Here is a 51,246-nt window from a genome sequence, read left to right as displayed (position 1 = left end):
TGCTGCTTTCGCACGCTCTGTCCGAGCGGCACTACGCTCGGTGTACTCGCTCTTCTTCTCCCAGGCCTCGATAGCCTTCTCGGCGATCACAGGGTGGTACCAGCGGCCGTCGGAGCACTTCACCCAGCCGTATAACGCACCCTCGGCAACCTTCTCCCATTCCGCGACGACGCGCCCGTAGCCCGCGAACTTCGAGAGTTGCCGCGGGTCGTCCGGCAGCGAGCCGGCCGGCACCTGATGCCAGGAGGCGCACCAGAGCAGGATCGCCGCCCGGAACTCCTCGCCGGATATGCTGTCCACGATCGCGGAAACGCGCAGGCGCGACACGTCGAGCGGCATGAAGGCGAAGTCGCGGAGATCGACCTGCGGGGGAACGAGCGGCTCGGACATGCGGCTAGGCCCCGAACTGAAGGTTGCGGATGGCGTTGAGGCCGGGATCGATCCACGCGCGAACCACTTGGTTCGAGCGGCCGGCCCGATTCTTGTCGATGATGAATTCGAGCTCGTGCCGGCAGGCGCGGTGCTCATCGAGCGCGGCGGGCTCGCCGTTGCGGAAGGCGGCCGAGCGCTCGAGGTAGTAGGCCGGCCGGTAAAGGAAGATCACCGCGTCCGAATCCTCCTCGAATGCGCCGGCGCCGCGGAGGTCCGCGAGGCTCGGCCGCTTGTCGTCTCGGCCTTCCGTGCCGCGGTTGAGCTGGGCGAGCAGCAGCACACAGGTGTCGAGGTGCTTGGCGAGCGCGAGCGCCCCGTCGGCGACTTCCTTGAAGCCCTCGTCCTCGCGCTTGAAGGCGCGCGACGGCCTCACGATGTGCGCGTGATCGATGACGATGACGCCGAGCGGGATGCCCCGGCGGGCGTAGGCGTTCGCGAGCCGGTCGGAGGCTGCTGCGATGTCGCCGATGGTCCGGCCGCCGCCGTCCTCGATCGTGAGCGGATAGTTCCGCACGTCATGCAGCGCGCCGGCGACGGCGTTCGCGTCGTCCGAGGTGGCGCCGCGCCGCTTCATGATGCGCGAGAACGGGATCTCGCGGCCAAGGTCGAGCAGGCGGCTCGCCGCGAGGCGGGCCACGACCTGCTCGGATGGCATCTCGAGCGAGTGATAGATCGCGGCGGCGCCGTCGCGGGCGACGTGCCGGCTCACCTCGACACCCCAGACCGACTTGCCCATCGAGGTCCGGGCGCCGCCGGTGATGAGCGAGGAGGGCGCGAGTCCGCCCCCCAACTCCTCGTCGAGCGCGACAATGCCGGAGCGCGGCAGCTCGCGTGCCTCACCCTTCAGGCTGGCCTCGATCCGCGCCATGAGCGCGTCGCCGGCTTGCGCCAGCGAGGCCGAGCGCACCTTCCGGTCGACGAAGGAGGCGCGCACCTGGTCGACGCGAGCGTAGAGGTGCTCGAGGAAGGAGCCGGGCACGAACCCGGTACCGTCCGACGCCTTGGCTGCGGCCTCGCCGATGGCGCGGATCTGCCAGAGCTGCTGGACCGTCCGCGCGTACTCTTCAGCCGCCGCCGGGACCGCGCCCTCTACCGCCATCTTGGTGAGGTAGGCCATGACGGTCTTGCCGCCGAGGTCCTGCTCCGTGATCCGCGAGCCGAGGGCGCGCTTCACCTTCAGCAGGTCCGGTGTACCGCCGGCCGCCGAGACGTTGCCGATCGCCTCCCACATGACCTGATGCACAGGCTCAAAGAACTGCTCGGCCGCGATCAGGTGTTGAACCGTCGAAAAAACGTGCGGTTGGGTCAGGATGCAGCCGATCAGACCGGCTTCCGTGTCGACGTCCGCGATCGGCTGGGCCGTCGGCGCGGCGGCGGGCGGGCGGGCACGCACGGGCTCGCGATAGTCGTCGAACGGGACGATGTTGTCGTCGAGGTCCGGATAGTCGAGGGACTCGGTCATGCCGCGACCCCTGCACTGTGCTTCTCGATCGCGCGGGCGAGCAGGTCGCGGACGTACTCGTCGCTCGTGAGCTTCGAGAGCTCGGCGAGCAGTCCGAGCGTCGCCCCGCCCTCAGCCAGGGCGATGTCGCAGTCGAACCACTTCATCTGATCGTCGGCCTTGGTGCGGGTGTAGAAGTCCCACCAGCGCTTCGCGGCTTCGGCCACGACCGCCTGCTGGCGCTCCAGCGGCACGGGGGAGGTCGGACGCCTGAGGTCGTAGGGCATCGATCTACTCCGCAGCCTGGAGGAGCGACATGGGCGCTGGACGCCCTCAGGCCAGTCGGTGGAAATCCAGCTCACCGCACCACCTCGCAGGCGTAGAGGGCGAGCAAGGCCGCCTCGGCGCGACCGTCATCCTTCTTGCGGGCGAAGTCGCGCGAGGCCGGCCACGTGCGGATCGCCAGCGCGCGGGACTGCTCTTTGTCGGACGAGAGCCGGAAGTGCTTCTTCCACCGCGCCGGCGTCTCGAGCCGGAAGGGGATGTGGAGCGCGCCGAGCGCGCCGAGCACGGCCCCGTAAGCCATGCCGAATTTGGAGGTCGACGAGACGCCCTGCTTGGGCATCGCCGAGACCCGCTCGACGATGGCCGCCGTCGCAACGTGATCCCGGATCAGCCGGCCGAGCTCGGCGCCGTCGATCTGCCCGTCGGCGAGCGGCGCGTCGAACACCAGGATTTCGTGCGGCCGCGCCGGGCGGTAGAAGGCGAGGGCGCCGGAGGCGCCGGGATCGACGCCGAGCACGACGCGGTTCGGATCGGCCAGCGCCGCGGGAGCCGCCAGGATCCGCTCGTCCGCATCAGCGCAGGAGCGTACGTCGTCTTGAAGGGCGAACAGACCTGTGGCTTCCATGGTGCTCTCCAAGGACGAGGACACGACCCGCGCCCGGCGCCACTGCTTCCCCGCAGGCGCCGGGCGTCTTCGTTGTGGGGTCAGGGGTGAGGCCGGCCGGGTGGCAGGCCGCCGGCGTGGCGGGGCTCGTCGGACGCGAGGACACCCGAGATGCGCTCGGCGGTCGCGGTGTCGACGGACGAAGCGGTGCCCAGGCTCTCGGACGCCGCGATCGGCGCCTCGGCTACCTGAAAGGTACAGCCCGAAGAGGCCCAGAACGTGCGCTCGGTCCCGGGCTGGACGTCCTCCTCGTGCCGGTGCGCGGTCTGAAAGGTCGTGACGCGCGCCACGTAGCTCGCGCTCGCGGGCACAATCACGATCACACTCGTCGTCATGCTCACTCCCCCTCGATCGCCCGCCACAGCGGCAGGTCGTTCACGTCCACCGACGGTTGATCAGCCGGCACAAGCGTTCGAGCGCGCGGACGGACCAGTGCCGGTGCGGCCGGCGGTCCTGCACCGCGCGGAGCTGCTGCTTGAGCTTGCGTCGGTCCCGGGCGGCCTGGATGAGGCGCAGCACTCGCCGATAGAGCGACATCGATGGCCTCCCTGAGCTGGTCGTTTTCGCCCTCGATCCGCTCTGAGGCGGCGTCGATGCGGGCGCAGAGCCGGTCGTAGGCCGACCGGATGTTGAGGGCGTCGCGCAGGTAGATCGCGGCGTCGGGCTGGCGCCCGATCACCTTACGGACCCACGTCTGCGACTTGCCGAGCATCGAGCCGAGAACGGCGTAAGCTTCCATGCGCGAGAGGCCGCGATCTTGGAGAGCTTTCACCGAGGCGACGATGTTCGGTCTGACAAGACCGATTTCGTGTTCAGCCGTAATCATCGAACGGCCGTCCTTAGTTGTCCGCATCTGGTCAGCCTCATGTGCTTCACTGTCTTCGAAGCAGAGGAGCTGGGCGGATGCAGGAGGTTGGACGGGATACTCAGCACACGGGCGCGATCGACAGTCTGGACAGCAAGGCGATTGCGCAGGAACACGCGGACAGCCCCGCCAAGGGCCGCACGCGGAAGACGAAGAAGATGCTGGGTTGGCAGACGCGCCTCGTCCGCGCTGCTGCCGCTCACGCTCGCAAGCAGCGGCGAGTGAAGACCATACCGGCACAACCGCAGCCGCTCGACGCGCGTGGATTGGCCATCTGGCTCGACGACACCCTTGAGCAGAGCTGGTGAGCCGTGGTGAGCGCTCGTCCTGAGAAAGGCCGGAGCCCGAAGGCCCCGGCAAGTCTCAAGGGAGGAATTGCCCAGATGGGCCTCGGACGCGGCGAACCGCGAAATGGCGCTGGGGCTTTCTCGGCCCGTGCCCAGCAACGGGTTCCGCGCAGGGACTATCCCGGTCAGCGTCATGCCGAACGGCCCCTGGTCGAGATCGGACGCGCCGGAGCGCGAAAAGGTGAGGGCGCTCATGGGAGCGCTCCAGCAATGAAGCAGGCGAGCCCCGGCACCGCATCCGCCAGCCCGATCACCAGCGCGCGCACCGAACCGTTCAGCCCGGCGGCCGCGAGGTTCAGCACCGACAGCGTGGCGAAGAGGATGGCGAGCGCGGCCATGTCAGGCAGCGCCCCCGACGGCGCGGCACCGCACGATGGCGGGAACAGCAGCCCCAAACCCTCGAATGTTTAGACCGGCCAGAAGGCCTGGCGTCACGCTCGTGCGCATGTGAGCGGAGGCGCCGATGTGGGCCCAGAGACGAGACATCCTCGACGTGCAGCACTGCGCGAAGACGCGCGCCGCGCCCGAGCCGACGTCGCTGCGACCCGAGGACTTCGACGACATCATCGCCGAGCAGATCGCGCAGAAGCAGGCGCTCATCATGATGATGCGGCGCGTTGCTGCGCTCACGCGAATGATGAAGTTGGACCCGGCAGAGTTCGCGGCCCACTGGAAGAAGGTCGGGCGGCAAACAGTCGACCTGACCGCGCTCAACGTCGCAGAGGGCCACGAGAACGTGGTGCGCGCCAATGCGAAGAGACGGCTCGAAGCCATCATCGACATCGGGATGCGGTAAGCGGCGCGCATCACGCCACCCCACGCGAACGGCTGAAACCTTCCGGCTCAGGGCAGGGCGTTGGGGCGGGGAGTTCACGTTCGACATCCCCGCTGCCTACCGGCGAGCGGCGGCGGAGCATGACCTCCTTCCGCTTCACTCGAAGGTCAGCCAAATCGTCGAGAGTGATTCCGGAACCAAGCCGCTCGGAAGCCCGCACGATTGCCGGCCAATGCTCTGGCGCAATCGAGTCCCGGTGCTTCATGACATCAGCATGCTTGATGTCGATGCGGGTTTCGGAAGAGAACCGATCCCGACCGCCGAAGGTCGTGTCGATCAGATCGCGGAAGGACGCGGGCTTCGTCATGCGGGCAAACTTACGACACGTAAGTTACGCTGACAAGTACCAAACGTAAGTTTCGTTTGGCTACGCCAAGCTATGCCCCGCAAAGCCGCAGCGCCCGATCTCTCGACGCAGCATGGTAGGCTGATGTCTGCCCGGCTCGCGGCTGGTTATGCAACCAGGCCGGAGGCGGCCGCGGCTCTCGGGATGTCGGTGTCGACGTACGAGTCTCACGAAAATGGCCTTCGGGCCACTAAGGGTATCCCACTTGAGAGCGCGCGGCAGTATGCGCGGCGGTTTCGAGTTTCGCTAAACTGGCTGCTGACAGGCCAGGGCGAGCGGAGCACGTCAGCAGTGGGTGTCGAAATCCGTGGCTTCATCGGAGCAGGAGCTGAGATCGAGGACGTCGAGGGGAGCGCCCGCTACGAAGAGTTGGGCATCACACCCGATGATGCTGACGAACTGGAGTGGTACGAGGTAATCGGCAACTCGATGGAACCTCGCGTCTATGCAGGTGAGTTCGTCGCTTTCGAAAAGCGGGAATACGAACCATCCCAACTGCTCCGCACTGAGTGTCTAGTCTATCTCGATGATAAGCGGCGGTTCTTCAAGAAGTTGAACCCCGGCACAGGGCCGGGGCTCTATGACTTGATTTCTCATAACGCTGAAGATCGCCCCGACGAGCGGGTTGTGAAGGCAGGAAAGCTCGCGATGATCGTCTCTCGCCCTAGAAGGGCATAGGCGCGACCACAGCCATTACAGCCGGCGGCACAGTGCCGTAAGTGCCGAGCACCACTGGTTCATCGTACTCGCCAAGGTCCGGGTCTCCAGACCTGGAGAAAGCGATGGCACCGGGACCGTTCTGGGCGACACGCTCCGCCCGACGCTTCGCCTCGTCAGCGGACTTGAACATGAGGGCCGTCCCCGGCTCCAACTTCCCCTTCTTGGACCGAATCACGGGCATGACAACGTTGATCGTTTCTCGGGTCATGTTCTCTCCGGTGCAACCGCAAGGTGCGGAGCCGTACGAGAACAAAACTGGAACAGATTGTAACCTGGGGTAGGGTGTGGATAACGGGGAAATCGTAGGGTATCGACCAACCCTGCTCCTTAACTTACAAAACGTCACTAAATGGCTTGACGCCTAACTTACACTGTGTAAGTTATATCCATCGCCTCTCGCGATGGAGCCGCCCAGTGCCCCAGCCCCTCGAACTGACCACGTGGTTCAAGAAGATCCAGGCCGCGAGCGCCGCTTGCGCTGCTGAGCCGCGCGCTCCCGTCGGCCACGTCGAGAGCCCCGCGGTCAACGCGATGCTCGCCGAGGTGCAGGCTTCTGCAGCGACGCGCGCCGCCCGCCAGCTCGCCGTCATGGCCGAGCACGCGATCACCGAGGCTCCGGCTCTGGCCGGGCGCTATGGGAAGGCCGCGTGATGGCCGCCCCGCGCCCCCGCACCGTCGCGGACACCGGCGTCCGCCTGCTCATCGATGAAGTCGGCAAGGGCGCGGCCCTGGCCGCCGTCGTCCGGAACATCCTCTGGATGCATGACCACGACGGGATGCGCATTGGCGCCTCGTCGGCCGGCTCCGAGACGTACCTCGTGAAGAGCCTGCGCGCCCGCCTCGCCGACCTCGAGGCCTGCGACCCAGATCTCGCCCCTCCCGCCATCATCCAGCCCGCCAGGAGCGCGGCATGACGGACCCACAGCTCGCCGCCTTCTTCATCACCGCCGGGCCGACCTTCGTCGGCATCCTCTGGGCTCTCGGCAACGCCGTGGGCAACGCGCTCGGGCCGCACCCGTGATCTTCGCGGCCTACTCCGAGGCCCTCGTCCTCGAGGTGCGGGCCATCCTTCCTCTCGACATGGAGGCGGCCGTGGCTGCCCAGAACACGCCCGCCACCAAGCTCTCGCTCGCCGGCTTCCGCGGCCCGTTCGCGGTCCGCTCATCCTGGGAGCCGGTCATCGTCGACGAGACGGGTGCGCCTGTCGCAATGGCGCTGCCGGGACCGAGCCCCGCCTACCGCATGCTCCTCGCCGAGGAGATCGCGGCGGCGCTGAACGCGCGTTGCGGCATCCTCGAACCGGCGATCGCCGACCGCTTCGACCCGCATCACCTCGCGGCCGTGAAGGCCGAGAGCCGGCGGAACGACGACCGCCTCAACCCACCCCAGGCCGCGGAGTGACCACCATCATGCCCAGCAGCAACCAAGCTCTCGCCCATGTCGACGGAGTGTCGACACCCGCGCCGATGCAGAGCGAGTCCGGGATGATCGTCAGCGTGATCGAGCGCGCCGCGCGCGATCCGAACGTCGACATCGACAAAATGGAACGGCTCCTCGGGATGCAGGAGCGCGTCCTGGCCCGGGCCGCCAAGGAAGCGTTCTCGGCTGACTTCGCCAAAATGCAGCAAGACCTCCCGACGATCATCGAGCGTGGCCGTGGCGACAAGGGCATGAAGTACGCCCTCTGGGAGGACGTGAACGACGCGATCAAGCCTGTGCTCGCCCAACACGGATTCGGGATCAGCTTCAAGACGGGACGGACGTCCGAGCGCGTTACGGTCACGGCGATCCTGATGCATCAGTCCGGGCACTCGGAGGAGACCACCCTCGAGCTGCCGGTCGACACGTCGGGAAGCAAGAACGCCGTGCAGGCAGTCGGATCCTCCACCAGCTACGGCAAGCGCTACACAGCCCAGGCCCTGCTCAACCTTACGAGCCGCGACGGATTCGAGCGGGACGACGACGGACGTGGGGCCGGCGCGGGCCCTCGCATCACGGCGGCACAAACGGACGAGCTGCGCGAACTGGCCGAGAGCGTGGGCGCCAACCTCCCGCGCTTTCTCCGGTTCATGGGGGTCGACAGCCTCCCCGAACTGCCCGCCGCGAAGTTCGAGCGGGCCGTGGCCGAGCTTCGTCGGAAGGAGGCCCGCTGATGGCCGACATGGTCCAGGGCTCGCCCGAGTGGCTGGCCGAGCGCTGCGGCAAGGTCACGGCCTCCCGTATCGCCGACATGATCGCGAAGACGCAGAAGGGCTGGGGCGCTGCGCGCACGGCCTACCTGCGCGAGCTCGTCGCCGAGCGGCTAACTGGCCTCAGCGCCCCGCACTTCACCAGCGCTGAAATGTACTGGGGCTCGGAGAACGAGCCGGTCGCGCGCGACGCCTACGCTTTCCGCTTCGACGTCGACGTGGATCGCCTCGGTTTCGCGCCGCACCCGCGCATCGCGATGGCAGGGGCCAGCCCGGACGGCCTCGTCGGCGCCGAGGGCCTCGTCGAGTTCAAGTGCCCGAAGACCGAGACGCACCTCGACACGTGGCTCGCGCAGGCCGCGCCCGAGAAGTACGTGTCGCAGATGCAGTGGCAGATGGCCTGCACCGGCCGCGCCTGGTGCGACCTCGCCTCCTACGATCCGCGGGTGCCCGACGAGCTGAAGCTGTTCGTGGTCCGCGTGCCGCGCGACGACGCGCTGATCCAGGATCTCGAGGAACAGGCCGTCGCCTTCCTCGCCGAAGTCGACGCCCAGGTCGCGCGGATCGAAGCGCTCGGCCGGCGCGCCTTCACCTTGGCCGACAGCAGGGAGGCCGCCTGAGATGTGCCTCGCCTGTCACATGGTCTCCTGCGCCTCCGATGAGTTCCAGGGCTGCGGCTGCGTCCACTGCGACGAGCCCGACTGCTGGGACGATCCGGACGAGGTCCGCGAGGACGTGCCCGACGACGATTCGGACGGCGACGGCTACGACCTGCGCCGCCTCCCGCTCGCGGCGCGCCGCCGCCCCGCACCTTCCCGATTCCGCTGCGTGGAGATTGCCTGAGATGGATCCGCACAACCTCACTCGCGCGCAGGTCATCGCCCTCACGGAGGAGCGCGACACCCTGAAGGAGGCGCTTCGGCAGATGGAGCAGGCGATGGCGCCCGTCATGCAGCTGCCGCGCGAGTGGCGGCTGACCGCCTGCGAGACGAAGTTTCTCTTCGCCATCCGCGCTGTAGCGCCCAACGTCGCGCACAAAGAGCGGGTGCTGGTCGCCATGTACGGCGTCCTCGATCAGGACATGCCCGAGCAGAAGGTGATCGACGTCTACGCGTGCAAGGTCCGGCGCAAGCTCATGGAGGCGCAGACCCAGATCCACGTCGAGACCGTCTGGGGCCGAGGCTACCGACTCAGCCCCGAGAGCCTCGCCCGGCTCGACGCGGCAATCGAGAGCACGCGCGCTCCCACCACGTGGCCAGCCGGCCTCCCGCTCCTCGTTGCGGCCGAGTGATCGCCATGGCCTGCGAGTGCATCGGCTGCGCGATGAGCGCCTTCCTCACCGAGCAGTATCCGCGCGGCGCCGAAGCCATGAGCGTCGACGACAAGAACATCGCCATGACCGTCATGGCGGAGTTCGTCGCTCAGGTGATCGCCAACGAGGAGGAAGCGGCGCTCCAACGCTTCGTCTCGCTGCTGGTGAAGAAGCGGGTCGATGCGCGGAAGCAGGCTCAGGCGGGAGGGCTGCAGTAATGCCCGCCCCGATCTGCCCCGCCTGTCAGACCCCGGCCGTGCTGAGCCTCGGCGCTGATGCCTGGCCCGATCGCCAGGATCTCGCCGACAGCGGCCGGGGTCAGAGCTGTTCCGCCAACCGCCGCAGTGCAGCCGGGATGCCGGCGTTCGACGCATTGCCCTTGGCTTCGTCCGCTGCGGCTCCGAGCAGGTTTACGAGCTTGCCTCGATCGAGTGACTGCCGATCCGAAAGGCAATTCACGATCACCTGCAGTGTGTGCTCGATGGCCACGATGCGGGCCTCAAGCTCCTGCTGCTTCACTTCCATCCCTGCCTCCATCGTTCTTTTTATCGCAGCGATGTTAGCCGGCGGTGCGCTAAGGGGAAGATACCGTTTCGCCAACCCTGGCCTGCTGAACGAGCGCGGCATCATCCCGCCACCTCTCAACGCCGGCCGCATCGTCGCCCGTGGTACCCGGGCCGGAGCCTTCGCGGCCTTCGCGCAGCACAGCGCGAACGTGCCAAGCCACAGCAGCGACAATGTCGGGGTTGGCCCTGCCTATCTCTGTTTCCGTCCAGAAACGGAAGAGCGTGCGCGCGAGGGCGTATTCAATGGACTGCAAATGGTTGCGAGTGGCTTCTACTTGAGCGCTCCGAATCTCGTTGGCGAAATCCAGGAACGAACTGGTCAGCAGGAGATGCGCCAGCCGAACGATGAGCATGTCATCGCGTTTCTCAGTTTCCATGGCGGATCACACCACAAGACTGCTGGTCGCTCCATTGTAGAGCCGGACTTCGGCCGTCACCATGGATCTTGTGGGGTAGCCAGCCTCGTCGCGAGCGGGCGCATGAAGATGGCCAATGCGGAACGCGAGATCGCGACCATGGAAGCGATTGCGGCCGATTACCGGGTCCAGGCCGCGGCCGAGAAGCCGGACCTGTTCGCGATGGGGGAGGGGCATCATGGGTGAGCCGCAGCTAGGCCCTAACCAGACGGCTCACGAAGCGCTGCGCGAAGGGGCCCGCCAAGTCGTCGAGGCACATGACGCCGTGACGGCTGCGGTCGCGCGCGAAGCCGTGGATGAAGCGATCGAGGCGGAGAAACGCCTCGAGTCTGCGGTCGAACGGCTGCGGGTCTTGCTCGCCAAGGGGGAGGGCGCCTGAACCATGGCTCGCGCGCACATCGAACCAAGGCTGATGACGCGGGCCGAGGCTGCCGCCTATTGCGGCTTCTCGCCCAGCGTCTTCGAGCGCGAGTGCCCCGTGGTGCCCATGTCGTTCGGCGACCGGCGGCTGGAGCGCTACGACCGTTTCGACCTCGACAACTGGATCGAGGATCGCAAGACGCCTGCGAAGGGCGGCTTAAAGACGATGGCCGACGCCATCGCCGAGTTCTGGGGTGATCGCGAAGGCGCCGATCGCGGGCGTGAAGCGATACCAGGACCGGCACGGGAAATGGCGGAATTACCATCGCGCCACCGGCAAGGCGATCAAGGCGGAGTACGGCACCGCTGCCTTCGCCGCTGAAGTGGCCGAGCTCGACGGCGTGGTGGCCAAGAAGCCCCCGGCGCCGAATGGCACGCTCAAGGGCGTGATGGACGAGTACAAGAAGACCCCCGCCTTCGCCGATCTCGCGATGGCGACGCGCTCCGGCTACGAGCGCTACTTCGAGATCGCCAAGCCGCTGCACGATGTGCCGATCAAGAGCATCGATTCGGCGGGGCTATCCGTCATCCGGGACAAGGTCGCGATGAAGCGCGGCAGGCGCACGGCGAACTACATGCTCTCCGTCCTGTCGGTCCTGTTCGGCTTTGCGATCGAGCGCAAGTACGTCACCCAGAACCCGGCCTTCTTCGTCAAGCGAGCCAAGCGGGACAAGAGCAAGCCGAAGGCGAACCGGCCGTGGTCCCTCGCCGAGCGCCATGTCGTGCTCGCTGCGGCGCCGCCGCACCTGAAGGTGCCGGTCGCGCTCGCGATGTTCACGGGCGTCCGGAAGCGTGATGCGCTGACCCTGCGCAAGGACGCGATCAAGGGCGGGCGGATCGAGACCTCGAAGACCGGCGAGGAGATCTTCATCCGGATCCATCCGGAGCTCGCCGCGATCCTGGCGAGCGTGCCCCAGCACACGGCGCCGACGATCGCCGCGACCTCCCGCGGGACGCCCTGGACCGAGAGCGGTTTCAACTCGGTCTGGGACAAGTTCACGGACAAGCTGGAGGCGGAGGGGAAGGTGCGCACCGGATTGACCATTCACGGCCTGCGCCACACGCTCGGCGGGCACCTGGCGGATGCGGGCTGCGACCTCGACACGATCCGACGCGTCCTGGGCCAGAAGACGCTCACGATGGCGCAGCTCTACAGCGAGAGGGCCAAGAAGGAGGCGGCGACGAAAGACGCGATGGAGCGGATCGATCTGCTCGGGTCACGGAGCACAAACAGCGACGAGATTGTCTACCCGCCGAACTAACCGCCGCTAAGTGAAAAAAGCAGTTTCTGAGCGGGAGTCGCTAAGTGTCGGAACACGCTCAGGAAAAGAGTGGTGCCCAGGGACGGAGTCGAACCGCCGACACTGCGATTTTCAGTCGCATGCTCTACCAACTGAGCTACCTGGGCATCCGCCGGAGCGCCTGACGGCGTCGGCTGGAGCGGGGGTATAGTGAGTGCGGATGGACCTGTCCAGCCTCGTTGCGCGCGCGTCCAGCGGGTTTTCGGGCAAATCCGCGCCGGTTCTATTCCGCCGGCTCGCGGGGCGGATCGGTGTCGTCCTCATCCTCGGACGGAATCACGTAGCGGTCGCTGAGCCAGCGGCCGAGATCGATGTCGGCGCAGCGCGCCGAGCAGAACGGCGTGAAGGCGGCCTCCGCGGGCCGGCCGCAGATCGGGCAGGGGGCGGGCTTCTTAGGGGTCGCGCTCATGCCGGGCCGCCCCAGCTCCCGCGAACCGGGTAGCCCGCGCCATCGAGCAGGCTCACGGTCTCGTAGAGGGGCAGGCCGATGACGGCGCTGTGCGAGCCGACGAGCTTGACGACGAAGCTGCCGGCCAAGCCCTGGATGGCGTAGCCGCCCGCCTTGCCGCGCCACTCGCCCGAGGCGAGGTAGCTCTCGATCTCTCGGCCCGAGAGGCGCTTGAACCGGACCCGGCTCTCGACGATGCGCTCGCGCCGGGCATCCTTGGGCGAGAGCAGGCAGATCGCGGTGAAGACGCGGTGCTGCCGCCCCGAGAGCAGGCGCAGGCAATCGGCGGCTTCCTCGGGGATCTCGGCCTTCGGCAGGATGCGCCGGCCGACCGCCACCACCGTGTCGGCGGAGAGGAGCCAAGCCTGGCTCAGGTCGTCGCGGCGGCGGGCGGCCTCCTGCGCGGCTTCGAGCTTGGCGCGGGCGAGCCGGCGCGCGAGCTCGCGGGGCGTCTCGGATTTGCGCGGCGTCTCGTCCACATCGGCGGGCAGGAGCGCGTCGGGCTCGATCCCGACCTGCTGCAACAGGGCCAGGCGGCGCGGCGACGCGGAAGCGAGGACGAGGCGGGCGTGACGCGGAGCCAGGTCGCTCGGCGGAGCGAGCAGGCCCTCGGGGGCGGCAATCGTGTCCATCTGTCTCCAACGGCAAGCCGTCGCGGCGCCCGGACGGTTCGGCAAGGGCCGGGGAGCAGTACTGGAAAGCGCCGCCAATGTGAACGGCTGGCGTCGGCCAGTCGCCGCGCGGCGAACGAGGCCGTGGACAACGCAATCGGCTCTGTTATGGTCCGCCCGTCCCGGCGCCAGACGCCGGCACGCGGCTCGCCCTCACGGGCGCCGCAGGCGGGCGTAGTTCAGTGGTAGAACGTCAGCTTCCCAAGCTGAATGTCGTCGGTTCGATCCCGATCGCCCGCTCCAATCATTTCAGATATTTAGCGGCCAGCCGCCGTTCCGTCTCACACAGTCGTCTCACACACCGGTGAGCTGACGGCGCTTCACGATCGCCAACCCTTCGCTGATCAGCAGCCTCCGCGAACGCGCCTCTGATGCGACGGCGCCCGAGCGCCAGCTTTTCGTCGAGGTGTAGGTCGCATGCACAGGAAAGCAGTCGCCGGACAGGAAGGCGCGCTTCGCCATCCTGCTCGAAGCGAAGGCCTGCGATGCGGCCCTGCTACTCACCTCCGCCGCATTGCCCGGCTGCTTGGTTCAGATGACCTTCGCAGCCGAAACGAGCACAGCTAGGGTCGAGAGGTCAGAGGGCAGGGGAGCCAGTGAGGCTGTCAGCCATTCCGGGGGCCTTGAGCTCGCAATCGTCTCGGCCGTGCTGGAGCAGCTCTCGAACGGCAGGGGGCGACCGTAGGCGATCAGGCCGCTGTCACTCCCCGCTTCCATCCATGTCGAGCGTCACCGCGTTGCCATCGCTGTCGGTCCCCTCGATCTCCACACCGCTGCCGCTTCTGCGAACGCTGTCCACATCAATCGTGCGGAACGAGCCGGCGCCGTGGTCATAGAACTCGACCTCGCGGCCCCGCCGGACGGTCTGGCCCTTCTCGATCTCGACGCCGTTGCAATTAGAGCTGTCGGACCCGTCCCAGGCCATGGCGGGCCATGCAAGCAGGACGAGGATGAGGGCGGAGGCTATGCGGATCATACTGCCAAGCTACCGAGGAGCGTCTGACCAGGCCATCGGGTCTTCGCAGCCGGGCGCGGCTGAGCTGTGGATGGCCGCACGCGCGAGCGAACCGAGCTATGGAAACGCCCGCGGGCCTTGCGGCTGCGAAGGCGTCGCCTCGAGCGCCGAATTTGGGTTGCGAAGTAGCCGACGTTTCAACCGCGAGGCTGACCAAGCGAATTCCAAAGCCTGTCTTGGACGGCCTTCTCAAGCGCTTTGTACGCCTCATCTCCTTCAGAGTGGAGCCGCTCGGACCGATCCCATCGATCCGATTTGCCGAGTTTCTGAAATGAAATCATTCTCTCAGTCATTGCTTCGGCAATGATTATTTCGAGTTTCTCAAAGCCCGATCTAATTTCCGGCCGAATGAAAATTCCGTATTTTCGTAGGTGAATACGAAACTTGTTTACGATTTCGTTGGCTATGTTATATTGCTTGAGATCAGTTGCGTAGACATATGCCTGCTGACGATCTGGCGATGTCAGGATAGTATTGATTGTACCGGGGCTAAATTCATGTCGAGCGAAGACCTCTCTGGCCTCCGCATCCACGAGCTTCGTTATGTCGGCATATGATCGGAAAGATAAAGTAAGTTCCTTTCCATAGAAAAATGCGTCAGTAACCTGCCGCCAAGCCTCTGGTAAGCACTCAAATTCTAGTTGGTGGATCTTTGTTGTGCGATCCAATAGAGAATTTATCTCAAATTTCAGGTGCTCCAACTCTCTTTGCTGAGCATGCTTATAGCTTTCCAGTCGCTCGTTGAACCTTGCGTCGAGCCATTTTGTACTGAGGATTTTGAACGCCCAGTAGGTTGCTACACTAGCGAGAGCAAAGAGAAGCCCTAAAACCCCAAGGACGTTCCAAGCGGATTGAAAAAAGCGGAAAGTGATCTGGTCCACGAGGATGCCATGCTCTGTTGAGCCCTCAGCCTCGCATGGCTCAGTTCAGCAAGTCTCGCTTGCTCTGAACCCGTCCCCAGCGATGCACGCGCCCCAGCTGAGCAATGAGCCCGCGCCCGTCTGTCTCTTGGGTTTTGAGATTTCAGGACACAGGGATCAAGCCTCAAAGCTTCAGGCAGCTCAAAGCAGCGAAGCCAGTCCCACAACCCCGGCCCCGCCTGCGATCAGGACGAACGCCGCCAGGAGCTCGCCGCCGACGTCGAGGAAGCGGAGGGCGCGCACGTGCGTCGTGTCTGGCCGGACGGGGCTGACGGCCTTCCAGGCCTCGACGTGAGAGGCCCCACAGCCACCGAGCTCTCGGACTGCGCCCCGCGGCGCCCGCGGGGCTGACGGGTTGGCGCGTTCCTGCGCAGCAGCGGGTGTTGTGCGGGCGTACTTCGTCATTGCCATGACCGGTGTCTCCGGGGCTTGAGGTCGTCAGGGATGCGGGGTGCGGCGCTGGAGCCTCTCCGGTTCGAGAGAGGTGCTGCGGTTAGATCAGTGCGCAGCTGCTCGGCGAGCGTCTCGGGCGGCAGACCACGCCTGCTTCAGGGCCTTACCGATCAGGGCGCGGTAGGACTGGCCAAGACGGGCCGTCATCCGCTCGCGGACGATGGCGTTGGCGAGGGTCATGATGGCGGCTCGGTCGTAGCCACCGGCGCTGGCGAGGGGCTGAGCAGCGGCGACGGCCAGAGACGCCTGAGCCGCGCGGTAGGCGCGGACATTCTCCTCGCGTGCGTGCTGCCGGGCGATGCGCTCGGCTAGCGTCGCGGGTGCAGCCACGATGGTGCGGTCGTTGCGCATGTCGCGAGTGGCAGCGGTCCAGGAGATCTGACGGCGGATGGACATCGGCTTGCCTCCGTACCTGATATCATCTAAATAGAAGATATCAAATATCGGGTCAATAGGTGATATCACATTGGAGGCTGAATTGACGGAATTGATGATATCAGCCACATCGCCACGCGTGGGGCGCAAGCAGATCAATCACGAGCAGATGCCGGCTCGCTTTGCCGAGGGCACGCTGGCCCGGATCGATGCTGTCCTGGACGAGCGCGAGAAGCGCTCAGACTTCGTCCGCGAGGCTGTCGAGCGCGAGCTCAAGCGGCGCGAGCAGGAGAAGGCCGAAAAGGACGTCTTCAAATGAGCGGGGCAAAAGGTGTTGCCCCGCCTGCAATACCGGCGCGGTGATCGTCGCTCGTGCCGCGGCGGCCGTCTTGTTGGTGCTGCAGCCCAACGATCCGAAGGTTGCGCTTGGAGACACCGCTGCTGTGCTGTTTGCGTCGGTAATCGTGCTCCGGAAGATCCGACAGGACCACTGGCAGCGTTGATGCCAAGCAGGCGGAAAAAACAAACATTAGATCACCTAGCATTTGCCACAGCTCTGCTTCGGCTAGCGACTCTCCGTGATATAATTAACGCAAGCTTGCATTCAAAAATGCCAGTCTAAGGACAAGCTTTCCTGCCGACCACATCAGCAAAAGATAGCCGGGAAGATCACCCATCGCGTACCAAAAGCGTGATGCAGCATCGGCCGATCGAATATGGAGTTCCTCGGTGAGCAAACGAGTTAGACCCCTAGCAAAATCGAAAAAATCCACTAACACTGCCGAAAGGGATTCGAGCCTTCCGTATTAAATACTGAGGGCGACAGGCGGGGGGCATAGATTTTAATGTCGAAAAGTTTGTATTTCAAAATTTCTGTTGTAACGCAAGTTCCACTCAATTCTAATCTTTTGAGCCCAAATCCGCCACTATACATTAGCGGATTTGATACCGGTTTCAAGAAATACAATACCGCTTTTAATCCGAACGGTGGCCTTGCTCTTGATGTCCGGGAGGTTAGCGCGGCGTCGCTGAAACAACCCCCCGACTTCTTTTCGAGCAGCAATTGGCATGTGCTTAGTGTTCCAGACACTTTCGTTCTGTCGTCCGACCTACCTTCGTTTGATCCATCAGGGATAACGGATCAAGCCCTCGATGTAGTCGGGGATTACGCTTCGAGAAAGGGGTTTACTAACGTCGTAAACTTTGTAAAACAAGTTAAGCAAGCTTACGACAAAGTAAATCCTGTGTATGATCTGCTGTCTGACCATATGTCGAAGCAGTTCAATTTGATGGAACGCATGTTTGATGGCAAAATCTCGCCCGCACAGCTGATGCTTGAGAGCGACCTACTTGCCTCGAAGCTTAGCGGTGACTTGCTTGCTCAAGCTGGCGTTCCAAAAGAAATGGCATCTATGTTCGGGATGCTGCTCTTCAAGTTTTCGCAGCCTGGATCTAGTGGATTTGGTGACGCGACGACGGGTCATTATACTCCAGGTCACGTAGGAGTTTATCTCGATGATCCTCTAGATACGTTCTCTCAGCGTAGCACCGGCGATCAACGCGCTATCTATGTTGGGGGATCGAGCGGGAATACTTTGAATGCCGGCAATCAGGGTGTTGTTTTCTACGGCGCAGCTGGCAGCGACTCACTTCGCGGCGGTGCGGGAAATGATTATCTGGCGGGTGGGATAGGGCAGAACCAGATCTTTGGCTATGGTGGCAGCAACACAGCTGTTTATCTTGGGACGATGTCTAATTATACATTCAAGTATTCACCTAATGACATTTTAGGTCCATACTTCACGGTAACTGGAAACGGCTCTAATGATTACGTAAAGGACGTTCAGTTTCTCCAGTTTTTCGATAATAGAGTTCCTGTATCGCAAATATTTCCGGAAATTAATTCGATAAAGGTTCCGTTCGGCACGGTAACACACGATGCAAATAGCATCGGCGGTAAGGTTTATGCGCTTTATGATGGCATACTTGGAAGAGCACCCGATCCCTTGGGTCTGGAGCACTATTACAATGTAGTCATTAATGGATCGTCACTGCAGGATGTTGCCCGGAGCCTCCTTTCATCGCCGGAAGGGCAATTGAGAGCCGGCGCCTCCAGCAACTCGACTTTTGTTGAACAGCTATACGACGCAACGTTGCATCGCCATTCGGATGCTGGCGGTCTAAGCTTCTTTGTTAATCAACTGAATGCAGGTACCCCGCGTGCCGACGTGGCGATTAGCTTCTCGCTCTCCAGCGAACATCTCGCCAACCTTAAGGATGCATTTGACTTTGGAGTGTTCGTCGCCGACAAAGCCGCGTCGGACGTTGCTCGGATCTACCATGCGGTTTTAGATCGCGTGCCCGACGCCGACGGCCTCTTCTATTGGGCAAACCAAGTGAAGCATGGCGCGTCAATCGAGGCCCTAACGCAGACGTTTTTGGCAACTCCAGAAGTGCAGAATAAGACCGGTGGGATGACCAATGCACAGTTCGTGGACGCTATCTACGAGAATGCCTTGGGCCGGCATGCGGAGGCTGGTGGATTGGCATTCTGGACTGGGCAACTGGATCATGGCGCCTCACGCGTGGGTGTGACAACCACCATCGGCCTCAGTGCTGAGGCACAACAGCACCATTTGTATGACATCGAAGCAGGTTGGCACTTAGCTTAGGTTCCGCCATCGGCGACAGACTTCTCAGCCCCGTAGCCTCACAGCTCGCGGGGCTTCTCGTTGGTGCCGGGTTGGCTGCCGACTGACATGGGCATCACCGCACGGGCTGGACGACGTCTGATTCAGAGTTCCGCTACCGGATGCTCGTCCTGATCACGGCGATGCGCTTCAAAACGAGGGTTGCCAGCCCGCATGCTGATCCGATTGCTTAGGAAACGGGGTGCCGGTGAACAGCTCCAGCAAACAAAAAGGCGAGATTTTCTCGCGCTAAGCGCCGATGGATACGGGAAAGTCTTTCCGACAGCCCGCCGATGAATTGCCAGCGCTCAGGAAATGCGTACTGAATGGGACCTCGAAAACAGTTAGGCCTTAAAATGTCCGAAACCGAAGTCGCTCCTCAAACCAACCACATCGAACTCGCCGTTGACATCGTCTCGGCCTACCTGGCGAATAACCACGTTGCCGCTGGCGACTTGCCGGCCCTGCTCATGAATGTCCACGCGGCGGTATCCGGCCTCAGTCAGGCGCCTGCTGTGAGCGAGCCTGAGACGAAGGCCACACCCGCACAGATCCGCAAGTCGATCAACCATGACGCGCTCATCAGCTTCGAGGATGGCAAGCCCTACAAGACCCTGCGCCGGCATCTGACGATCCGCGGTTTGTCGCCGGAGGCCTACCGCGCCAAGCATGGTCTGCCGGTCGATTACCCGATGGTTGCGGCCTCTTACTCGGAGCAGCGCGCCTCCCTCGCCAAGGCCCTTGGCCTCGGACGAGGGCGTAGTGCGGCAGCAGCGAAGTCCAGCGACGCGCCTGCGACCGTGTCGGAGGCTGCCGCACCCGCTGAGGCGCCGAAGGGCCATGGTGGCCGGAAGAAGGCTGCGGAGGCACCAGCCGAAGCCGAAGCTCCGAAGAAGCGGGCTGGCAGGCGCAAGGCGGCAGAGCCGGCAACGGCCTGAGTGAGATGAGATCCGGCGCGCCGTGTCTCTCACGTTGCGCCGGTATCGTTCAGATCGCTGGCGATGATCTCCAGGATGCACAGAATGGCGAGGCCGATCGCGCCAGCGACCACATCGGCCTCGCGGTTGCCGCGGTGGCGCGGGATCGCTGGAGCTAACCTGCAGATCGGCCGGTCACTCGAACCAAACAGTTTTCAAGGCATTCTCATGTCTGTGATCCACATCACATATACTCCTTTCAGTATTGATTAGCCTACAGAATATAACAACATTTTAAATCGAGCTGAAGCCATATCTATTTGGTCAACTCTGGCTGATCTGACTCTTGTAGGCAGGAGGCGTGTCATGTCGAAAAATGTTGGTGGTAATTGGAACGCGGTTCAGAGCAATGGGCCAATTGTCAATTTTAGACTGCAACAAAACGATGATAGGCTGCAAGGAGTTGGAACTCATAGCAACGGAAGCGTCAGCGGAACAGGAAACGGCAGCGTATCAGATACAGGTTTTTTATTTGTCATCGATTGGAGCAATGAATCAAAAGGAGAATACAATGGCATTTTCGGGTTGGATGGCCGTTTAACTGGCATCACGTTCGACAGAAACCAACCAGACAGTCAGGCGACATGGCACAGCACGAAGGTGTTTGAATCCTAATTCTCTCCATGCTGGCTTCAAGCCGCAATCGCCTTCAGCCCGCCCGGTTCCCCGGCGCGGGCACTTTGTTGCCATCCTGTCCTCCGAGGATCCTCAACAGCGCCATTCGCCCGAGGATTGTGATGCTCCAGCAGCCGAACGCAAATAGCGCGTAGCCAAGTCGCCGAGCTTCCTGCCGTGCCGTGCCCTGCCGGACTGTGCATCCGATGCCAATGTTCCGTACCGGCACAGGACTAAACTGTTTTGCGAGCGCCTGTAGAAATCTCCGCATCTCGGTGTTCATAATCGGAACTCCTGGCGTACTCAGATATACATTCCAGGCTTGATGAGCAAAGTCCATACCCCAGGGTGGTGGTTCACCTGCCAGCTACGTAGTTATGCTCAGGGTCGCCCACTGATCGGCATTTCCTGCGCGCACGCGGTCCGTGTTGGCGAATTCCTAAGACGCTCGGCCGGCCTGGTTCGCCGGCGCGGGCTTTTTGGTGCGGAGTGCCTCGGGAAGGGGTTGGCTTTGTCTGCGATCGCACCATCCTGCTCGCGTTGGAGTAGACTCCCGGCGCGGCCCCACCGATACCTCTTCCTCAAATTGCGGTCGGTGGGGCCATCATTCGCTGTGGCTTTCGCCCGCCCTGCATAGTGAGAATATCTACGATGCAGCATTACATTTGATATGTGTTAAGTACCATGGCTCGGCCATCGCTGGTCTGCCGCCCGTGAGGGCAGCATCGTCGCCGGCAATTCAAGCTCTTCCTCAGTTGGCGACCCCGCCCGTCAGCCCGCCCGGTTCGCCGCGGCGGGCTTCTTTGTGCACCTTCCGAGCGGTTTGGTGCGGGATCTACGCGAGCGAAGCCAAGTTGGTTCGGCGGGGGCGGAAACCGGAGCCAGCAAGATGGCTGAACCGCAACACACCCGAGCCGATCCGATCGAGCAAGGTGCGTACGCCCGCATTCATGGCCGGCCACGAGATGCTTGCCCCTATCCGCAGGACTCGGAGGAACGCATGGCTTGGCTGGAGGGCTTCGACGGCAAGCCTCGTGAGCGAGCGCTAGATCTGCCACTTGCCGCAGCCTGAGCCTCTTCGAACTTCCAGCCCGCCCAGTTCGCCGGCGCGGGCCTTTTTGTGCGCTCCGAACCTGATCCAGGTGAGTTGCCGCTCGGCGATGAAGGCGCAAGGTGAGGTGGTCGGTTGACTCCCGACACGGCCCTGCTGACTGCTCATCTGCCGATCGCAGTCAGCCGGACGATCCCCCCTCGACTTCGCCCCGCAGCCCCTGGCGCGGGGCTTTTCCGTGCGGTCGGCGCCCAACATTTGTGGAAGCGCCGACCTTCTGCCGGATCGAGGTTTCCGAGTGTCAGGTCCATCAGCCCGACGTAGGCCCGCCGGCACTCCATTTCCCGATAGCGCCTGGCGGGGCCTTCCTATCGCGAACCTTGCACTCGGACTCAGCCCCACGACACCCAGGCGTGGGGCTCTTTATTTTCGGCCCCGTTTCACCTGCGTGAGTGTCGAGCCCTACCGCGGAAGGCAGGATGGCGACGTTGGGTGTCCTTCACCTGGCACGGCCTTGCCGGCACGTCTCTCCACACACCGCGCCGGCGGGGCCGCTCTTCTCGCATCACAGGCACTCAGCCCCGCAGCCTCACGGCGCGGGGCTTCTTCGTTAACGCGCAGCAACCCAAGGCGAAGAAGCGCAGGCAAGCGAGCGGGGCAGGAGCAACCTCCGACGCTGGGCCCAGTTGTCCGTCCCTGAGCCGGATCCATCCGGCAGGGAGGCATGATGAAGAAGCTCGCAATCCTTACGACGCTGGCGCTGTTATGCGCCGGCTCTGTTCTCGCTCAAGGTCGCGATCCGAACAGCTCGTCGGCTGCATCCGGCAATGCCGAAGGAAACAACAAGCCCCGGTCCAACTCGACCGGCGGCGGTGGAGGCAGCGGCCAGGGGCCTGGCGGCGGGGGCTAATCGGCCTCCATACGAAGAAAGCAGCCCCGCAGCCTCACGGCTCGCGGGGCTTTTCGTTGGTGAGGCGTGACAGGCCGCACAGACCCATGAGGTGCTCGTGACGACACTGCAACACAGGAGGGCTTGCGGAGTCGCTACCCCGTATTATCTCTAGCGAGGAACTTATCACCATGATAAGTGCTTTCGCTGCCAGGGGGAAACAATGGCGCCAAGCCAGCCATGGAAGCCGGCTACGGCGACCATCGAAATTCGAAAGCTGGCTCGGGACGAGCGGCTGCCAATGACTTATACGCGCCACATCCGGGAACGGTTGGCTGAGCGCGATCTGACGATCGGTGACGTCCTTTATGTGCTCAAGCACGGCTTCGTGTACGAGGAGCCGGAGGAATCGACCTGACCCAACTACTATAAATATCGCATTGAAAGTCGGTCTCCGAATTCGGGCAGCCGAACGGTCCGTGTGGTAGCTATCCCCGATTCTAACAACTGCGAAATGAAGTTGGTGACCGTGATGTACGTTGACGAATCGTAATGCCTGGTGGGGTGAGATATCCCCGTTTTGGGGACTTCGTGCCCCCGATAATAGAATACCGAGGGAAGCTATGAACGCGTATCGCTACACAGAGAGCGGCCTGACCAACGTCATCATCGAGGGCGCTACCCTCGTGCACGACGATGCTGGTGAGGAGTGTGTGACGATCCCGAACATCAACGGCCTGCACAAGGCTATCGCTCATGGAATCGTGACCAAGCGCTCCGCGATCACGGGGTCGGAACTCCGATTCCTGCGGACTGAAATGGGCCTGACACAGGCCGAGCTCGCCGCGATCGTCCATCGCGAGCCCCTGGCTGTGAGCCGATGGGAGCGAAACGAGTTCGAGATCGATAGCAACGCAGAAGCCATCATCCGGCTGGAAGCCATCGAGACGCTCGGCCTGCCGAGGGATGCTGGCGTGCGCGACATCGCCGGCTGGTGTGTGCCAAGCGCTGAGACGTCACCGCTCAGGATCGATGGGTCTGATCCGTCGAACTACAAAGTCGCCGCGTAACACAGGCGGATGATCGAAAAGAGCCCGCCGGCGCCGCCGCGCGGGCTTCGTCATGTCTGGAGCTTCCCATGAAGTCCGGTACCGATCCTTCGATACCCCGGCGTCGGATTAAGGGATGCTCATACCGTCAGCACGGCATGCGGGCCGGGCAGCTTCTGGTGACCATTCGCTCGGTCTCCGCATGGCACTCCGTCCCTGTTGGTCAAGCATCAGCGTCCGAGCCGCAGCACCCCGATGTCGAACAGCTCCGCGAGGCCGAGCAGGACGAGAAGGATGATCGCTGGTGGGATGAGGTGAACCCACGGACGCATCAGCGCCGCCTCGTCCTCGGGTCGGTGGCGGCGTTGGCGAGTATGATGCTCAGACCGGCGGTCAGCATGGCAAGCGCGATCAGATAGAGCTCGACCGCGAAGAGAGTCCCGCCGATGCGCGTCACGGGCCACACGATCAGCAGGAGCATGCCGATCGGCGGTACGAAGACGATGGTGCAGACGAGGGCGAAGAGCCTGTGGGGCATGCGGCCAGCGTAGCACGAGGTATGTACCGCCGGCACCCGCCCCGCAGGCTTTGCCATGTCTGAGGCTGTGATGGCTGCCTTCCGGCGCGCAACGCACCCTTAACCACGCAGGGCCATCATTGCGCATCCAGCCGCGCATCGCCCAGGTTTCGAGGCTGGATTGGCGGGCCAAGCCTTATAACCCCCCTAGGCTTGGCCCGCTGTTCAATGCCCTTGTTCAACCCGGCGGCACCGTTCGCCCAGACTCTGCGTCCCCTAACGGACGCTGAACTATATTCAAGACGCGCGGTTTCCCTCGAAAGGAGTGAAGCATGCGCCTATTCTTCATTTCAGCGACCGTGATTTGTCTTGGCGGCCCTGCGCTGGCGCAGTCTCACGGCGATGCTCTGGTTGATCCAGACCGAGAAACCGCTCGCCTCAACGAACTCCGGGCAACTTCCCCGCCGAAGCAGGCACAAGATCTCGACACACTGCAGCTTGCCTCGGCTCATCGCGAACGTGCGGCGTCAGTTCAGGAAAAAACGAACGGGCTGTGGCAGTCGTGGCTTGTGTCGATTTGCGAGGGTTGCGGCGACACACCTCCGCACCACAAGACGATCCAGAACGATTACGTCAAGAACAAAGGCTACGCGGGCCTGCCTTCGGAACCGAGGACGGTAAGTCAGCGGCAGGCGCCGCCTCAGAGGGAGGTGCCGGAAAGATATGGTCGCCGGCTTTACTCGGATCTCTCTCCCGAAATTGTCGGTCAGATCAGGCGCATGCCTGGGCGTTAGCTGTCGCCACACCCCGCGCAGGCTTCTTCATGTCTGGGCGCTGGTCCCAACCCGGCGCCGGTAACGACCCGCTAACCGCGCCGCGCCCATCATCCAGCGTCTGCCCGCGAATCCCTCCCCCTAGCGGTCGGACAGGCGAGCCGGACGGCTTTGACCTGTTGCTCGGCTCGCCCTTCACTGCAACAGCCACTGCGCCACGCCGTAGGTGATCGGCGGCAGCAGGAGCAGGAAGACCAGAAGGCCGATGCGGTGGGCCGAGTTGGTGGTCATGTGAGCAGCCAGATGGCGAACATGCCGACGATCGTCACGGTCAGCCCAACTGCGATCGTCATCATGACGCGACTGCTCCTGTCGGGCGGGCGTGCACTCATCGCTTCTCCGGCCGCCCCTGCAGCAGCACTTTCCGTAGCGCGGCCTTCTTCAAGCCTTCGCTGGCATCCGGATCGCGCATCGTCTTTGCCAGAAATCCATTTTGCCGCAACAATGTACCAACGATCAGCTCGTAGGGACCTACGGGAATGCGCGTCGCCGAGGGTGTGGCGAGCCACGCATTGACGGCGGCCTGAACCTCTTCCTCCGTCAGGGCTCCCTGTTGGAGCAGCGTCTCGATCGTCGCAGTCGATGCCATCCCTGCTTAAGCTAGGTCGCGGCCTCGCACCGCCCAGGGCAGCCGGTCCATCTCTCATCGCTTCTCAGGCCGCGCCAGCAGGATCGCTGAGCGCACCGCGGCGCGGCGGGCCGAGACACCAGCGGTCCGTCGGTACAGCGTCTTTGAGGCGAAGGGGTGCGCCGCCACCGCTGAGGCGACGTCCAACTCGTACTTCTCGCCAAGCGGAACCAGGCCAGGATCACCGAGCGCGAAGAACGCGTCGATTGCCGCTGTCACATCCGCAGGTTGGAGTTCACCCAACAAGACAAGCCTGCTGACGGTAGGCCCCGTCATCCTGGCGCCATGCACATCGCGGCGTGCAGGTCCTCGGCGCTGATCGCCCTCGCCTTGAACAGATCGCCGGTGGTCAGTGATTCGGCCATGTCGGCACGGTACGAGCGGCGAAACTCACCCGGCAAGCCGCTCCAGAACCGCAGGCGACGCCAACCTCTGGCGCGGCACCAGCCCCCCAGCCCCTTCGCCTCGGCGATGCAGCGTGGACGTTAGCGGCCGTGAACAGCTCGCGCCTGCATCGCCGACCGAAGCGCCTCATCGGCATACGGCGCCTCGGCGCTCCGCATCACAATCTCACGGATGCGAGCCACGCTGTCAGGCGCCGCGAACAGCTCGGCCAGAGTGGCATTGTTGCGGCCGAGGTAGGCGCGCCGCGCCTCCGGCATCCGCTAAGAGCGACCGGCCGCCAGTCCGAAGTGCCGTCAGACCCTGCTGCGGCAGCGTCTCGCCGCTTATGTCGGCAGGACCCTATTACGCGCCGGATGCCGGCTCGCCCGGTTTGGCGGGCGAGCCACTCTAGATCACGCAGCCTTGCGGCGGCCCCGCCTTGTCGATTTCTCATTTGCAGCCTGAGCGCCAGGGCGGCCGAGGCCGATGGCCCGGGCCAACTCGGAGCGCTGCGCGGCGTAGTTCGGCGCGACCAGTGGGTAGTCCCTCGGCAAGCCGTAACGCTCCCGATAGCTATGCGGGTCGAGATCATTCGCCGACAGATGCCGCTTGAGCGTCTTGTAGGGCTTGCCGTCGATGAAGCTGATCAGCGCGTCCGGCGTGATCGATTTGCGGATCTGCGAGGCCGTGGGCTTCTCGACTTCCTTCGCGGCTGGGGCCTGCGCGGCGCCAGTCGCGAGGCCATTCAGCGCCGCATGCACGTTGCTGAGCAGCGCCGGTAGTTCCGCGACCGGCACGGAGTTGTTCGCCACGTATGCGCTGACGATCTCGGCAGCGATCGCTACGAATTCGGGCGAGCTGCCCTGAGTTTCTTCTGACACGTATCTTATCCAGTATCTTAGCCCCTCACGGGCATAGATCATTTGCGCGCGCACGAGATCAAGGGGCCATGCCGTAAAATCTTCGGCGGTCCCGCATGTTTCTTGCTCCAGATCGGTCATTGCCTCGCGCACATTAGCGAAAACTTCGCTACGGGCTGTCGTTCACGATTGCAGCGCCGAGCCACTCAGCCGCCGCTTCTAATGATCTGAACTGGTGCTCTATCTCACAAAATGGAGCCGGGCGCTGCTCCGGCGGAATCTCGTCGAGGAGTTCGGCGCGCCAGCCCTTCGCCGTACCGCCAGGCGAGACCTCACGCACCACACCGCCCACAATTACCCCGTTCAGGGCGAGATCGTAGCTGCCGGGTGCGAGAGGGTGCAGCGTGTAGGTCATCGGTTGCTCTATGGTCCCGCCAGCTTGAACATCGACATATGAGTGGTGGGACGCGCCGCTGCACCCGGCTGTCATGCGGTGTTTTTCACCGCGCCGGCCGTGGAGCCGAACAGGCCTGTGTTGTAGGGGCTCTTGTAGGCTCCGTTCGACAAGGCCATGGCCTTCTCCTGAGCAGCTTGCGCTGCAAGGCCACTGGTAAGGGCGCCGAACAAATCACCGATTGGGCTGTATCCAGTCGGCTGCGAGAGGGCTGCGGCGCGCGAGTTGGCGGAGTTCACCGCCCCCGTGGCGTCGCCTGTCGCGTTCAGCGTCGTGATGAGGCTGGATCGCGCGTCCTCGACGTTCGAGCGCGCCTGGTTGGCGTAGGTCTGGGCCTGATCCGCCAAGGACGTCCGGTTGGTATCGTAGAGCTTCTGCAGCTCGCCTTCCTGGTAGCCTCGAGCAGAGCTGTCGAGGTTCCCCGACCGCGTGAGCGAGAACGTCAGCTCCTTCTGCGCCTTGCCGTATTGGTCCTCGAGCTGCGGCAGCGAGAAGCTCAGGAAGTTCTGCTTCTGCTTGTCGTAGAAAGCGTCGTCGAACTGCCCGAACGTGTCGTTGACCCGCTGCGTCCCATCGCGGATGCCCTGCTGCCGGATCGCTTCGTCCTGCCGGGCAATGGCTGCCTGCTTGCTGGCGCCGCCGTCCTTCTTTGCCATGAGCCCCGCCCCTCAGTGAGCCGTTGCCGACATGGGCTGAGCTGCGGCAAGCAGGCCCGGCCGCGTCGGAGTGCCCCGCTCGATCTCCAGCATGGCGCAGATCGTATCGAGGTCGTTGGCGACGATGCGGACGTTGAGGTGATCGAACTCGACCTCGGCGCTGCTGCGCTCAGGCGCGCCGGCCGGGGCCGCCCATGCCTGGAGCAGGGCTGCGAGAGCATTGACGCCGTCCCGCAGGCGCGGCCTGAAGGCCGCCGGGGCGTGCGGCCCGACAGCTTCCTGCGCCCGGGTGAGCGCCCGGCCGAGTTCGCCGCAGCCATCCTCGGACAGCACGCCGCGCCCGTGGCTACGGAAGGCCACCGCGAAGCCCTCGGAGAAGGCGAAGATAGGATCAGGCTCGGAGGCGGCGCGCTCGAATGCGGCCAAGGCTTCGGCGGCGCCTGCGGGTTCGTTCGTCATTGATCGGACTCCTGCGGTGAGAAGAAGAGGATCTCGCAGGGCTCGATCTCCGTCGGCATCGGCGGCAGGACCACGTGCGCGTAGCGCCTCGCCACCTCGTCGGCGCGGCGCAGGCACTCCAGATCGTTCAGCAGGATCTTGGAATGCATGACGCAGACGCGTACCTCGTCGCTCTGCGCGCACCGGCGCGGCTGCGGAATGGTCCAGGCCTGCACCACACCCCGCGCGCCGGCGAAGCCGCGCTCGAGCCGGCCGCGATCGTACTCGGTCGGCATGAGACGGCACCCGGCGATGTAGGCGCGGACGAGATGCCGCTGCAGCGCCTCACACTCACGGGCCGAGATAACGCCGCGCTCTACGCCCCGTCGCAGGTTAGCGAGACCAAGCTCCAGCGACCAAACGTAATCGGCTGCGGTTCCGCAGGCTGCGGCCTGCCCGAGGAACTGGCGGATGAAGGCGACGTCGTTGCGGGTGTCTTGGTGCTGCAACGAAGCAGTGTTTAACCGGCCTTGTGACATGCGATCGGACCTGACCAACGAGCAGCGAAGGGGAGCTGAGAACGCTCCGAACCCTTGCGTGGCTGTGCTCGTGTTTGGACTTGCGGATCTCCGCTGCCGAAGCACCGGAGGGGCGAGTGCGGCTGCCCGAGTGCCGCTCAGATCGGGACCAATGGAAGACTAGGCGATGAGGGCGCGAGAGACAAGGGTTTTGGCGTACTTTTTGTCAGCTAAAGTGCTTGAACTGCAAGATTTACTGGTGGCCCGAGAGTGATCGGCTGGACCGACAAAGTGTCGAAAAGATTTTCAGGGGCTAATTTTAGTTTCGCACCCTGACGCCGTTCTAGAACTCGGCGAGCGGGTGTACCGGGAGGGTGGCCCGGGGTCCTGGGCCGGCAGGTGGCGACGCCCTGTCGGCGCGGCGAGCGTCACGTCTGATCCGTCTGGTGCCTGTCTGATCTGTGCGTCGACGGCGATCCTGCCCCTGCCTGTCTTTAAGCTATTTCAGGCGCTTGCGCGGTTCTTTATCAGACAAACATCAGACTAACTCCAGACTTATGTACAGTATTTACTTTACTCAGCGTACAGTTTAGTACCTATGCCGTCATCAGAACTGGAGAAAACCCCGTGAATATCGATCATCGCCCCATCGACATGTATGTGTACCATGGCGCCCGTGAGTGCGAGATGCTCTATGAAATGCTCTTAGCCTGCGACGCCATCCCGACCAACATCGGCGAGCGCATGTGCGCCCTCGCGGCCTCAGTCCAGTCGAAGCTCGATCGCCTCGCCGACGCTCTCGATCCGAGCGCCATGACCATCACGCCCTGTGCTCCAGAAGTGTCGGTTCGGCCGCTCAATCCGTTAGCCTGCTAGTGCAGGTTGACAACCCCGCAAATCATTGCCATCGATATTGCAGGCTAACGGGTTAACAGAGGCGGCGATGGCGGTTTACGGTTATGCCCGGGTCTCTACCGGGCGGCAGGCATCGGAAGGCGAGAGCCTCGACGTTCAACAGCGTCAGATCGAGGGTTACGCGATGATGCAAGGGCTCGCACTCGACCGCATGTTCGTCGAGCGCGGCGTCTCCGGCTCGAAGCCGCTGGGCGAGCGAGCAGAAGGCGCCGCCCTGCTTGCTGTCCTTCAGCCGGGCGACGTCGTCATCACTGCGAAGCTCGACCGAATGTTCCGCTCGTCGCTGAACGCCCTCGACGTTCTGGCGCAGCTTAAGGCGCGCAGCATCAGTCTGCACATGATCGACTTGGGCGGCGATGTCACTGGCAACGGGATATCCAAGCTTGTCTTTACGATCCTCAGCGCCGTCGCCGAGGCGGAACGCGATCGGATCCGCGAGCGCATCGCTGTCGTGAAGGGCGATCAAAAGGAGCGCGGCCGGTATCTCGGAGGCACCATACCGTTCGGCTTCGCCGTACAGTCGGACGGCAGCCTTGCCGAAGTTGATGCTGAGCAGGCTGCCATCATCGAGATGATGGAATTAAGCTCCACCGGGAAATCGCTGCGCGCTATCGCGGCCGTCATGTCCGAGCGTGGGTTCACGATGAGCCACAACCGAGTTCGGGACATCCTTTCCCGCCCGAGGACCGCCTGAGACATCCCATGCTCGTACTGATTGCCTTCGTCGCCTTCTGCCTGCTGTTCTCTCTCCCGGCCTTGCTTGGCGGGGCTGCCATCGGCGCCGCGATGCAGCCTCCGCCGCGCGGAAGCCGCTCCAGCCGCCAGAGCTGAGCATTGCGTCTCAGTCGAAGACGTCGGAACCGCTCGGCGCCTCGGGCTCATCTTCTGCCGCATCGAGTTCGGCGAGATACGCTCGCGCGGCGTCGGCGGCCGCAATGAGTTCGGCGCGCGACAGGCTGCTCAACGCTTTTGTCCCCGCATCCTCCTGCCCGGCCACCTCGTAGGCTCCCGACAAGCGGAAGATGAGGTTTGCCGCGCCGAGGCGATCGGCGGGTCTGGCCTTCGGGTCCTTGCAGACCGCGATGGCGCCTTCGTAGGCGATCTCCAGGCCTTCGTTGCGGGCTCGAGTGCGGATGCGCTCCAGAGCCCTGTCAGGCTCGGCCTGCGGCTTTGCTCTCGCCATCGTTCCTGCTCCTAGCCAAAGACGCCGAGCCCTTCGCGCAGAGCGCGACGAAGGGTGGGCGGTTTCGCCTTGCGTTGGCGAGGAGCCTTCGGCTCCAGGCCCTTGCCTGCCATGAGATCCTGCAGCCACTGAGCGGCCTTGCGGTCGGCGCGGCGCCGAGCCCGCGCCGTGGCGCTGCCGGGCTTGTGAGAGGCCTGCCAGGCCACGTAGCGGGCGCGCTCGTCGGGGCTCATTTCCTCGACGCGGGCGATGGTCGCGAAGGCGCGCCTGCGCTTCTGTGCGTCGCTGCGAGCCTTGCCGGTCGGCATGCCGAGGCCGAGCGGAAAGCCCGGCGTGTGCCAGCCGGCGGGGCCGGAACCGCATGGAGTGGCGCCACCGTGTAGGCGGCAGCGCGTGCGTCCCTTCGCGGGCAGGCTCTGGCAGGGCGTGCCGGTCGACTTTCGCTTTGCCCCGCACTTCGGCAGCAGGTGCCGCTCCGCGTGGTGCTTGAGGATGGCAGCACGGGCGATGGCGCGCCACTCGGGCGATTTCGCCCAGACGAGATGTGTGCAGGTGTGCGCCCCCATGAACCCTGAACTTTCCTAAACGGCGTGAGGTATCATGTTACCGTGTTCAACGCTCAGGCGCCAATCGTTGTTCAGTGCGGCCCCACGTTGAGGGCCCCGACAATTTGTCGAACCGGCAATCTCAAAAACCTGATTGTTGGCGGTGCCACCGACCAGTACGCACGAGAGGGGGCAGGCGGCCCGCAGGCTGGCGCGGAGCGGTCGCCGCCCCCGGATACGTAGTATAGGCGACTTCCGCACCTCCGCAGATGAACCTCCGCACAACCTCCGCAAGCAAAATCAATGACTTACGATGCCTGCTCCGCAGCTCCGCAGGACTTCCGCAACGACTTCCGCAAAGCGACCTCCGCATAATGAAATCAATGACTTAGCGGCGAACCTCCGCAAAGGCCGGTTCAAGCTCCGCAGGGGCTCCGCAGCCAATCAGTCGAAAACACTTCCGGACGGGAAGGCCTCTGGTACTTCTTGCACCCGGCGATATCCCTTCCGCTTCGAGTGGCTGTCCACCGTGTCGATGGCGATGGCGCCCATATCCAGCCAGGTCTGGAGAAGCTCCTTGGCTCGGTCCGCATCCACCCCGAATTCTTTGACGAGCCGTGTCACCGCATAGCGGTCGCGGCTTCGCGAGTTCTGCCCCCACGGATCCTTTGAGCGCCATGCAGCGTCGATCGATTCGAGGATCCGTTCCTCTTGTTCAACAGGCACCGGCGCGCCGTTGCCATCCGACGTCAGGCACCGCGACACCACAACACTGTCCTTGCCGTCTGGAAGCTTCACGACGTCAAAGCGGTATGGCTCCGACCAGCCGTCCGGCGCGTCCTTCTGTTTCTCGCTGAGCAGCCGACCGACCGGCTTCCCGGGCTTGCGTTCGAGCTTGAACACGAAGTCGCCCGCCGCGGACAGCACAGTCGAGCCGCGCATACGACCGCCTTGCTTTGCCGCATGGTGGACACCCAGCACGACGCACTGAAACTCGGTGCGGATCACGTCACAGGCGTCGACGAAGCGCGTCATCTCCTTCTGTTGGTTCTCCTCCGCCCCTGGCATCGAGCGCGACACCGTATCGACCACCACCAAGACAGTGCCAAACGCGTCGGCGCGGATCGTCCGCGCCAGCTTCAGCACCTGCTCCTTGTCCATCAGGTCGACGCTGTGCCTGAGTAACGAGAACCGGGCGTCTGCGCCGACGACATTATGTCGGTGCATCCAAGCCTGTACGCGGAGCTTGAGACCGGCCACGCCCTCTCCCGCGATGTAGACGACATGGGCGCCGGCCGGCGCCAAGATCGGATCACCGTGCCAGGCCTTCAGGCCGAACGCGATGTGCAGGGCCCAATCGAGGGCGATGAAGCTCTTGCCGGTGCCGGGGTCACCGTAGAGGAAGCCCAAGGATGCCTCCGGTAAGTGCCGGTCGACGAGGTACACAGGATCCGGCATGTGCAGCAGGCCGTCGAGGCCGAGCAGCGTGAAGGTATCGGATGCCTGGACCTTCGGTGTTGGTGCCGGGCCGGTTTCGAGCTCGCCAGTGATCGGCTCGAAGAACTTGTCCTCCGGCATCATGTTCTCGCCGGTGTATCTGGCGGCGCGCTTATAGAGGTAAGACGCCCCGAGCACCCGGCCGGGAAAGAACCCACCGAAGTCGGAGATAGCGTTGTTGAGATCCTTGGTTCCCGCCGTCCACTTGGCGCACCAATCCCAGAAGATGTCGAAAGCGGCTTCCGGATCGTGGGGCAGAGCCGTTTTGATGGCGATGCCGAGCCAGATGTAGCCCTCGCGATCGCGAGTATCGTTGGGGATGGCCTGGACAGCCTTACGCACCGCGTCGACTGTCCCAATGAGATCCTCGAGCGGTAGGACCTTTTCGGAGTTGGGATGATTGAAGCTCGGGACCGTCGCCTCTGGCAGGATCTCAGCCAACCGGGCGAAGTACGCCTTCACCTTCTCGGGTGTGACGATGGTGAGCTCGTCAAAGGGCTTCAATCGCTCGGGCCACGAGTAAGGCTGGAGCGTGTGGGGATGGATGCCGCCCAAGACCGCTTGCCGGCCCTCGCTGAGCATCTCGACCCGCTCACGCTTGCCTTCCTGGCCGGTGAACTCCACCCGCTCGTAGGCCATTGGCTCTGTGATGCGGTAGAGCAGAAGAACCTTCGGTGCTCGCCCCACCCGCTGTGGCGCGGGGCCGAGGATCTCGACGGCGGCGGCCCGCGCTTTCTCAGATAGCTCTGGTGCCAGACTGTCGATGTCGATGGCGATGAGGCCTTCGCCGGTCCTGACACCGACACCAGCCTCCATGGTGAACCAGCGGATCAGATCGGCTTCGCAGGTTTCGTGCTGGTGCCAGTTGAACCCACGCCAGCCGTGCTGTCCGAGTTCGCCGACCGCCTTGCCGCGGGACTGAGGCCGGCGGGAGATCGACGAGTGCGGCGACAGCTCCGCCAAAGGCGGTACGATGGGGACGAGGCGCCTGTAGCCCATCTCCCATAACTTCCGAAACGGATTGATCCCCCGCCCATGACCGGCGACCGGGGCCGCGGAGCCTGTATCGGCCTGTATAGGCAGGTCGTCGGACTGTACGGGCTCGCCATCGCGAGTTACAATGCTGCGATCCATAGATATTTCCTGCCGAGCTGCTCTGCACAAGCGCTCGTGCCTGAGTTGAAGAGTTGAGGCGGCGGCTTCCCGATGGCGCGGGAAGGCCGCCGTTGCTCGTTTCCGGGCAGGTCTTGGCAGGCAGTTTTTTTTTCGAGGCGGCCGGCGTCAGGCCGCGAGCTCGGACGTTGAGGTGACGCGTCTCACCGCAGGGACATGCGGGCGACTTCAGAGCGCTTGGCCCGGGCCGCTGCGCCACGATTGGAGGGCGTCCAAGCCTGGCGGCTGGCGATCAGCGCCTTCAGGCTGGCGGTATCAACGAGCGTCCGTCCAGCGAGCTTGAAGAGCTTCAGACCGCCGCTGGCAGCAACGCTGTAGAGGGTAGCAGGCGAAACGCCGCTGACCTCGGACGCCAAAGCCATCTGCACGTGTGGTCGCTTGTCCCAAGGCAGAGTTTCGATGGAGCGAGACCGTGCCTGGGGTGCCTTTGCGTTAGCCGAATGTTGCTTCATCGCTGCTGCCCGTCTGATTTGTCTGACAACATCATCAGACATGACAGACAGGACTGCGAGCAAAGACGGCGGCGGAAAAATCGGGCGAGCAAGCCGCTGTTTTAACTTGGTTTTTTACGCCACGGCCGCAGTCCGCGTGTGGGATCGCGCATCCACCGGGCTACCCGTTCGACATCTGCTCCATCGGGACCAGCCAAGCCCGCGGCCAAATCGGTCTTCGGCTTTCGCGACAATGCGTCAGTGCCGCGCATCGCCACCTCGGCGTCGATCAGGCGCGACATGGCTTCGCCTGTCGTGAGATGCGGTCTGCCCTTCCTCGGCTTCGTGACGAATTGCTTGGGCCCGAAGGGACGGACCCACTCGCCGGTCGTTGGATCCTGGACCATCTTCGGCAACACCCAACCCTCGTATTGCTCCCGCTTCCGGGTCCGCTTCGGTCGCGTTAGGTCGGCGGGTGGAAGTTTTCGCGAGCCGCTCATGCGGCAGCGCCAGCAACCGTGAGCAGTGGCGTCGCCTCAACTGGCGCCAGAGGAGTGATTGCGCGCCGCGCGAGTTCCTCGGTCGCATCGACGATGAAGGCAGAGTAGTGTTGCTCGATCATCTCCACGCTGGTGTCGTGGAGAGCCGCGACGAGGCGCACCGGCAATCCGGCGCTGAGGCCTCGCACGATCGAGCTGTGGCGCAGGCACAGCATCACCGTGCTCTCGGGCAGTTCGGCATGATCGCGCGCTGCGTTCCAGTGCCGGCGCGCCGTCGTCGCCTCCGGCCAGGGCTGACGCTCGACCGGCACCCAAGCGACAGACCCTTTCCGCTTCGCGTGATGCCAGTGCAGGAGCAACGTCTCCTGCCCACGCCTGCCGGTCAGCGCAGGCTTCAGACGCTCAATGACATCTCCGCCCACGGGAACAGCGATCGGGGAGGGCGATCCGGCCTCTTTCCCCTTCCGGGCAGGCGGCACCATGATGCGCGACCGAGCAACCTGGACGTCTCCGACCTTGATGCGCGCGACCTGCGAGAACCGTGCGCCCGTCGCTGCCATCACGAGGATGAGCCGCCCAAAATCGCCGGTGTCGTCGACCGCGAAAGCACTGTCGACCAAGCGACGGACATCCGCATCCGGGAGCACTTGCTTGCGGGCGTTGGTGTCACCGGGAATGGCCTTCGTGCCGACCTTGATCTCAGATGCCAGCGTCGCCGGCAGTGAGCGTCGATGCGTGTTGAGGGCGTGGTTCAAGCCGGCTCGAGCGACGGTGAGGATCCAGTTCACGGATCGCTTCGACAAGTTCGGGGCGAGCCGCCGGCGCCAGGCGAGAATGGCTTCAGCAGTCAGTTTCGCTAGCGGGATGTCGGCGAAGACCACGTCTGAGTGAACGTGCCTCTTTAACGTGCCGCGCATGTAGTTCCGCGGCGTCGCCTTCCGCGCCTCGTGGGCATCGGCGTACTCATCCATCGCAGCCGCGACCGTCAGAGGGGCATCCGAGCTGACACCAGCCTGCTGCCCTTCAGCCTTCGCGACTACTTGGCGCGCCCACGTCATCGCGGCCGTCACGGCAGCTGGATAGCTCAGCGCTTCCGCGGCTGCCCCGTCGTCGGCAGCCTCCGCTAGACGCTCTTCCTTCCGCTGACCGTCAAGGACCAACTTCACAATCCAAGTGCCCGGTCCACGCTTCGGCTTCCTGTAGCCCAAGGACACACCGCCCCGTCCGCCGGCGATGCCGGTCCAATAAGGGTTCTTGGCGTGCGGCAGCCTTCCTCGCTTCGCGGCGCTGTCAATTTCGGAGGTTTTCGCCATCGCGCGTCTCACAGACCGTCTCACACAGAGGTATGAGTTAGGTATGAGAGAAGTGATAGAAAATTGCTACCGCTCTCAGCGGCTTGCCGCCACCATGTTTGTCAGGAGCAACGAAGCAACAGCTTCCCAAGCTGAATGTCGTCGGTTCGATCCCGATCGCCCGCTCCACTCACCCCGTCGATGCAGCTGTCGTTTCGAATGGCTCGAATGGTCGAGCGGTTCCCTCAGTTCGCCTTCCTGAGCGAAACGGTCCCAACGGGCCTGAGGTGAGGCACGCCCGACCCACGGGCGCTCCTGATCAACGCAGCGGAGACAATGGGGCGATCCTTTTACTGAGACCGCTCCGTCCTCCCTCCTGTGATGACCCTCGCTGTTCCCCCGGCTCGGCCCGGTCCCGCTGGCCCCGCTCCTGGCCACGATCGCGGCCGAATGGCAGCCCGACGCCGATGCCGCCGGGGTGAGCCTGCAGGTTCGCGTGACGGCGCTGCAGGTCAGCAGCGAGGCCGCGATGCTCATGACGATCCTGCGCAACCTCGTGGGCGACGCCGTGAAACATGCGGGGCTGGGCGGCCGCGTGGTCGTCGGGTGTCGGCGCAGGCAGGGGCACATCACGATCGCGGTGCACGACAACGGGCCCGAACGCCTCGCGAATATCTTCGATGCCTTCGACCGAGCCGGACGCCGCGACGGGGGCCGGCTTCGGGCTCAACCTGCACATCGTCCGCCAGATTGCTCTGGCGCTCGCGCACCCGATCGACGTGCGCTCCCGTCGAGACCGCGGTTCGGTCTTCGGCGTGACCGCACCCGTCCACCGTCCGGCACGTCCGTAGCGGCGTCGCCATCCCGGCCCCGAGCGGCCTCTTCGGCAGCGCCGTCGCCCTCACGACCGAAGCGACCAGCGTGACCGGCGCGATCAGCCGCATCCCCGCCAGCCGCCATGACGGATCCCAAGGGCAGCCCGGCACGGCGGATCGCACGATAAGCATCCATACGGGGCTTCGGTCCCGTACCGCGTTCATCCGGGCCGGCCGACACCGACCTGCGCGGCGGATCTAGCGGGAATCCTGATCCTAACGATCAGAACTATGCGCTTATCGGATCGCGCATCCGGCAGCATACCCGTCGGGCGCGGTCGTCAACGACGCGCCGCAGGCCCAAGCATCGAGATGCGCCCGAACCCTGTTGCCGTTCCAGACGAGGCCAGCCATGTCCGCCTCAGCAAGCGTCGCCTCTCATCGGCCTTCCGCGACCTCGCGGACGGGCGTGCGGGCGGGATGGTGCCGGGCCTGCGGGATCGGGCCGGCTCGGTGGTCCCGCTCGGCCGTGCGATGCTCCTCTGGGGTCCCAACTGGCCGATGATGACGCTCGGGCTCGGGAGCGCCCGGCTCCCGGCGAGTGCGATGTCGACCCTGATGCTGGCGGTGCCGGTCACCGGGCTCGGCCTCTCGACCCTGACCTTGCACGGGTGTCCGGGCCTCGACCTGATCCGCGGCGCGATCGTGATCGGCGTCGCGGCGAGCGTCGGCCCCGCCCGCCGCTCCCGCTCCTGATCGTTTCCAACCGAGAGGACTTAAGCCATGAGAGCCGTCGGCTTCTACGCATCCTTGCCCGTCGAGAACGACCAAGCCCTGGTCGATCTCGACATCGCGGCGCCGAGCCCGGGCCCGCACGACCTGCTCGTCCGGGTCCAGGCCGTCTCGGTCAACCCGGTCGACACCAAGGTCCGCGCCCGCGTCACGCCGGCCGAAGGCCAACCCCACATCCTCGGCTACGACGCCGTCGGATTGGTCGAGGCCGTGGGAGCCGAGGCCGGTCGGTTCCGGCCGGGCGACGCGGTGTTCTACGCGGGCGCTCTCGGCCGGCCCGGCACGAATGCCGAGCTGCACTGCGTCGACGCGCGGATCGTCGGGCACAAGCCTGCCTCGCTCTCGATCGCCGAGGCCGCGGCCCTGCCGCTCACCGCCATCACCGCCTGGGAGGCGCTGTTCGACCGGCTCGACCTGCGCAAAGCCGTGCCGGGTGCCGCGAACGCGATCCTGATCGTCGGCGGCGCGGGCGGCGTCGGCTCGATCGCGACGCAGCTCGCCCGGCAGCTCACCGACCTGACGGTGATCGCCACGGCGTCGCGGCCGGAGACGGCGGCCTGGAGCCGGGCGCTCGGCGCGCACCACGTGATCGATCACGGCCGGCCCCTGGCGGCCGAGATCGCGGCGCTGGGGCTCGGGGCGCCGGGCTTCGTCTTCTCGACGACCAACACCGACCGACACCTTGCCGAGATCGCCGAGCTGATCGCGCCGCAAGGCCGGTTCGCGCTGATCGACGACCCGGCGAGCCTCGACATCCTGCCGTGCAAGCGCAAGAGCGTGTCCGTGCACTGGGAGTTCATGTTCACCCGCTCGATGTTCTCCACCGCCGACATCGCCGAGCAGGGCCGGCTCCTCGACGAGGTCGCGCGCCTGGTGGACGCCGGCACGCTCAGGACCACTTTCGCGGAGAGCTTCGGGCCGATCTCGGCGGCCAACCTGCGCCGCGCCCACGCGCTCATCGAGAGCGGGCGGGCCAAGGGCAAGATCGTGCTCGAAGGATGGGCCTGAGGGGGCATCCGGCTCTCCGGTGCCGAACCGGCGCCGGAAAGCCTCGACGGAGGAGGGGATTGATGTCGCACACGCGGAATGCCGGTCGATTCGACGTCAAGGCGATCGCGGCGGCGCTGCCGGCATCGGCGGAGACGCTGCTGGTCGACACCTACCTGACGGACCGCGAGGCGGCGAGCGCGCGGGTCTTCCGCGTCTACAGGCCGACGCCGCCGCACTCCCACGCGACCTGCGACGAGTACCTCTACGTGCTGTCGGGCCGCGGCACCTTCTGGATGGAGGATGCGGGCACCGAGGCGGCATTCGGCCCGGGCGAGCTCCTGTTCTTCGCGCGGGGCACGGTGCACGCCTTGCCGACGATCCTGGAGGAGCCCGTCGTCTTCCTCTCGGTGGACACGCCGCGGCGCGCGCCCACCGACATCGTCTTCGTGAACCCTGAGGACGGCTCGCCGGAGACCTTCATGGCCCGCAACGCGGCCAAGCCCTGAATTCGAGCCCTGAATTCGAGCCCCGATCACCGCACCCCGCACAGGGCCGGGAGCTCCGCGAAGACGTCGATGACGGCGTCGGCCCCGAGCTCGGCGACGGGCCCGTGGCTGTAGCCGTAGGATACGACGATTGCGCGCAGGCCGGCCGCACGGGCGGCCTCGACGTCTTGGCGGTTGTCCCCGACCATGATGGCCCGAGGCGGCTGAGAGCCGCGTGAAGCGGTTCGGGTGCGGGCTTGCGCTGCTGGAGGGTGTCGCCGCCCACCACCACGGCGATGCAGGCGTCGAGGCCGAGATCCGCCAGGATCGTGCGGGCGACGGCCTCGGGCTTGTTCGTCACCACGGCAAGCGCGATGCCAGCGCAGGCGAGCGTTTGCAGCGCGGGCGCCACACCCGGGAAGGCGCGGGTCCGCCGCGTCGCGACGGGCGCGTAGACGGCCAGGAACCGCGGGACCAACGCGGGGGCCGTCCCCGCGTCGCCGCCGTTCGCCCGCAGCGCCCGCTCGACGAGCTTGCCGGCGCCGTCGCCCACCATCGCCCGCGTCCGGACGCGATCGATCCCCGGCAGCCCCTCCTCGGCGAGGAGCGCGTTCACGGCGTCGGTGAGATCGTCGAGGCTGTCCACGAGGGTGCCGTCGAGGTCGAGCAGGACCGCCTCGCATCCGTTCGGCATCGGGATCGGCATTCGGGTCTCCATCCGCGCGCCAACGATCAGGCCGCGAGCGTCAGGGCGTCGTGGCCGGCGAGGCTCTGGCTCAGGAAGGTGATCAGCGGAGCGACAAGGTCGGGCGCCCGGTCCTCGCCGAGCACCGTCACCTCGGTCATGGGCAGGGCAGGCCAGAGCTCCGGCGCGCGCAGGATCTGCAGGCCCTCCTGCACGAAGGACCGGCCGAGCAGCGTCACCCCGAGCCCGCCCGCGACGGCGGCCTGCACGCCCATCAGGCTGCTCGCCGTGCAGGCGGCGACCCAGTCCCGGCGCACCGAATCGAGGGCCGCGATCATCAGCTCGCGGTAGCTGCAGGGCGGCGCCAGCATCACCAGCCGGGCCGGCTTGCTGAAGTCCGGCTCGTGGTCGGCCGCGGCGAGCCAGACGAGCGGCTCGCGCCAGATCACCCGCCCTCGGCTGTTGGCGCCGCCGCGCTTGGCGATGACCGCGTCCAGGCGTTTCTCGTCATAGGCCTCCAGCAGGGTGCAGCTCAGGCCCGTCATCAGGTCGATGTGCAGATCCGGATAGAGGCGCCCGAACCGGGCCAGCAGCTTCGGCAGCTGGCCCGGGATGAAATCCTCCGAAACGCCGAGGCGCAGGGTGCCAGTGGCCGCCGGTTCGCGCCACGTGCGCATGATCCGGTCGTTGAATTCCAGCATCTGGCGCGCCGCCGCCAGCAGGCGCTCGCCGTCGGGCGTCAGGCCGAGCGTGCGGCTGGTCCGGTCGAAGACCCGCCGTCCCAGGATCTCTTCGAGGCGCAGCACCTTCTGGCTCACCGCGGATTGCGAGCGGTGCACTACGTCGGCGGCCGCGGTGAAGCTGCCGGTCTCGGCCACGGCCACGAAGGCGCGCAGCAGGTCGATCTCGAGATCCGGATAACGCATCGCCCCGCCCCTCGTCTGTCCGCGCATGGGTCGTTCCCGCAGACGCCACCGCCCGTCAACGTGGCCCCTGCCACGCTCCGGCCGCCCGCGCCCCGCGCGAGTCATCCCCGCGCAGGAGGGGGCGAGCTTCCCTCAGGTCGAAGGCTGCTCCCTTCGGCTGGCGGAAGGAAACGCATAGTTCTGATCGCGCTTAGCAGCTTATCGAATGAAAGTGGCGAGGCGATCGCTTCGCCTTCCCCGTCGATCGCCGGAGGCAAGGAGGTTTCCGCGTTCTCAGGACCTTGGGATTGTGTTGCGAAGCCGCCTTGGAGGGGCGTCCGAGGCTTGCTCGCCTCGTGAGCTGTGCCTGCAGAGCCCAAGCCGGGGACGCTCGGCTTTTGGCCCGTTCACGACGTGACGAAGAACCCCCGGAAGTTCTCCAACCAGTCTCGCAACCAGAGCTCACAATGCTGCTGCGCCGCTTCGGCATTGGGCGCGTGCCCCCAGACATCCTCCGCCAGCGGGGTCCACCAGGTCCAGAGCCGGTTCGACCCGTCATACTCGCAGCGGCCGACGATGACGTCGCCGGCCCGTCCGGTGAAGCCGCGAAGGGGAACGTCAGCGACATGATCTTGGAGCCAGGTGATCAAGGGTGGTCGCATAATCTGAGAACGGCGGAGGCGGGCAAGCGTTCGCGCACGCGGCAATGACGTGGCGGCTCCGCAACTCCGAAGGTGTGCCAACGTCCCGCCGATCCGATCGCAGAAACCTTTCCGATCGGATCCCTCGGCGGTGCGGCTCCGACCCGGCCCCGAGTCCTTCGACACGATCCGTCCGAAAGCGGACCTCCGGATGAGCCACGCTCAATGTCCGCAAGGGGGCAGCACGCGCAGACGTTGCAGAAGCCGGCCAGAGGTCAAGGCGGGGACCGGCACGGCCGTTGTGGTCGCCGAGGCTCGGCAGCAGAGTGCGGCTGCGGGCGTGGCACACTCAAGAGGTGTCGCGGCTCCGCTAAGATGTCGGTGACAGGCGCTTGTGTCCGATCTGCGAAGTGGAGCCCCCAGCATGGCCAAGCGCGCGGAAGTGGACCGGCTCACCACCGGCGCCGCCCCGGACGGGGTCAAGTCCGTCAATCTCGCCCTTCAGGGCGGCGGAGCGCACGGCGCCTTCGCTTGGGGCGCCCTCGACCGTCTGCTCGAGGAAGAGGGCCTCGCCATCGAAGGCATCAGCGCGACGAGCGCCGGGGCGATGAACGCCGTGGTTCTCGCCTACGGATTGACGGTTGGGGGGCGCGAAGGCGCGCGGCAGGCTCTCGACGCGTTCTGGCGAGGGATCGCACGCGCCGCCTTGTTCAGTCCGCTCCAGCCCTCTCCCTGGGACCGCTTCTTCGGCAATTACGGACTTGAGATGTCGGCCGCCTTTCCACTCTTCGATGCCCTGACCCGCATCGTCTCGCCCTACCAGTCGAACCCGCTGAACTATAACCCGCTCCGGCAGGTGCTGGAGAGCAGCATCGACTTCGCGGAGCTGCGCCGCCGGTCGGCCGTCAAGCTGTTTCTCTCAGCCACCAACGTGCGGACGGGCAAGGTTCGGGTCTTCAGATCCGACGAGATCAGTGCCGATGCCGTCCTGGCCTCGGCCTGTCTGCCCTTCCTGTTTCAGTCCGTCGAAATCGATGGCGAGCATTACTGGGATGGCGGCTACATGGGCAATCCCGCTGTCTTTCCGCTGATCTATGAGTGCGACTGCGCGGATGTCGTCGTGGTGCACATCAACCCGATCCATCGCCCGGACGTGCCCACCACGGCGCCGGAGATCATGAACCGGATCAATGAGATCAGCTTCAATTCATCGCTGATGCGCGAGATGCGCGCGATCAGCTTCGTCAACGGGCTGATCGAGGATGGCACCTTGCGGGGCAACGCGATGAGGTTGATCCGCATCCACGCGATCGATGCCGAGGCTGTCATGCAGACGCTGGGCGTCGCCTCGAAGCTCAACGCCGACCTGGACTTCCTGCTTCACCTGCACGGAATCGGACGGGCCCGGGCAGAATCGTGGCTGGCGCGTGAATTCGCTGAGGTTGGCCAGCGCTCGACCGTCGATCTTCACGCGAAGTACCTCTGACGCGCGCAAGGTCTGAGCTGCGCCACAGGACGAAACCGCTCTATGTCCCGCCCGAGGCCGCGGCCGCGCCCGGGCGTGTTCACGCCATGATGCTGAGGCCGCCATCGACGTAGATGGTCATGCCGGTCAGGTGGGCGGCGTAGGGCGTCGCCAAGTAGGCCGCGGTGAGGCCGACATCGTCGATGTCGACGAGCTCGCCGATGGGCGAGCGCTGCACCGCCTCCGCCAGGAGAAGGTCGAAATCCTTGAGGCCCGAGGCGGCCCGCGTCTTGAGGGGGCCGGGTGAGACCGCGTGGACGCGGATCTCCTGCTTGCCGAGCTCGTAGGCGAGGTAGCGGACCGCGCTCTCCAGCGCGGCCTTCACGGGTCCCATCAGGTTGTAGTTCGGCACGACCTTGCTGGCACCATGATAGCTCATGGTCAGGAGGGTGCCGCCATCCGGCATCAGCGGCTCGGCGAGCCGGGCCATGCGGATGAAGGAATGACAGGAGACGTCCATGGCGATCCTGAAGCCCTCGGGCGAGCTGTCGACGAGCCTGCCCTGCAGGTCCTGCCGGGGCGCGAAGGCGATGGAATGCAGGGCGATGTCGAGGCCGCCCCAGCACTCGGCGATCTGCCCGAACACGCCTTCGAGCTCGCCCGGATTCTGGACGTCGCAGGGGGCGAAGATCGGCGCGTCCAGTTCCCGCGCCAGCGGCTCGACGAAGGGCCTGGCCTTCTCGTTCAGATAGGTCAGGGCGATCTGTGCCCCGAGCCGGTGGAACACCCGGGCGCAGCCATACGCGATGGAATGCGCGTTGGCGACGCCGAGCACGAGCGCGCGCTTGCCGAGAAGCGCCTGACCGTCGGGGATCCGTGTCATCGATGAGCCCTCTGCGACCTGCCCCGGGGGGCTTGGCGACCGGGTGCGTGCGCCGATGGGCCGATGGGCGCCGGGCCCGCCTCGGGGGCCTGTTCCGGCACCAGCCGACGCCGAAGTTCGCGCATCATGGCCCACTGCTCCGGCGCGAGGTCCACGTTGTCCCTCAGCTGCTCCAGGATGCCGAGGAGGCGCCGACGCTCGTCCGCGCTCCGGACGAGGGTCGGCAAGGTTGCCAGCGCGCGTTCGGGCTCGTGCTCGACGATGTAGGATTGCTGCCGCACGACCTGCCGCGCCGTCTCGGCCGCGAGGTCGAGCATGCCGACCTCGCGGCCGACGAGCTCCCGGATGCGCTTGGCGGTCGAGAGCCGCTTCTCGCGCGTTCCGAGACGGGCCGCGAGCAGAGCTGCCCGAACGGCAGCCTCGGTGAACCCGCCCTGCTCGATCCGGGCAAGGGCCTCCTGGACGGCCCGCGCCTCACCGCCGGGGCGGGACAGCGGCGTCCCGACCGCCGGTGCGGCCGGGGCCATGAGGCTCATCGGGCCGTAAAGGTTGTAGAACAGGTTCTCGACCGCCGCGTCCCGCAATTGCCGGTAGAGGTCCCACGAGGCGGTGATGCCGGCCGCGAGAAGCCGCTCCGAGGCGACGCTCGGGCCCGTCTCGTCGCGGGGCATCCGATGCGCACGGGCGAACTCGGCCCAGCCCTTGAGCGGAGCCAGGAGGGGGTTCAGGTCCGAGATTGCCCATCGCCGCGCCCGGAGGGGATGGCAGGCGCGGGCGGCCCGCCCGGCCTCCGGCGTGATGAGGGCTCCGAGCACCGGATGCACGAAGGCTTCGTAGAGCGCGGCGTTGACCTCCGAAACCGCCTCGACGGCGGCAAAAGGGATCTCGTCCTTGCGGGCATATTTCTGCAGTTGCTGCAGATCCTCGACCCGCCTTTCCGTCAGGATGACGTCGTAGCGGGTCGCGCCGTTCGAGCGCGTCTCCTCGACCTTCATCCCGTAGAGGCCCGGCGGCAGGTGCTCGATATATTCGAGCAGATCGACGATCTGGGCGTGCTCCCGCCGTGCGACCGCGGCCGAGACGAAGAGCCCAAGATGGCCGATGCTCTCGTGCATGAGGCCCACGATTACCTGTCCGCTCGCCTTGAGCTCCTGCGTCGTCGGGTAGAGATCCGCGACCCAGTTGAAGGCCTGCTGCGGCGGGGTGATGTTGTCGGCGAGGGAGGCGAACAGGATGATCGGCGCACGGATGGCGCGCAGATCGACGGCGTTGCCGCCGGACCATTCCGCGCTGCCGGCGGCGAGCTTGTTGCCGACGAAGAGGTTGTCGACGATCCAGCGGATCTCCTCGCGGTTCATCAGGAAGTATCCGCCCCACCAGCGCTCGAATTCGAGGTATCGCTCCGGCTCGGTGTCGATCTTGGTGAAGAGATTGTAGGCCTTCTCGAAGTAGGTGTTGGCCGGATTCAGGGACTCGAAATTCTCGACGAGATAAGCCCCGTCGAACCGGCCGCCCCCGAGATCGCTCGCGAGGAGCGCCGTCCAGCTTCCGCCGAGCATGCCGCCCGCGTAGCGCATCGGGTTCTCGGCATCGTTGCCGGCCCAGTAGGACATCGGGGCGCCGTTCACCACGATGGGGCCGGCGCAGTCCGGATCGAGCGCGCCGACCAGCATCGCGGCCCAGCCGCCCTGGCAATTGCCGACGATGACCGGCTTGCCGCGTGCGGGGTGCCTGGCGCGCACGATGCGCAGGAACTCGGCCTCGGCCAGCGCGACGTCGGCGAGGGTCTGCCCCTCGACCGGTTCGGGGAAGAAGATCACGACGTAGACGGGGTGGCCGGCCTTGAGCGCGACGCCGACCTCGGAATCTGCCTTGAAGCCCCCGATGCCGGGTCCATGGCCGGCGCGGGGATCGATGATGACGTAGGCCCGCTTCTCGGGGTCGGTCCGGATGCCCGGAGGCGCTTCGATGCGCACCAGCGCGTAATTGACCGGCCTCGCGAAGGTCCGGGCGTCGGCCACCATCTCCCAATCGAAGGCGAGGAGCGGCGGTTTGCCCGCCTTCTCGTGCTCCAGCCAATTGTTGCCGCGCTGCCGGAGCGTGTCCCAGAACAGGATTGAGCGCTGGGCGTAGTCGCCCCAGTACTGGGTGATGTCACCCCAGGCCTGAAGCGGCGTGAGCGGTTGCGCCGCCTCGAGCCAGGCGCGGCCGGCCGCCCCCATCGTGTCGAGATAGCTCTGGGCCGCGGACGCGCAGCGGCCCTGGAAGACCTCCGCGACCCGCATCTGCACGGCAAACAGGTCGGGCGGCGCCGGGTTCTCGCCCGCTCGGCCGGTGGGAAGCGTCTGGATGTCGGTCATGGTTGCCGTCCCGGACCGTGAGGGGAGATTAGGTGCGGCGCGGTGCCCAGGTCAGGAAGAAGCCGACATCGCCCGGCATGCCGTCCGGCCAGTCGACGATCATCGCCTTGAGGCCGTAGCCGGCGGGCTGCAGACGGTCCCGCCAGAACTCGAAGGCCTGGCGCGGCCGCCCGGTCAGGGTCTCGGGCCAACCGGTCTCGGAATTGTTGATGGCCCGGCCGCCGTCGCTGCACATCACGTTCGGGAAGCGCATCACCAGGAGTTCGTTCTTGCCCTGCTCGGCCGCGATCCGGAGCTTGTGCAGGAGCGACTTGGTGATCTCGTGCACCTTCTGGGGCGTGACCTCGATGGTCTCGGACAGAGTCTTGATGAGCTCGGCCCGCGCCTTGCTCACCCGGTCCTCGGTCTGCAGGTCCCTCATGCCCTTGGCGGCCTTCAACTTGGCCGTGTAGGCGCCGAGCTCGGCGGCGGACATGAAGCTCTCGTCACCGAGCTCGTGCTCGGTCTGCGGCTTCGTCTTCAGCGCTTCCATGGCTGGCTCCCGTTGTTCATAGGGCTGGCTGGCGCTGGACCTGACCCAGCACCTCGCGCGTGCCGCGCGCGATCATCACTTCCTCGTCCGCGGGAACGACCCAGGCGGCCGGGCCGCGCCCGCGCGTCACGCGCGGGCCGCCGCATGCGTTGGCCGCCTCGTCGAGCTCGAATCCGGCCCAGGCGGCGCCGCGCAGCACCTCGGCCCGCGTGGCCACGTCGTTCTCACCGATGCCGCCGGTGAAGATGAGGGCATCGAGGCCGCCGAGCGCCGCCACAAGGGAGCCGAACTCCCGCCCGATCCGGTAGACGAAGAGGTCGATGGCCCGCCGGGCATCGGGATCGGTCGCCGCGAGGGAGCGCAGCCTGCGCATGTCGTTCGACAGGCCGGAGACCCCGAGAAGGCCGGATTGCGTGTAGAGCATCCGCTCCGCCTCCTCCGGGCCGAGCCCCATGTCCCGCAGCATGTAGAAGACGACGCCCGCATCGAGGCTGCCGCAGCGCGTGCCCATGGGCAGCCCGTCGAGGGCGGAGAAGCCCATCGTGGTCGCGATGCTCCGCCCGCGCTCCAGGGCACACAGGCTGGCGCCGTTGCCGAGATGCGCGACCACGACGCGGCCGGAGGCGAGGGCGGGGTCGTATTCCGCCAGCACCGAGGCGATGTGGGCGTAGGACAGGCCGTGGAAGCCGTAGCGCCGAACGCCCCTCTCCGTCATCGCGTGCGGCACGGCGAAGAGCTGGGCGATCTCCGGCTGCGCGCGGTGGAACGCGGTGTCGAAGCAGGCGACCTGCGGCAGGTCTGGGAAGCGGCGCCGGAGAATCCGGACCGGCGCCAGGTTGTGCGGCTGGTGCAGCGGCGCCAGCGGCACGAGCCGTTCGAGAGCCTCCAGCACCTGCGCGTCGACGCGCACCGGCCGGTCATAGGCTCGCCCGCCATGGACGACGCGATGCCCCACGGCGGCGAGTTCGAGGCCCTGGCCGTGCGCCCGCAGCCAGGCCGCCACGTGCAGAAGCGCCGCCTCATGCCCGAAGGCCGGGGCCTCAAGGGTCTCCTCGGCCACGATCGTGCCGGCGCTGTCGCGGATCAACAGGCGGGGCGCATTGCCGAGCCCCTCGAACAGGCCGCGGAAGACGCGGCGCGGATCCTCCGCCGCGCCGAACTCGAACACCTGGAACTTCAGGCTCGACGAGCCGGCATTGAGAACGAGCAGGACGGGGATCATCGGCTAGACCTCCGGGAGGGATCGTCGCGCGCGGGTGGCGGCGGCGACCAGGGAGGCGACGGCGCAGGAGGCGAGGCGGGTCAGCCGTGCATCGGCCCGGCTCGTCAGGATGATGGGCACCCGGGCCCCGAGGACGATGCCGGCCGCGTCCGCGCCGGCCAGGAAGGTCAGGCTCTTGGCCAGCATGTTGCCCGCCGCGAGATCGGGGACGACGAGCACGTTGGCCTGGCCGGCGACGGCCGAGCGGATCCTCTTGATCCGCGCGGCGCCGAGATCGATGGCGTTGTCGAGGGCGAGCGGACCGTCGAGGAGAGCCCCGGTGATCTGATCCCGGTCGGCCATCTTGCACAGGGCCGCGGCATCGAGCGTGGAGGGCACCTTCGGGTTCACGGTCTCCATGGCCGACAGGATCGCGACCCGGACCGTCTCGACGCCGAGGGCATGCGCGAGATCGATGGCGTTCTGGACGATATCGCGCTTCTCCTCCAGCGAGGGCATGATGTTGACGGCGGCGTCCGTGACGATCAGGGGCGTCGCGTGCCCCGGCACGTCCATGACGAAGCAGTGGCTGAGGCGGCGGGCGGTCCGCAGGCCGCCGTCCCGGCGCACCACCGCGGCCATCAATTCGTCGGTGTGGAGGCTGCCCTTCATGAGCGCCTCGGCCTCGCCGGCGCGCACGAGGGCGACGGCCGTCTCGGCGGCGGCGTGGCTGTGTTCGGCCTCGACGAGGCGGAAGGCGCCGATATCCACCCCGAGGGAAGCGGCGGCGGCGGCGACCTTCGCCTGAGGGCCGACGAGGACGGGCTCGATGATCCCGAGGGACGCGGCGTCGAGGACCGCCCCGAGCGCGGCCTCGTCGCAGGGGTGGGCGACCGCCACCTTCAGGGCCGGCTGCGCCCGGGCGGCCGCGATCAGGCGGTCGTACTTCTCGTGCTGGCGGGCCTCGCCCGGCGCCTGCTCGATGGCGGCAATCGACACAGCGGCCTCCTCCGACATTCCGAGGAAAGGGCCCGGGGCGCGGCGACCTCTCCGGATGGACGGTCAGGGCCTGCCCGCTCCGGAGCCGCCCACCCGTCCGGCCTCGCCTCTCGCAGGCAGGCCCGGTCGCCCTCGACAGGGCGCCAACCACCGCGAATCTATACGCCTTCGGGATGCGATGGCTTGATCGGACGGGACGGACCGAAGGCGCAGGGAAGCGGTGGCGCAAGATGTACGGAGGATAGTAAATCCTGTACAATGGCAGTTCGTACCGATGTCATTCTTAGCGCAAATTAATTACCCTGATATAGTCTAGCATCAGGGGGGCGTCCTCAAGGGATGTCCGATGTCCTCTGCTGCCGGACCACAGACCGAGGGCCGCTCAGGTCCATCTCAAGCGGCTGGAAACCTTGAGGTGGATGGGAACCCACCCTCCGTTGGATTGACCAGGCCCGGAGTCGCGCAGGCGGTCTACACCGCCCTCGTCGAGCTCGGGGCCAATCCGGCCGACCTCCTTGCCGAGGCAGGCCTGGAGCCCCGGCTCTTCGACGGTGGCGGGACGCGCATTCCCTACGCTTTGCTCGGTCGCCTGATCGCCCTCGCGGCCGAACGGACGAACTGCCCGCATCTCGGGCTTCTCATCGGGCAGCGCGCCACCTTGGCCTCGCTCGGCCTGCTCGGCCTGCTGATGCGCCACTCGCATACCATTGGGGACGCCTTGCGGGCTCTCGAGGCGCATTCCGGCATGCGGAACTGGGGCGCGGTCGTCGGGCTCGGGGTCGACAGTGACGTGGCCGTCCTCAGCTACGCGCCTTATGGCCCGGAAGCCGAGGGCGCCGCCCTCCATTCGGAGAGGGCACTCGCCACGACGACCAGCGTCCTTCGGGTGCTGTGCAGTTCCGATGGGGCCCTGTTGGAGGTGCTGCTGCCGCGCTCCGCACCACGCGACACGGCTCCCTACGGCGACTTCTTCCGGGCACCCATCCGGTTTGACCAGGAGGTGGCCGCCCTGGTGTTCCCAACCCAACTCCTCGAACAGCGCATCGAGGGTGCGGATCCGGCGGTCCGCCGGAGGACGGAGGATCGCATCCGCGGGCTTGAGGCCAAACAATCTTCCAGTCTGACGGATGAGCTTCGTCAGTTCCTCCGAGCCCAGGTCACGCGACAGCGCTGCAAGGCTGAGCGGGTGGCGCGCCTGAGACTGGTGAACCTCCGGACCCTGCGCCGTCGCCTGAGGGCCGAGGGCACCACGTTCAGGCAGCTCGCCGTCGAGGCGCAGTTCCAAGTGGCCAAGCAGCTCCTGGCCGACACCAGCATGAACATGTCGCAAATTTCGGCCGTCCTGGACTTTTCCGAACCCGCGGCCTTCAGCCACGCGTTCCGGCGCTGGTCGGGCATGACGCCCAGCGCATGGCGGCACGAGAATCAACCGAAGTACCAGGGTCGGCAGCAAGCCAGAGGCCCCCACCCGGCGCAGACACGGCACATGTTCCAATAGGACTGGCGGAGGAGGTCGCGATGGGCGTCGTAGGTTTCGTGGGCGCCGCAGCGCTCGGGCTGAGCCTTGCAGCCTCGGCGGGAATGTCGGACGCGCTGGCGGCGGGGGGTGGTCTCTCCGCCTATCAAGGCGCCTGGGTCTTGGAGGGCCGCGACTGTGCGGATGTCTACGCATCCGCCGGGAAAGGCGCCTCGTTCAAGACGCCGGTCGACATTTTCGCGCCGGCCTTCATCGTCTCCGGCAAGCGCCTCAGAACCCCGATGGCAATCTGCGGCATCAAGTCGGTTCGGCCGACCGGAGACCGTCAGCTCCTTGTTCTCGACTGCGCGAATGCCGTGGCGGGTCAGGAGGTGAGGGTTTACATGATTCCTCAGTCGAACGGGGCCCTCAGACGCTACTATAACGAGCAGGATCCGACGGGAACCGGCTACCAGCGCTGCTCGCGATGAGGATTGGGCAGCTGGAAGTGCTGATCTTGCCCATGTGAAACATTCGATAAACATGCCCGGAACAGCACGGCATAGACTGGCTCTCACTTTGAAAATCGAGCCGCCTGCGCCGGAGCTTACTGGTGTCGTCCACCCTGTTTAACCGGACTATCGGCGGGTCCGATCCAGGCATTCCGGCTCAGGAACGCTCGCGATGAGGGCAGGCGCAGGCCGAAGCGCGGGCGAAGCGTGTTGTCGTCCTCGAACCAGCCTGGAAGAAGCCGCATCACGGGGGTTGGCATTGGGCAGGATGGCTCGGGTCGCCCAAGCGGATCGAGTCCCGCAGCCGCGCGTGACTGCGCCCGCCCACCACAGCAGGATATGGCTCATGCCGATTTCGGCCATGCGCTGCCGCGCGCTGTCTGCGCGTCGGTCAGTAGGCGCGGCAGGT

At 65.4% G+C, this 51,246-nt stretch carries 73 protein-coding genes, 2 tRNA genes and 3 pseudogenes (1 of these 78 only partly in view); 36 read left to right on the top strand and 42 right to left on the bottom strand.

The window, feature by feature from the left end:
* The 6 genes from F6X53_RS32660 to F6X53_RS25045 all read right to left on the bottom strand — a co-directional run.
* A protein-coding gene (locus F6X53_RS32660; protein ID WP_191970991.1) for an HNH endonuclease crosses the window boundary here: on the bottom strand, positions 1-390 show its beginning. The gene continues 954 nt to the left of window position 1, outside the view; the window shows 390 of its 1,344 coding nt (coding positions 1-390); it begins with the start codon at positions 388-390; its stop codon lies beyond the left edge, outside the window.
* A 4-nt stretch (positions 391-394) separates the two neighbouring features.
* Positions 395-1,894, bottom strand: coding sequence for a replicative DNA helicase (locus F6X53_RS25065; protein WP_151003439.1), 1,500 nt, complete (start codon positions 1,892-1,894; stop codon positions 395-397).
* Complete coding sequence (locus tag F6X53_RS25060; RefSeq protein ID WP_151003437.1) at positions 1,891-2,160, bottom strand: hypothetical protein; 270 nt, start codon at positions 2,158-2,160, stop codon at positions 1,891-1,893. The genes F6X53_RS25065 and F6X53_RS25060 overlap by 4 nt, the downstream gene beginning before the upstream one ends.
* Positions 2,161-2,231: 71 nt before the next feature.
* The gene (locus F6X53_RS25055; protein WP_191970990.1) at positions 2,232-2,783 is read right to left on the bottom strand and encodes a RuvC family protein; all 552 of its coding nucleotides are present in this window, start codon (positions 2,781-2,783) and stop codon (positions 2,232-2,234) included.
* Positions 2,784-2,863: 80 nt separating this feature from the next.
* Entirely contained in the window at positions 2,864-3,157 is a 294-nt protein-coding gene (locus F6X53_RS25050) for a hypothetical protein (RefSeq protein WP_151003435.1), read from the bottom strand.
* A 2-nt stretch (positions 3,158-3,159) separates the two neighbouring features.
* The gene (locus F6X53_RS25045; RefSeq protein WP_151003433.1) at positions 3,160-3,675 is read right to left on the bottom strand and encodes a hypothetical protein; all 516 of its coding nucleotides are present in this window, start codon (positions 3,673-3,675) and stop codon (positions 3,160-3,162) included.
* A gap of 50 nt (positions 3,676-3,725) precedes the next feature.
* Here F6X53_RS25045 and F6X53_RS25040 point away from each other — a divergent pair, with 50 nt between their 5' ends.
* Positions 3,726-3,995: a hypothetical protein gene (locus F6X53_RS25040; protein WP_151003431.1), complete on the top strand. Its 270-nt coding sequence runs from the start codon at positions 3,726-3,728 to the stop codon at positions 3,993-3,995.
* Between the two features lie 230 nt (positions 3,996-4,225).
* Here F6X53_RS25040 and F6X53_RS32655 read toward each other — a convergent pair whose 3' ends face one another.
* The gene (locus tag F6X53_RS32655; RefSeq protein ID WP_191970989.1) at positions 4,226-4,372 is read right to left on the bottom strand and encodes a hypothetical protein; all 147 of its coding nucleotides are present in this window, start codon (positions 4,370-4,372) and stop codon (positions 4,226-4,228) included.
* A 125-nt stretch (positions 4,373-4,497) separates the two neighbouring features.
* On the opposite strand from F6X53_RS32655, the gene F6X53_RS25035 reads away from it, so the two are divergent.
* Positions 4,498-4,830 (top strand): hypothetical protein, encoded by a 333-nt coding sequence (locus tag F6X53_RS25035; RefSeq protein WP_151003429.1) that lies wholly within the window; start codon positions 4,498-4,500, stop codon positions 4,828-4,830.
* Positions 4,831-4,840: 10 nt separating this feature from the next.
* Here the strand turns inward: F6X53_RS25035 and F6X53_RS25030 are convergent, their stop codons facing one another.
* Positions 4,841-5,176: a hypothetical protein gene (locus tag F6X53_RS25030; RefSeq protein WP_151003427.1), complete on the bottom strand. Its 336-nt coding sequence runs from the start codon at positions 5,174-5,176 to the stop codon at positions 4,841-4,843.
* 123 nt (positions 5,177-5,299) lie between these two features.
* On the opposite strand from F6X53_RS25030, the gene F6X53_RS25025 reads away from it, so the two are divergent.
* Positions 5,300-5,893 carry a S24 family peptidase gene (locus F6X53_RS25025; protein WP_151003424.1) on the top strand — a complete coding sequence of 198 codons (594 nt, stop codon included), beginning with the start codon at positions 5,300-5,302 and terminating at the stop codon, positions 5,891-5,893.
* Here F6X53_RS25025 and F6X53_RS25020 read toward each other — a convergent pair.
* Positions 5,880-6,143 (bottom strand): hypothetical protein, encoded by a 264-nt coding sequence (locus F6X53_RS25020; protein WP_151003422.1) that lies wholly within the window; start codon positions 6,141-6,143, stop codon positions 5,880-5,882. The genes F6X53_RS25025 and F6X53_RS25020 overlap by 14 nt on opposite strands.
* Before the next feature lie 206 nt (positions 6,144-6,349).
* Between F6X53_RS25020 and F6X53_RS25015 the strand changes: the two genes are divergently transcribed.
* The 8 genes from F6X53_RS25015 to F6X53_RS24985 all read left to right on the top strand — a co-directional run bounded on the left by F6X53_RS25015 (position 6,350) and on the right by F6X53_RS24985 (position 9,654).
* Complete coding sequence (locus tag F6X53_RS25015; RefSeq protein ID WP_151003420.1) at positions 6,350-6,586, top strand: hypothetical protein; 237 nt, start codon at positions 6,350-6,352, stop codon at positions 6,584-6,586.
* Entirely contained in the window at positions 6,586-6,849 is a 264-nt protein-coding gene (locus tag F6X53_RS25010) for a hypothetical protein (RefSeq protein WP_151003418.1), read from the top strand. The genes F6X53_RS25015 and F6X53_RS25010 overlap by 1 nt, the downstream gene beginning before the upstream one ends.
* Before the next feature lie 103 nt (positions 6,850-6,952).
* Positions 6,953-7,336 (top strand): hypothetical protein, encoded by a 384-nt coding sequence (locus F6X53_RS25005; protein WP_151003416.1) that lies wholly within the window; start codon positions 6,953-6,955, stop codon positions 7,334-7,336.
* Between the two features lie 83 nt (positions 7,337-7,419).
* The gene (locus F6X53_RS25000; protein WP_238296006.1) at positions 7,420-8,088 is read left to right on the top strand and encodes an ERF family protein; all 669 of its coding nucleotides are present in this window, start codon (positions 7,420-7,422) and stop codon (positions 8,086-8,088) included.
* On the top strand, positions 8,088-8,744 hold the full coding sequence (locus tag F6X53_RS24995) for a lambda exonuclease family protein (protein WP_151003414.1): 657 nt from the start codon (positions 8,088-8,090) through the stop codon (positions 8,742-8,744). Before F6X53_RS25000 ends, F6X53_RS24995 begins: the two co-directional genes overlap by 1 nt.
* 1 nt (position 8,745) lies before the next feature.
* Positions 8,746-8,967, top strand: a complete 222-nt coding sequence (locus F6X53_RS32650) for a hypothetical protein (RefSeq protein WP_191970988.1) — start codon at positions 8,746-8,748, stop codon at positions 8,965-8,967.
* Position 8,968: 1 nt separating this feature from the next.
* A complete protein-coding gene (locus F6X53_RS24990) occupies positions 8,969-9,415 on the top strand; it encodes a helix-turn-helix domain-containing protein (protein ID WP_191970987.1) in 447 nt (148 codons plus the stop codon).
* A gap of 32 nt (positions 9,416-9,447) precedes the next feature.
* Positions 9,448-9,654, top strand: coding sequence for a hypothetical protein (locus F6X53_RS24985; protein ID WP_151003410.1), 207 nt, complete (start codon positions 9,448-9,450; stop codon positions 9,652-9,654).
* A 100-nt stretch (positions 9,655-9,754) separates the two neighbouring features.
* Here the strand turns inward: F6X53_RS24985 and F6X53_RS24980 are convergent, their stop codons facing one another.
* On the bottom strand, positions 9,755-9,961 hold the full coding sequence (locus F6X53_RS24980; protein ID WP_151003408.1) for a hypothetical protein: 207 nt from the start codon (positions 9,959-9,961) through the stop codon (positions 9,755-9,757).
* A 31-nt stretch (positions 9,962-9,992) separates the two neighbouring features.
* Here F6X53_RS24980 and F6X53_RS24975 point away from each other — a divergent pair, with 31 nt between their 5' ends.
* From F6X53_RS24975 to F6X53_RS24960, 4 genes are read left to right on the top strand one after another with little or no spacing between them, the layout of a single operon-like run.
* Positions 9,993-10,604 (top strand): hypothetical protein, encoded by a 612-nt coding sequence (locus tag F6X53_RS24975; RefSeq protein WP_151003406.1) that lies wholly within the window; start codon positions 9,993-9,995, stop codon positions 10,602-10,604.
* Positions 10,597-10,797, top strand: a complete 201-nt coding sequence (locus F6X53_RS24970; RefSeq protein WP_151003404.1) for a hypothetical protein — start codon at positions 10,597-10,599, stop codon at positions 10,795-10,797. The genes F6X53_RS24975 and F6X53_RS24970 overlap by 8 nt, the downstream gene beginning before the upstream one ends.
* Positions 10,798-10,800: 3 nt before the next feature.
* The gene (locus tag F6X53_RS24965) at positions 10,801-11,160 is read left to right on the top strand and encodes a hypothetical protein (RefSeq protein ID WP_151003402.1); all 360 of its coding nucleotides are present in this window, start codon (positions 10,801-10,803) and stop codon (positions 11,158-11,160) included.
* A complete protein-coding gene (locus F6X53_RS24960; RefSeq protein ID WP_191970986.1) occupies positions 11,060-12,100 on the top strand; it encodes a tyrosine-type recombinase/integrase in 1,041 nt (346 codons plus the stop codon). Before F6X53_RS24965 ends, F6X53_RS24960 begins: the two co-directional genes overlap by 101 nt.
* 70 nt (positions 12,101-12,170) lie before the next feature.
* Here F6X53_RS24960 and F6X53_RS24955 read toward each other — a convergent pair.
* The 3 genes from F6X53_RS24955 to F6X53_RS24945 all read right to left on the bottom strand — a co-directional run bounded on the left by F6X53_RS24955 (position 12,171) and on the right by F6X53_RS24945 (position 13,219).
* Positions 12,171-12,246 (bottom strand) — tRNA-Phe (locus F6X53_RS24955).
* A 116-nt stretch (positions 12,247-12,362) separates the two neighbouring features.
* Positions 12,363-12,548, bottom strand: coding sequence for a DNA gyrase inhibitor YacG (locus F6X53_RS24950; RefSeq protein WP_151003399.1), 186 nt, complete (start codon positions 12,546-12,548; stop codon positions 12,363-12,365).
* The gene (locus tag F6X53_RS24945) at positions 12,545-13,219 is read right to left on the bottom strand and encodes a Maf-like protein (protein ID WP_151003396.1); all 675 of its coding nucleotides are present in this window, start codon (positions 13,217-13,219) and stop codon (positions 12,545-12,547) included. The genes F6X53_RS24950 and F6X53_RS24945 overlap by 4 nt, the downstream gene beginning before the upstream one ends.
* Before the next feature lie 207 nt (positions 13,220-13,426).
* On the opposite strand from F6X53_RS24945, the gene F6X53_RS24940 reads away from it, so the two are divergent.
* Positions 13,427-13,501 (top strand) — tRNA-Gly (locus F6X53_RS24940).
* A 51-nt stretch (positions 13,502-13,552) separates the two neighbouring features.
* Here the strand turns inward: F6X53_RS24940 and F6X53_RS32645 are convergent.
* The 5 genes from F6X53_RS32645 to F6X53_RS24920 form a co-directional block, all read right to left on the bottom strand.
* Positions 13,553-13,720: a hypothetical protein gene (locus F6X53_RS32645; protein WP_191970985.1), complete on the bottom strand. Its 168-nt coding sequence runs from the start codon at positions 13,718-13,720 to the stop codon at positions 13,553-13,555.
* A 238-nt stretch (positions 13,721-13,958) separates the two neighbouring features.
* Complete coding sequence (locus F6X53_RS24935; RefSeq protein WP_238296005.1) at positions 13,959-14,234, bottom strand: DUF5334 family protein; 276 nt, start codon at positions 14,232-14,234, stop codon at positions 13,959-13,961.
* Between the two features lie 176 nt (positions 14,235-14,410).
* Positions 14,411-15,154, bottom strand: coding sequence for a hypothetical protein (locus tag F6X53_RS24930; protein ID WP_151003394.1), 744 nt, complete (start codon positions 15,152-15,154; stop codon positions 14,411-14,413).
* Between the two features lie 180 nt (positions 15,155-15,334).
* Positions 15,335-15,604, bottom strand: a complete 270-nt coding sequence (locus F6X53_RS24925) for a hypothetical protein (protein WP_238296004.1) — start codon at positions 15,602-15,604, stop codon at positions 15,335-15,337.
* Positions 15,605-15,691: 87 nt separating this feature from the next.
* Entirely contained in the window at positions 15,692-16,042 is a 351-nt protein-coding gene (locus F6X53_RS24920; protein WP_151003392.1) for a hypothetical protein, read from the bottom strand.
* 82 nt (positions 16,043-16,124) lie between these two features.
* Between F6X53_RS24920 and F6X53_RS24915 the strand changes: the two genes are divergently transcribed.
* The 8 genes from F6X53_RS24915 (at position 16,125) to F6X53_RS24880 (ending at position 23,313) form a co-directional block, all read left to right on the top strand.
* Positions 16,125-16,340, top strand: coding sequence for a YlcI/YnfO family protein (locus tag F6X53_RS24915; protein WP_151003390.1), 216 nt, complete (start codon positions 16,125-16,127; stop codon positions 16,338-16,340).
* Positions 16,341-16,878: 538 nt separating this feature from the next.
* Entirely contained in the window at positions 16,879-18,693 is a 1,815-nt protein-coding gene (locus F6X53_RS24910; protein WP_191970984.1) for a DUF4214 domain-containing protein, read from the top strand.
* A gap of 374 nt (positions 18,694-19,067) precedes the next feature.
* Positions 19,068-19,649 carry a Ros/MucR family transcriptional regulator gene (locus tag F6X53_RS24905; RefSeq protein WP_151003386.1) on the top strand — a complete coding sequence of 194 codons (582 nt, stop codon included), beginning with the start codon at positions 19,068-19,070 and terminating at the stop codon, positions 19,647-19,649.
* A gap of 345 nt (positions 19,650-19,994) precedes the next feature.
* Positions 19,995-20,303 carry a hypothetical protein gene (locus tag F6X53_RS24900; RefSeq protein WP_151003384.1) on the top strand — a complete coding sequence of 103 codons (309 nt, stop codon included), beginning with the start codon at positions 19,995-19,997 and terminating at the stop codon, positions 20,301-20,303.
* An 889-nt stretch (positions 20,304-21,192) separates the two neighbouring features.
* Positions 21,193-21,375: a ribosome modulation factor gene (locus F6X53_RS33400; RefSeq protein ID WP_151003382.1), complete on the top strand. Its 183-nt coding sequence runs from the start codon at positions 21,193-21,195 to the stop codon at positions 21,373-21,375.
* A gap of 703 nt (positions 21,376-22,078) precedes the next feature.
* Entirely contained in the window at positions 22,079-22,264 is a 186-nt protein-coding gene (locus tag F6X53_RS24890) for a hypothetical protein (protein ID WP_238296003.1), read from the top strand.
* Positions 22,265-22,466: 202 nt separating this feature from the next.
* Positions 22,467-22,661 carry a DUF4258 domain-containing protein gene (locus tag F6X53_RS24885; RefSeq protein ID WP_151003380.1) on the top strand — a complete coding sequence of 65 codons (195 nt, stop codon included), beginning with the start codon at positions 22,467-22,469 and terminating at the stop codon, positions 22,659-22,661.
* Between the two features lie 205 nt (positions 22,662-22,866).
* Positions 22,867-23,313 carry a helix-turn-helix domain-containing protein gene (locus tag F6X53_RS24880; protein ID WP_151003378.1) on the top strand — a complete coding sequence of 149 codons (447 nt, stop codon included), beginning with the start codon at positions 22,867-22,869 and terminating at the stop codon, positions 23,311-23,313.
* Between the two features lie 310 nt (positions 23,314-23,623).
* On the opposite strand, the gene F6X53_RS24875 is transcribed toward F6X53_RS24880, so the two are convergent.
* Positions 23,624-23,830 carry a hypothetical protein gene (locus F6X53_RS24875; protein WP_151003376.1) on the bottom strand — a complete coding sequence of 69 codons (207 nt, stop codon included), beginning with the start codon at positions 23,828-23,830 and terminating at the stop codon, positions 23,624-23,626.
* Between the two features lie 311 nt (positions 23,831-24,141).
* Here F6X53_RS24875 and F6X53_RS24870 point away from each other — a divergent pair, with 311 nt between their 5' ends.
* Complete coding sequence (locus F6X53_RS24870; RefSeq protein WP_151003374.1) at positions 24,142-24,603, top strand: hypothetical protein; 462 nt, start codon at positions 24,142-24,144, stop codon at positions 24,601-24,603.
* A gap of 367 nt (positions 24,604-24,970) precedes the next feature.
* Here F6X53_RS24870 and F6X53_RS24865 read toward each other — a convergent pair whose 3' ends face one another.
* The 8 genes from F6X53_RS24865 to F6X53_RS24835 form a co-directional block, all read right to left on the bottom strand.
* Positions 24,971-25,231, bottom strand: coding sequence for a hypothetical protein (locus F6X53_RS24865; RefSeq protein WP_151003372.1), 261 nt, complete (start codon positions 25,229-25,231; stop codon positions 24,971-24,973).
* A gap of 54 nt (positions 25,232-25,285) precedes the next feature.
* Positions 25,286-25,516 carry a hypothetical protein gene (locus tag F6X53_RS24860; protein WP_151003370.1) on the bottom strand — a complete coding sequence of 77 codons (231 nt, stop codon included), beginning with the start codon at positions 25,514-25,516 and terminating at the stop codon, positions 25,286-25,288.
* A 26-nt stretch (positions 25,517-25,542) separates the two neighbouring features.
* The gene (locus F6X53_RS33755; protein ID WP_280526066.1) at positions 25,543-25,671 is read right to left on the bottom strand and encodes a hypothetical protein; all 129 of its coding nucleotides are present in this window, start codon (positions 25,669-25,671) and stop codon (positions 25,543-25,545) included.
* Positions 25,672-26,067: 396 nt separating this feature from the next.
* A complete protein-coding gene (locus F6X53_RS24855) occupies positions 26,068-26,655 on the bottom strand; it encodes a Ros/MucR family transcriptional regulator (protein WP_425324702.1) in 588 nt (195 codons plus the stop codon).
* A gap of 28 nt (positions 26,656-26,683) precedes the next feature.
* Complete coding sequence (locus F6X53_RS24850) at positions 26,684-26,929, bottom strand: hypothetical protein (protein WP_151003368.1); 246 nt, start codon at positions 26,927-26,929, stop codon at positions 26,684-26,686.
* 71 nt (positions 26,930-27,000) lie between these two features.
* Positions 27,001-27,624: a hypothetical protein gene (locus tag F6X53_RS24845; RefSeq protein WP_151003367.1), complete on the bottom strand. Its 624-nt coding sequence runs from the start codon at positions 27,622-27,624 to the stop codon at positions 27,001-27,003.
* Positions 27,625-27,636: 12 nt separating this feature from the next.
* The gene (locus tag F6X53_RS24840; protein ID WP_151003365.1) at positions 27,637-28,083 is read right to left on the bottom strand and encodes a hypothetical protein; all 447 of its coding nucleotides are present in this window, start codon (positions 28,081-28,083) and stop codon (positions 27,637-27,639) included.
* Positions 28,080-28,571 carry a hypothetical protein gene (locus F6X53_RS24835; RefSeq protein ID WP_151003363.1) on the bottom strand — a complete coding sequence of 164 codons (492 nt, stop codon included), beginning with the start codon at positions 28,569-28,571 and terminating at the stop codon, positions 28,080-28,082. The genes F6X53_RS24840 and F6X53_RS24835 overlap by 4 nt, the downstream gene beginning before the upstream one ends.
* A 636-nt stretch (positions 28,572-29,207) precedes the next feature.
* Between F6X53_RS24835 and F6X53_RS24830 the strand changes: the two genes are divergently transcribed.
* From F6X53_RS24830 to F6X53_RS33750, 3 genes are all read left to right on the top strand, one after another.
* Positions 29,208-29,456 carry a hypothetical protein gene (locus F6X53_RS24830; RefSeq protein ID WP_151003361.1) on the top strand — a complete coding sequence of 83 codons (249 nt, stop codon included), beginning with the start codon at positions 29,208-29,210 and terminating at the stop codon, positions 29,454-29,456.
* Positions 29,457-29,523: 67 nt separating this feature from the next.
* Positions 29,524-30,189, top strand: coding sequence for a recombinase family protein (locus F6X53_RS24825; RefSeq protein WP_151003359.1), 666 nt, complete (start codon positions 29,524-29,526; stop codon positions 30,187-30,189).
* Between the two features lie 8 nt (positions 30,190-30,197).
* Complete coding sequence (locus tag F6X53_RS33750; protein ID WP_280526065.1) at positions 30,198-30,326, top strand: hypothetical protein; 129 nt, start codon at positions 30,198-30,200, stop codon at positions 30,324-30,326.
* A gap of 10 nt (positions 30,327-30,336) precedes the next feature.
* Here the strand turns inward: F6X53_RS33750 and F6X53_RS24820 are convergent, their stop codons facing one another.
* The 6 genes from F6X53_RS24820 to F6X53_RS24795 form a co-directional block, all read right to left on the bottom strand.
* Positions 30,337-30,678: a hypothetical protein gene (locus F6X53_RS24820; RefSeq protein WP_151003358.1), complete on the bottom strand. Its 342-nt coding sequence runs from the start codon at positions 30,676-30,678 to the stop codon at positions 30,337-30,339.
* An 11-nt stretch (positions 30,679-30,689) separates the two neighbouring features.
* On the bottom strand, positions 30,690-31,244 hold the full coding sequence (locus tag F6X53_RS24815) for an HGGxSTG domain-containing protein (RefSeq protein WP_151003356.1): 555 nt from the start codon (positions 31,242-31,244) through the stop codon (positions 30,690-30,692).
* A gap of 423 nt (positions 31,245-31,667) precedes the next feature.
* Entirely contained in the window at positions 31,668-33,854 is a 2,187-nt protein-coding gene (locus F6X53_RS24810) for an AAA family ATPase (RefSeq protein WP_151003354.1), read from the bottom strand.
* A gap of 182 nt (positions 33,855-34,036) precedes the next feature.
* Positions 34,037-34,261, bottom strand: coding sequence for a helix-turn-helix domain-containing protein (locus F6X53_RS24805; RefSeq protein WP_151003352.1), 225 nt, complete (start codon positions 34,259-34,261; stop codon positions 34,037-34,039).
* A gap of 185 nt (positions 34,262-34,446) precedes the next feature.
* Positions 34,447-34,626: a hypothetical protein gene (locus F6X53_RS24800; RefSeq protein ID WP_151003350.1), complete on the bottom strand. Its 180-nt coding sequence runs from the start codon at positions 34,624-34,626 to the stop codon at positions 34,447-34,449.
* A 194-nt stretch (positions 34,627-34,820) separates the two neighbouring features.
* A complete protein-coding gene (locus F6X53_RS24795; RefSeq protein ID WP_151003348.1) occupies positions 34,821-36,137 on the bottom strand; it encodes a tyrosine-type recombinase/integrase in 1,317 nt (438 codons plus the stop codon).
* 508 nt (positions 36,138-36,645) lie between these two features.
* Here F6X53_RS24795 and F6X53_RS33875 point away from each other — a divergent pair.
* From F6X53_RS33875 to F6X53_RS24775, 5 genes and pseudogenes are all read left to right on the top strand, one after another.
* A pseudogene (locus F6X53_RS33875) lies at positions 36,646-36,768 on the top strand (sensor histidine kinase); the annotation flags it as partial.
* Between the two features lie 28 nt (positions 36,769-36,796).
* Complete coding sequence (locus F6X53_RS33395; RefSeq protein WP_238296911.1) at positions 36,797-36,967, top strand: hypothetical protein; 171 nt, start codon at positions 36,797-36,799, stop codon at positions 36,965-36,967.
* A 546-nt stretch (positions 36,968-37,513) separates the two neighbouring features.
* Positions 37,514-37,687, top strand: a pseudogene (locus F6X53_RS24785) (EamA family transporter); the annotation flags it as partial.
* Positions 37,688-37,714: 27 nt separating this feature from the next.
* Positions 37,715-38,731, top strand: a complete 1,017-nt coding sequence (locus F6X53_RS24780) for a zinc-binding alcohol dehydrogenase family protein (RefSeq protein WP_151003346.1) — start codon at positions 37,715-37,717, stop codon at positions 38,729-38,731.
* Positions 38,732-38,793: 62 nt separating this feature from the next.
* The gene (locus F6X53_RS24775) at positions 38,794-39,219 is read left to right on the top strand and encodes a cupin domain-containing protein (protein ID WP_151003345.1); all 426 of its coding nucleotides are present in this window, start codon (positions 38,794-38,796) and stop codon (positions 39,217-39,219) included.
* A 26-nt stretch (positions 39,220-39,245) separates the two neighbouring features.
* On the opposite strand, the gene F6X53_RS33390 is transcribed toward F6X53_RS24775, so the two are convergent.
* From F6X53_RS33390 to F6X53_RS24760, 4 genes and pseudogenes are all read right to left on the bottom strand, one after another.
* Positions 39,246-39,407, bottom strand: a complete 162-nt coding sequence (locus F6X53_RS33390) for an HAD hydrolase-like protein (protein WP_238296915.1) — start codon at positions 39,405-39,407, stop codon at positions 39,246-39,248.
* 59 nt (positions 39,408-39,466) lie between these two features.
* A pseudogene (locus F6X53_RS33385) lies at positions 39,467-39,892 on the bottom strand (HAD family hydrolase); the annotation flags it as partial.
* Between the two features lie 38 nt (positions 39,893-39,930).
* The gene (locus tag F6X53_RS24765; RefSeq protein ID WP_151003343.1) at positions 39,931-40,809 is read right to left on the bottom strand and encodes a LysR substrate-binding domain-containing protein; all 879 of its coding nucleotides are present in this window, start codon (positions 40,807-40,809) and stop codon (positions 39,931-39,933) included.
* Between the two features lie 386 nt (positions 40,810-41,195).
* On the bottom strand, positions 41,196-41,450 hold the full coding sequence (locus F6X53_RS24760; RefSeq protein WP_151003341.1) for a hypothetical protein: 255 nt from the start codon (positions 41,448-41,450) through the stop codon (positions 41,196-41,198).
* Positions 41,451-41,853: 403 nt separating this feature from the next.
* On the opposite strand from F6X53_RS24760, the gene F6X53_RS24755 reads away from it, so the two are divergent.
* Entirely contained in the window at positions 41,854-42,915 is a 1,062-nt protein-coding gene (locus tag F6X53_RS24755) for a patatin-like phospholipase family protein (protein ID WP_151003339.1), read from the top strand.
* Positions 42,916-42,994: 79 nt separating this feature from the next.
* On the opposite strand, the gene fabI is transcribed toward F6X53_RS24755, so the two are convergent.
* From fabI to F6X53_RS24730, 5 genes are read right to left on the bottom strand one after another with little or no spacing between them, the layout of a single operon-like run.
* The gene (gene fabI, locus F6X53_RS24750) at positions 42,995-43,777 is read right to left on the bottom strand and encodes an enoyl-ACP reductase FabI (RefSeq protein WP_151003337.1); all 783 of its coding nucleotides are present in this window, start codon (positions 43,775-43,777) and stop codon (positions 42,995-42,997) included.
* Positions 43,774-46,137 (bottom strand): DUF3141 domain-containing protein, encoded by a 2,364-nt coding sequence (locus F6X53_RS24745; RefSeq protein ID WP_151003336.1) that lies wholly within the window; start codon positions 46,135-46,137, stop codon positions 43,774-43,776. The genes fabI and F6X53_RS24745 overlap by 4 nt, the downstream gene beginning before the upstream one ends.
* A gap of 28 nt (positions 46,138-46,165) precedes the next feature.
* Complete coding sequence (locus F6X53_RS24740) at positions 46,166-46,669, bottom strand: hypothetical protein (protein WP_151003334.1); 504 nt, start codon at positions 46,667-46,669, stop codon at positions 46,166-46,168.
* Between the two features lie 16 nt (positions 46,670-46,685).
* Positions 46,686-47,891 (bottom strand): acetate/propionate family kinase, encoded by a 1,206-nt coding sequence (locus tag F6X53_RS24735; RefSeq protein WP_151003332.1) that lies wholly within the window; start codon positions 47,889-47,891, stop codon positions 46,686-46,688.
* Positions 47,892-47,894: 3 nt separating this feature from the next.
* On the bottom strand, positions 47,895-48,887 hold the full coding sequence (locus F6X53_RS24730; protein WP_191970983.1) for a phosphate acetyltransferase: 993 nt from the start codon (positions 48,885-48,887) through the stop codon (positions 47,895-47,897).
* Between the two features lie 424 nt (positions 48,888-49,311).
* Between F6X53_RS24730 and F6X53_RS24725 the strand changes: the two genes are divergently transcribed.
* A complete protein-coding gene (locus tag F6X53_RS24725; RefSeq protein ID WP_238296640.1) occupies positions 49,312-50,367 on the top strand; it encodes an AraC family transcriptional regulator in 1,056 nt (351 codons plus the stop codon).
* A 20-nt stretch (positions 50,368-50,387) separates the two neighbouring features.
* The gene (locus tag F6X53_RS24720) at positions 50,388-50,816 is read left to right on the top strand and encodes a hypothetical protein (protein ID WP_151003325.1); all 429 of its coding nucleotides are present in this window, start codon (positions 50,388-50,390) and stop codon (positions 50,814-50,816) included.
* Positions 50,817-51,246 lie beyond the last annotated feature (430 nt).

Source organism: Methylobacterium soli (assembly GCF_008806385.1).
Taxonomy (GTDB): domain Bacteria; phylum Pseudomonadota; class Alphaproteobacteria; order Rhizobiales; family Beijerinckiaceae; genus Methylobacterium; species Methylobacterium soli.
Note: the sequence above shows the minus strand (reverse complement) of the source record. Positions and strands in the feature narration are given on the sequence as shown.

Coding starts and splice junctions, on each gene's coding strand:
- F6X53_RS24795 (WP_151003348.1), bottom strand. CDS start 36,137: ATGGCGAAAACCTCCGAAATTGACAGCGCCGCGAAGCGAGGAAGGCTG.
- F6X53_RS24850 (WP_151003368.1), bottom strand. CDS start 26,929: ATGACCTACACGCTGCACCCTCTCGCACCCGGCAGCTACGATCTCGCC.
- F6X53_RS24865 (WP_151003372.1), bottom strand. CDS start 25,231: ATGGCATCGACTGCGACGATCGAGACGCTGCTCCAACAGGGAGCCCTG.
- F6X53_RS24730 (WP_191970983.1), bottom strand. CDS start 48,887: ATGTCGGAGGAGGCCGCTGTGTCGATTGCCGCCATCGAGCAGGCGCCG.
- F6X53_RS24780 (WP_151003346.1), top strand. CDS start 37,715: ATGAGAGCCGTCGGCTTCTACGCATCCTTGCCCGTCGAGAACGACCAA.
- F6X53_RS24755 (WP_151003339.1), top strand. CDS start 41,854: ATGGCCAAGCGCGCGGAAGTGGACCGGCTCACCACCGGCGCCGCCCCG.
- F6X53_RS24875 (WP_151003376.1), bottom strand. CDS start 23,830: ATGCCCCACAGGCTCTTCGCCCTCGTCTGCACCATCGTCTTCGTACCG.
- F6X53_RS32655 (WP_191970989.1), bottom strand. CDS start 4,372: ATGGCCGCGCTCGCCATCCTCTTCGCCACGCTGTCGGTGCTGAACCTC.
- F6X53_RS33750 (WP_280526065.1), top strand. CDS start 30,198: ATGCTCGTACTGATTGCCTTCGTCGCCTTCTGCCTGCTGTTCTCTCTC.
- F6X53_RS24985 (WP_151003410.1), top strand. CDS start 9,448: ATGAGCGCCTTCCTCACCGAGCAGTATCCGCGCGGCGCCGAAGCCATG.
- fabI (WP_151003337.1), bottom strand. CDS start 43,777: ATGACACGGATCCCCGACGGTCAGGCGCTTCTCGGCAAGCGCGCGCTC.
- F6X53_RS25065 (WP_151003439.1), bottom strand. CDS start 1,894: ATGACCGAGTCCCTCGACTATCCGGACCTCGACGACAACATCGTCCCG.
- F6X53_RS24745 (WP_151003336.1), bottom strand. CDS start 46,137: ATGACCGACATCCAGACGCTTCCCACCGGCCGAGCGGGCGAGAACCCG.
- F6X53_RS24975 (WP_151003406.1), top strand. CDS start 9,993: ATGTTAGCCGGCGGTGCGCTAAGGGGAAGATACCGTTTCGCCAACCCT.
- F6X53_RS25000 (WP_238296006.1), top strand. CDS start 7,420: ATGATCGTCAGCGTGATCGAGCGCGCCGCGCGCGATCCGAACGTCGAC.
- F6X53_RS25060 (WP_151003437.1), bottom strand. CDS start 2,160: ATGCCCTACGACCTCAGGCGTCCGACCTCCCCCGTGCCGCTGGAGCGC.
- F6X53_RS24965 (WP_151003402.1), top strand. CDS start 10,801: ATGGCTCGCGCGCACATCGAACCAAGGCTGATGACGCGGGCCGAGGCT.
- F6X53_RS24840 (WP_151003365.1), bottom strand. CDS start 28,083: ATGACGAACGAACCCGCAGGCGCCGCCGAAGCCTTGGCCGCATTCGAG.
- F6X53_RS24735 (WP_151003332.1), bottom strand. CDS start 47,891: ATGATCCCCGTCCTGCTCGTTCTCAATGCCGGCTCGTCGAGCCTGAAG.
- F6X53_RS24880 (WP_151003378.1), top strand. CDS start 22,867: ATGAACGCGTATCGCTACACAGAGAGCGGCCTGACCAACGTCATCATC.
- F6X53_RS24935 (WP_238296005.1), bottom strand. CDS start 14,234: ATGATCCGCATAGCCTCCGCCCTCATCCTCGTCCTGCTTGCATGGCCC.
- F6X53_RS24815 (WP_151003356.1), bottom strand. CDS start 31,244: ATGGGGGCGCACACCTGCACACATCTCGTCTGGGCGAAATCGCCCGAG.
- F6X53_RS25030 (WP_151003427.1), bottom strand. CDS start 5,176: ATGACGAAGCCCGCGTCCTTCCGCGATCTGATCGACACGACCTTCGGC.
- F6X53_RS32645 (WP_191970985.1), bottom strand. CDS start 13,720: ATGGCGAAGCGCGCCTTCCTGTCCGGCGACTGCTTTCCTGTGCATGCG.
- F6X53_RS24995 (WP_151003414.1), top strand. CDS start 8,088: ATGGCCGACATGGTCCAGGGCTCGCCCGAGTGGCTGGCCGAGCGCTGC.
- F6X53_RS24765 (WP_151003343.1), bottom strand. CDS start 40,809: ATGCGTTATCCGGATCTCGAGATCGACCTGCTGCGCGCCTTCGTGGCC.
- F6X53_RS24925 (WP_238296004.1), bottom strand. CDS start 15,604: ATGGCAATGACGAAGTACGCCCGCACAACACCCGCTGCTGCGCAGGAA.
- F6X53_RS25025 (WP_151003424.1), top strand. CDS start 5,300: ATGTCTGCCCGGCTCGCGGCTGGTTATGCAACCAGGCCGGAGGCGGCC.
- F6X53_RS24810 (WP_151003354.1), bottom strand. CDS start 33,854: ATGGATCGCAGCATTGTAACTCGCGATGGCGAGCCCGTACAGTCCGAC.
- F6X53_RS25045 (WP_151003433.1), bottom strand. CDS start 3,675: ATGCGGACAACTAAGGACGGCCGTTCGATGATTACGGCTGAACACGAA.
- F6X53_RS32650 (WP_191970988.1), top strand. CDS start 8,746: ATGTGCCTCGCCTGTCACATGGTCTCCTGCGCCTCCGATGAGTTCCAG.
- F6X53_RS24855 (WP_425324702.1), bottom strand. CDS start 26,655: ATGACCGATCTGGAGCAAGAAACATGCGGGACCGCCGAAGATTTTACG.
- F6X53_RS24945 (WP_151003396.1), bottom strand. CDS start 13,219: ATGGACACGATTGCCGCCCCCGAGGGCCTGCTCGCTCCGCCGAGCGAC.
- F6X53_RS25010 (WP_151003418.1), top strand. CDS start 6,586: ATGGCCGCCCCGCGCCCCCGCACCGTCGCGGACACCGGCGTCCGCCTG.
- F6X53_RS33400 (WP_151003382.1), top strand. CDS start 21,193: ATGGCTGAACCGCAACACACCCGAGCCGATCCGATCGAGCAAGGTGCG.
- F6X53_RS25055 (WP_191970990.1), bottom strand. CDS start 2,783: ATGGAAGCCACAGGTCTGTTCGCCCTTCAAGACGACGTACGCTCCTGC.
- F6X53_RS33390 (WP_238296915.1), bottom strand. CDS start 39,407: ATGGTCGGGGACAACCGCCAAGACGTCGAGGCCGCCCGTGCGGCCGGC.
- F6X53_RS24800 (WP_151003350.1), bottom strand. CDS start 34,626: ATGTCGCGCCTGATCGACGCCGAGGTGGCGATGCGCGGCACTGACGCA.
- F6X53_RS24820 (WP_151003358.1), bottom strand. CDS start 30,678: ATGGCGAGAGCAAAGCCGCAGGCCGAGCCTGACAGGGCTCTGGAGCGC.
- F6X53_RS24970 (WP_151003404.1), top strand. CDS start 10,597: ATGGGTGAGCCGCAGCTAGGCCCTAACCAGACGGCTCACGAAGCGCTG.
- F6X53_RS24775 (WP_151003345.1), top strand. CDS start 38,794: ATGTCGCACACGCGGAATGCCGGTCGATTCGACGTCAAGGCGATCGCG.
- F6X53_RS24885 (WP_151003380.1), top strand. CDS start 22,467: ATGGCGCCAAGCCAGCCATGGAAGCCGGCTACGGCGACCATCGAAATT.
- F6X53_RS24870 (WP_151003374.1), top strand. CDS start 24,142: ATGCGCCTATTCTTCATTTCAGCGACCGTGATTTGTCTTGGCGGCCCT.
- F6X53_RS25020 (WP_151003422.1), bottom strand. CDS start 6,143: ATGACCCGAGAAACGATCAACGTTGTCATGCCCGTGATTCGGTCCAAG.
- F6X53_RS24990 (WP_191970987.1), top strand. CDS start 8,969: ATGGATCCGCACAACCTCACTCGCGCGCAGGTCATCGCCCTCACGGAG.
- F6X53_RS24845 (WP_151003367.1), bottom strand. CDS start 27,624: ATGGCAAAGAAGGACGGCGGCGCCAGCAAGCAGGCAGCCATTGCCCGG.
- F6X53_RS24905 (WP_151003386.1), top strand. CDS start 19,068: ATGTCCGAAACCGAAGTCGCTCCTCAAACCAACCACATCGAACTCGCC.
- F6X53_RS24980 (WP_151003408.1), bottom strand. CDS start 9,961: ATGGAAGTGAAGCAGCAGGAGCTTGAGGCCCGCATCGTGGCCATCGAG.
- F6X53_RS24825 (WP_151003359.1), top strand. CDS start 29,524: ATGGCGGTTTACGGTTATGCCCGGGTCTCTACCGGGCGGCAGGCATCG.
- F6X53_RS25040 (WP_151003431.1), top strand. CDS start 3,726: ATGCAGGAGGTTGGACGGGATACTCAGCACACGGGCGCGATCGACAGT.
- F6X53_RS24890 (WP_238296003.1), top strand. CDS start 22,079: ATGATGAAGAAGCTCGCAATCCTTACGACGCTGGCGCTGTTATGCGCC.
- F6X53_RS25050 (WP_151003435.1), bottom strand. CDS start 3,157: ATGACGACGAGTGTGATCGTGATTGTGCCCGCGAGCGCGAGCTACGTG.
- F6X53_RS24720 (WP_151003325.1), top strand. CDS start 50,388: ATGGGCGTCGTAGGTTTCGTGGGCGCCGCAGCGCTCGGGCTGAGCCTT.
- F6X53_RS24900 (WP_151003384.1), top strand. CDS start 19,995: ATGTCGAAAAATGTTGGTGGTAATTGGAACGCGGTTCAGAGCAATGGG.
- F6X53_RS25035 (WP_151003429.1), top strand. CDS start 4,498: ATGTGGGCCCAGAGACGAGACATCCTCGACGTGCAGCACTGCGCGAAG.
- F6X53_RS24920 (WP_151003392.1), bottom strand. CDS start 16,042: ATGTCCATCCGCCGTCAGATCTCCTGGACCGCTGCCACTCGCGACATG.
- F6X53_RS33395 (WP_238296911.1), top strand. CDS start 36,797: ATGCCTTCGACCGAGCCGGACGCCGCGACGGGGGCCGGCTTCGGGCTC.
- F6X53_RS24950 (WP_151003399.1), bottom strand. CDS start 12,548: ATGAGCGCGACCCCTAAGAAGCCCGCCCCCTGCCCGATCTGCGGCCGG.
- F6X53_RS24760 (WP_151003341.1), bottom strand. CDS start 41,450: ATGCGACCACCCTTGATCACCTGGCTCCAAGATCATGTCGCTGACGTT.
- F6X53_RS24740 (WP_151003334.1), bottom strand. CDS start 46,669: ATGGAAGCGCTGAAGACGAAGCCGCAGACCGAGCACGAGCTCGGTGAC.